Source organism: Cupriavidus sp. Agwp_2 (assembly GCF_040784895.1).
GTDB lineage: Bacteria > Pseudomonadota > Gammaproteobacteria > Burkholderiales > Burkholderiaceae > Cupriavidus.
The window spans coordinates 115,344-173,014 of the sequence record NZ_CP088085.1 but is presented as its reverse complement, the minus strand read 5'-3'; the positions used below and the strand labels follow the sequence as shown (position 1 = coordinate 173,014).

Sequence of the window (57,671 nt, the reverse complement as noted above, 5' to 3'; positions counted from 1 at the left end):
AGGATGATCACGTCAGCGACCGCGTTTCCCTGACGACGAACGATCCGTGTTCATAGTAGTGACGTGCGGTTGCATTGCTACTCCCATTTGGGAGGGACAGGTACCCTAGGCGATTCTCTGTTAGGACGATCTGCTCGCACGCCCCCGCTCACGCGCAGGCCATCCTCCAGGTCTAGTACTGGCTTCGACGCGTGCATGACAAATGCGAAAGACCTCTCCCAGTGGGGAGCTGATCACGGGCAACGAAGTGCGTCAATTCTTGAGGGCGCCTGATTCGCCTTCGTCCCCTGCCCCGACCGCGCCCACCGGTGCCTGTCGTGTGGCTACGCCGGTGGTGGTGCAACGCCAATCAACGGGCAAGGGTTAGGCAGTGCATCTTTCCTATGGGTTAAGGTCGCTGAAAGCTGAGGGAGTCAGAGCTGGAATCACCGCTTACTGGTTGGCCTCTGAGCAGAAGGGAAACCAACTCACCTTGGCGGTGCGTACCGGTCTTTGCCAAAACATGTTTGAGGTAACCACGCGCGGTGCCGATCGTAATCCCCAGCTGCGATGCCACATCGGTAAGCGCTAATCCACTCGCTAGCATGGCAGCCAGTTCGGATTCGCGCTGGGTCAGGTCGAACATTTCGGCGGCGTGAATAGGTTCAGCGCCTGGTGGCACGTCGGGGTCTACCACAAACAAGATTGCGCGCGTCGCATTACTGACCCCATTTAGCCGGCAGGCGTCTTGGACAGGAACTACTGTAACAAGTAGGGGCGGCCGCGGCTGTCTGCGCGAAAGATGGCACCTGAGAGCGGGATGATGGATCGCACCCTCGCTGGCGTCACGCGACTGATGGTTAAAGGCGATCGCTCTAGCGACTAACTCCGATAGAAGTTTGGACTCGGCAGGAGTCGAGGAAGAAATCCCTTGCTCCCGCAAGAGTAAGCCGTCGCCAACAGCGGCGATCATTTCTGCCCTCGCGTTCGCAAAGACCGGCCGCATCCAAACATCCACAAGTATGACGCCCACATTCAATTGGCCGAATACCTCAAGAGCCCATCTCCCCTGCAAGTCCGCAGCTTCTATTCGGTGCCGGACCGCCAAGGCAGTTAGGAGGTGGGGCACAAGCATGCGAAAGGCGCCAACGTCTTCTTCTGTGAAGTCCCGCTCACCTAGGTTACGTCCTGCAGAAAGGAGGATTCTCCGCTCCGGCGTTCTGGCTAGTACAACATCCCTTAAATAGCTTCAATAATTATCGGGCTGCAGATACGGGTTCAAGAGCGAGACGACCACCTCGGCCATCTCGTCGAGTGTACCGTTGCCTGGCAACGGTTCCCAACGCCCGCTATGGGTGCGAAAAGCTGCGCCATAACGATTGCGACCGAGCTCGGTCAACCGAGCCACCACGGTCGGCTCTTGGTCGTCCAGACGCTTAATCAACAGGTGACGCCCGTAGGCTTGCGTGATGATCTGCTCGTGGCCGAGCAGGCTGCGCAGTTGCCCCTGCAATTTGGCAGCATAATGTTTGGCGGGTAAGGCTGACATTTCTATCCTCGATTACGATGCGCCGGTTTGCAGCGGATAGCCCCGGAAAGACCATTTGAACGGGCACGCCGCCTGATTGTGCGCGCGGACAAACTGTTCGGTGCGCTCGCGCAGGTGCGCGATGCTGGTGTGGCTCGCATTGCGCAGTACCCGGCGCGTGTAGCGGGCAAACCAGAGTTCGATCTGATTGACCCAACTCGCGTGCAATGGCGTGAAGTGGAAGTGAAACCGCCCATCGTGTCGCGCGTTGAACGCCTGCCAGACGGCCTGGGCGCAATGTGTGTTCAGGTTGTCCCACACGACGTGCACCTGTTTGCCCGGATACGCGGCGGCCACGCGCTCCATGAAGGCCACCAGGTCGTCCTGGGTGCGCCGGTCGCGGCATTCTGCCAACACCTGTCCGGTGTGCACGTCCAGCGCTGCAATCAACGCCTGGGTGCCGTGACGAACATACTCAAACTCGCGACGACGCAGTCGTCCCGGTGCAGGTGCGCGTCCAGGGTGCTTGCGTTCGATGGCCTGAATGCCGGTCTTCTCGTCGATACTGAGCACCACCGCGTTCCGAGGCGCCTTGCGATACAGCTTGCAAATCCCGTTGACCTTCTCACGAAAGGCCGGATCTGGGCTATGCAGCCATTGCTGGACCCGGTGCGGACGCACGTCGCCGGCCTGCAGAATGCGCTGCACCTGGCTGCGGCTGATTTGCTCGACGACTCCACGCTCCACAGCGCGCGTCACGATCTCATCGAGCGTGGGCGTGACTCGACCTTCAGGTTCCTGCGTCTCACATGCCAGCGCAATCAACTGCAGTCGCGCCTCCTGGCTGATACGTGGCGGCCGGCCACTGCGCTCGCCCTCCCGAATTCCTTGGACACCTTGCTGCGCAATGCGCTTACGCCACAGGCAGACCGTTTGCGCCGATACACCCAGTTCCCGCGCAATGACCGTGTTAGCGTGACCCTCGTGGGCCCACAACGCGATTCGCGCACGCATCACATCTCGCTGCGCGGCCGTCTTCCGCTCGATCAGCGTTTGCAGTTCCTGTCTTTCCCTTTTCGCCAGCTTCACTGGCATTGCTTGGCGGCCTCGGCTCATCCCGCCATGATATCCGAGGCGATTACTTATTCCAGATATTTACGGGATGTTGTACTAGCGGCGCAATGATCCCGTAAAAGGCGTCCGCTGGCCGGAGCGCGTCTTGATAGAGATCGGTTCGACGGAAATCCGCATCCGAGATCACGGAGGTTTGCCGCATCACGGCGCCAACTGGGATGGACTCGATCCAATCTGGCATGCGGGTCGCAAACTCCTGTTGAATCCTTCTCGCATGTTCGTCGATAAACCCAGTTGCAACAGCAAAGTTGGGACCGTTACTCGGTTCGAAGAACAACATATGCCACGATAGCTCCCCACCGTTGCAAACACCGACCTAAGCGCTCCGGTCCATTCCTCTGGGGCTAGCGCCGCTTGATAAAGCGTTCGGATCGCCTGATGAATGGTCTCGGCACGGGTCATTGCGCCCCTCCGCTGAGCAGAACACTCCCAAATGGGAGTGTTCGAATTGCACTGCACCAATAATATGAAATGACGAGACAATCCACTAGGTTGATTGTGTCTCGACACCTGTAGCTATGGCAGGACGAGCCCATTTCGGTGAGCGCCAATCGCACTCATCGAGAACTAGAAGCATTTTCAATTGCGGACCCGCCCTCTGAATGCGCTCCCAGCATTTAGGAGAACGTTGGGGTTGGTCAGATTGCACGGTACGTATTACGGTGCATCCGGTGGATCCGATCTCTCCGCAATACTTCGATCTTGCCTCAGGATCCGATTAGGGCGGAGTTGGGCACGGTGGATGCGAACGGGCAGACACTAGTTGGCGCGAATGGCAACCCTTCGAAGACCGAGGTGAGTCGCAGCGAGCGCTAGCCTATTTCTCGACTCGCCGCAGACAGCAATGCTTGCCGGCATCAGGCGCCGTTGCTGCGCCTTCGTCTTAGCGTATGTACCTGAACTTTCCGGAACCGAGCGCCTACATGCCGACGGGACTGAGCTGCTCGCGGGGCCGACAGACATCCACCCTTCTCCCTCAACAACGTAACCTCCCGCAACCCGGACAGACAATAAATGTCCAGGCAAAGTTGAAATGTCCGGACATTGAGGCTTTGCCGCTACAAATAATAAAATTTCTCAGTACGGGCGTTATGTGCAAAAGTACGCGGCTAAGCCTCAGCCCCTTGGTCCTGCCCCCTTCGTTGAAGCTTACCGGAATCAGTTCTCCGGCGCAGGCTCCTGACGCTTGCGAATCCACTCGGCAAACGCTTCGTCTTCGATGCGGTAGTCGCCCATGGCCAGACGGGTCACGACGTTATCGGCAAGCAAACGGCGCAGTGCATGGGCCGTGGTGTTCCGGGTGGCAGGCTTGCCAAGCATGGTACTCAGCTTTTCGAGTGTGGCGCTGGAGTGCAAATCGGACTCGCCGCGTGCTAGCAGGTATAGAATCGCCCGGTCAGCCGGCTTAAGCTGGCGCCACTGAGCGAGCGAGTGTTCGTCTGAGAAGACTGAGGCCTTTGTGTAGGCAAGCGCTGCGACGTCTCCCTGCGGTTGATAGAGCATGTACCTTTCGATAAACCGTTTGAAGAACTCCGGGGTGCGATGCAGTTCGTCGAACGCGCGCATACCCTGCTCCAGCGTTAGCTTCTGACGCGCCATGCTGTTCAGGAGCTTGACCGTGAAGGCAACGAACTCATCGCCAAGCAAGGGGAACGGCTCGAGAGGTGCCCAATTGAAGAACGGCTCCGACGCCCTCGCGAACATGGCGCGAAGGGTCGTCTCGGAACTGCCGGCAAAGATGACTTTGATGCGATCCTTGCGGATATCGAGCGCGGCGCGCAGGGCGTGAGCGAAATCGCTGTGGTCCGCGCCGGCCAGGACTTGGGCTTCATCAATCACGAGGAGCAGCGGCTTCTTGGTGCGGTCGAACTGCTTGAGTACTTCATGCAGCGCCGCGGTCCTGTCTACGCCAGCCTTTCCTAGCTCGGCTTCCAATGAACCCTCTACCCCACCTGGAATTTTCGCGCTGGCCTTCAACTTCCTGACCGGGGCGCGAAGCTTGGACAACAATGCGGCCGCTCCTTTGGGTTCGAGGGCGTCGCCAAGCGCTGCCACAAGGGCGTTTTCAGGCGAGGTACGGCTATCCCAGAGGTTTGTGTACGCTGTGAGGTAACCATGCTCAACGGCCGCCGGCATCAGGTCTCGGCGCAAGAACTCGGTCTTTCCCATTCGTCGGCGAGCGAACAGTCCCCGGGCTGCGGATAGTTTTAAGTCAAACGCATGCAGATACCCGTTTGCCAACTCGGGGCGGCCAAAGTGCCAGGGATCGGGCAAGCTCTTCTCTTCAGTTCTCATGAGATTTGAGAATTCTCAAAATTCGTGAGAAGTCATGATACAAGTCGCTCAGCGACGCGTAAAGGGCTAGCGTGCGGGCTCTGTCTTTTGAACGTTGGGAGCACCCGATGGGCGGCACCAGCACCGGTGGTGGAACCAACAACCACCGACGTGACAGGCTATGCCTCAAATCCAGAAGGGCTAAGGGTAGTCCATCGCGCTACCGCTGCTTTCAGACGAGTGCGGTAAGGCAACGTTATCGTGCATTATTCCGTCTGGAATTCGGACTCACGTTTCGCCAGGCGCCGCCGCGGCCAGATTCGGCTGGGAGGGGATGACAAGCCATGCCTGCCGACCGAATCCAGGAATTCGGCCGGGTCGAAGCGTTCGAACAGCACTAACTCCGTGCCGCGGAACAGATTGGGCTGGACGAGCATGCCCGACGCATGCGTGACCGGGCCCAGCAACGCCAGCCGATCGCCGGGACGTACCTCGCTGTCGGACAGCAGCACCTTGCGAAACGCGGCCAGGCGATTGCCGTAGCTCTGCATCGCAGCCTTGACTTTGCCTGTGGAGCCGGAGGAAAAATGCAGCACGGCAAGATCGCCGGGGCCACGCGGATGTCCAGGCGGCTCGTCGGTGGATTCCGGCCGAACGCGTCACAACCCAATAATTTCGTGATTGAAATTATTGATTGGGCATCCGGAACGGAGCGCCTGCGCGTCGAGGAACTCCTTTACAAGATAGGCATTCACCGAAACTGGCCAGCCCCCGCTAGCGCCCCGTCCGTCCAGCCGACTCATCGGTGAAGTGGTAAAGGTGCGTGTTGTCCGGCGCCTCGCCGATCCTCTCGCCGCTCGGGCGGAACTCGACCTGGCGCCGGTAGTTTTCGCTGTCGGCCCTGGCGTCGCGGGCCGCGAGCTTCAGCGCCTCAGGATAGGGCATGGGGTCCTTCGATTTCTCGATTTCGAGCAGCATCGTCTGTTCGTTGACACGAACGCTGTACCTACCGAGGTTGAAAAGGAGGTACATCGCCAGAAGGTTGTCATAGTCCTGGTAAGCCCCGGCGTCGCGGCGGAAGTCTAGCGACAGGACCGAGGGAAAGCGGTCGGGCAAGTCCTTGAAGGCCACTTTCTCTTCCTCTTGCGGGTCGACATAGGCCGAGCCACGGTACTTTTTATACAGCACCACGTCCATGCCGTACTTGCGCCGGCCCCACTCCTTGATCAGCTTCATCGCCATATCGGTAGGGACGTTGGCGGTGGCTGCCGCCACCACGCGCCGTCCTGACAGCACTCTCGCGCTGGTCACCTCCAGGTCGCGGTAGCCAGCCCCAAACCTGAAGGCGGCGCCGATGGTCTTGGCGCAGTTCAGGCGCAGGTAGTCGTACTTTATTTGGCCTCGGTGATACTCGGTGTTACTACGCTGCCGGTGATAGTCTTCGTTGATGCGCCGGAAATAAGCTGCCAGGGCCGCCCTTTCCGCCACTGGCACGCCGTAAACACGCACACCGATGACTGAGCGCTTGTAGATTTCGCCGAAGTCCAGCCCAAACGATGCTGTCTCGGCGACCGTGGAGATTGTCCTGAACAGATATTCCTGCTTGGGTATGGCGATCATCAGATCGGCGGTGTAGTAGCCGCTCGCGTGCTTGATGTCTCGGTCCGCATAAAAGTTGGCCGAATACACCACCTCGTCGCCAGCCAGATCGTCACGGAGCGCCAGTGCGATATGGCCAGCCGATCCGCGTTTGGACGTGCCAAAGCTGATCAGCAACTCCAGATCATAGGGATCCTCGCGAAGCCGTGCTGCGATCTGTTCAATGTTGGCGGGCTCCGGCCCGCCCTTACTGCCGAATTCGGTGGCAAGGGCCAACCGGGGCGATAGAATCGCTACAGCGACGAACCAGAGCACCAGCCTCGTTCTCATTATTCCCCCAGCCCTCGGGACGGCCAATGGCTAACCATTTGGAACGCCTTTTCCGGAGACATCCCCTCCATCACCAGCATTACAAGCTCATCCCGGTAGTTGCGGATTTCGTTAGGAAGTTCTGCCTTATGGGCCCGAAAGTGAGCCGCCACCATCTCGAGCGCCTCTGGCTCTTTCGGCTTCCGCTTCACGGGCGTGGCATCGGTGTCGAGCAACGAGTACGAGCCAATCAGTGAACTCCTCTTGCTCTGAGCTTGGCGCTCCCCCAGCTTGCCGAGGGCGTTTGCCACCCAATACCCACCCCAAGTATTCACGACGTTCTTGCCGAGGGCAGCGCACTGAATCTCATAGCGGCGCCGCCATTCTGGGTTGCTCTCTATCGCACCGAAGACTTCATCGATGACGTGTTCCGTGTATGGTGTGGGCAAGGTGTTCAGTACTTCTCGCACCAGGAATTTGACGTCGGCAGTTTTCATTCGCTCCTCGCGTGAGGCCTATCGATGCAGCATAAATTTCAGAAAATCAAGAACTTAGGCTGACCCAGAACCCGGTTAGGTTTGCAAAACGTCGCAAATTACACCGAAATCAAGACTACGCCCTGTGGAACACCTTTGGCAGGCCCGGATGCGAAAAAAATGGGCAGGTGCGTCCAGCGTACATGCATTCGAGCCCCTCCGAACAAAGCGCAGTGGAGGGCGTTAATGTCTCCTTTTCGAAATTGCTGTCGTGTTGTATCACGGGGGCGTACTCGGCAACCTTTCTTGGTAAATCGCCAAGGCGTGCGGAGTCCAGATAATCCAGGCTCAGGTTCACCGTGACCGCGCTTTTCGAGCCCCCGGATTCCAGTACCTACGTAGGAACCGATGCAGCACCGTGCGGCTAGCGGCGCGTGGTGTCACTCACGCCAGCCTAGTCAAGACTCAGATTCGAATGACGGACGATCTGGCCCCAAAGTCGCTGCTCGCTGTCGACGAAGGCAGCGAACTTCGCCTGCGGCTGCCCTCCCGGGAGGCTTCCCATCTCCCTGATCTTCGCCACGACTTCCGGATCGCGCATGGCCTTGATCAGGCTGTCCTGCAGCTTGGCGACAATGGCCGGCGGGGTCTTGGCGGAGACGAAGAATCCGGCCCAGCCCGTCACCACGAAGTCATTGACGCCTGCTTGCGCCATGGTGGGCACCTCCGGCAGGCTGGCAACGCGTTCCGCGCTGGTAACTGCCAGGGCGCGCAGTTTCCCAGAGCGTATTTGCGGCAGCGCTTGCGTGAGGTTGTCAAACATGAAGGTGGTTTCACCGGAGACCAGCGAGGTGGTCGCGGGAACCGAGCCGCGGTAAGGCACGTGAATGGCCTTGGTGCCGGTGCGCATCCCAAACATTTCACCGCTCAGGTGCGTGGTTTGCCCGATGCCGGCGGAGGGGAAGCTAAGCTGCCCCGGCCGGCTCTTGAGTTCCGCGACTAGTACAACATCCCGTAAATAGCTTGAATAATTAATCGTCTCCGATATCATGGCGGGATGAGTCGAGGTCGCCATGCAACGCCAGTGAAGCTGGCGAAGAAAGAAAGACAGGAACTGCTATCGCTGATCGAGCGGAAGACGGCAGCGCAGCGAGATGTGATGCGGGCGCGAATCGCGTTGTGGGCCCACGAGGGCCACTCCAATACAGCCATTGCGCGGGAGCTGGGGATATCGGTGCAAACGGTCTGCCTGTGGCGCAAGCGCATTGCCCAGCAAGGTGCCCAAGGCATTCGCGAGGGTGAGCGCAGTGGTCGTCCGCCCCGCATCACACAGGAAGCACGATTACAGTTGATCGCGCTGGCGTGTGAAACGCAGGAACCTGAGGGACGGGTCACGCCCACGCTCGACGAGATTGTGGCGCGCGCCGTGGAGCGCGGCGTCGTCGAGCAGATCAGCCGCAGCCAGGTGCAGCGCATTCTGCAGGCCGGCGACGTGCGTCCGCACCGGGTCCAGCAATGGCTACATAGCCCAGACCCGGCGTTTCGCGAGAAGGTCAACGGGATTTGCACGCTGTACCGCAAGGCGCCTCGAAACGCGGTGGTGCTCAGTATCGACGAGAAGACCGGCATTCAGGCCATCGAGCGTAAGTACCCGGGACGTGCCCCCGCGCCGGGGCGACTGCGTCGGCGTGAGTTTGAATATATTCGTCACGGCACCCAGGCATTGATTGCCGCGCTCGAAGTGCATACCGGACAGGTGCTGGCAGAATGCCGCGACCGGCGCACCCAGGACGATCTGGTCGCCTTCATGGAGCGCGTGGCAAGCGCGTACCCGGGCAAACAGGTGCACGTCGTCTGGGATAACCTGAACACGCATCGCGCCGAAGCAGTCTGGCAGGTGTTCAACGCGCGGCACGATGGGCGGTTTCACTTCCACTTCACGCCATTGCACGCGAGTTGGGTCAATCAGATCGAGCTCTGGTTTGCCTGCTACACGCGCCGAGTGCTGCGCCAAGCGAGCCACACCAGCATCGCGCACCTGCGCGAGCGCACCGAACAGTTTGTCCGCGCGCACAATCAGGTGGCCCGCCCGTTCAAATGGAGCTTCCGGGGCTATCCGCTACAAACCGGCGCATCGTAATCGAGAATCGACATGCCAGCCTTACCCGCCAAACACTACGCTGCCGAATTGCAGGGGCAACTGCGCAGCCTGCTCGGCCACGAGCAGATCATCACGCAAGCCTACGGGCGTCACCTGCTGATCAAACGTCTGGACGACGAGGAGCCGACCGTGGTGGCTCGGCTGACCGAGCTCGGCCGCAATCGTTATGGCGCCGCCTTTCGCACCCATAGTGGGCGTTGGGAGCCGTTGCCAGGCGCAGGCTCGCTCGACGAGATGGCCCAGTTGGTCGTCACGCTCCTGGAGCCGTACCTACAGCCTGATAATTATTAAACCTATTTGCGGGATGTTGTACTAGCTCCGTGACCGTCCTGATCGGGGACTGCGCGTTGACCACCAGTACATTCGGGAACACGATCAGATCGGTGAGCGGAATAAAGTCCGCGGGGCGATAGGGCAGTTGCTTGTAGGCGCTGTAGTTGATAGCGTGGGAACCGGTATTCCCCGCCACCAGGGTGTAGCCGTCTGCTGGCGCCCGAAGCAGTGCCTGCACGCCGATAATGCCACCGCTTCCGGGGCGATTGTCGATGATGACAGGCTGGCCCAGCAGGCCAGTAAGCTTCTGTGCCATGAGGCGGGCCGGAATGTCGATGGTGCCCCCCGGCGCTCCCGGAACGATGATGGTGATCGCCCGCTCCGGCCAGGCTGCCGCAGCCGGCGTCGTGACGGCGGCCGAGAATGCAGCCACCAGCGACAATCCCGCCTTGATCAATAGCTTGAAACGCATGGTTTTTCTCCTCCACGTAGTGGTGTCGCGCCAGTGGGCCGGCCGGATCATTCCGGCTCTTGCAGTCCCACTGCGCAAATTTGTGTGCGCCCGGCGCGGTCGTTAGCGCGCGGCCATCCGGATGGCACCGTCAAGGCGAATGGTTTCGCCGTTGATCATCGGATTTTCAAGGATGTGCAGCGCCGTCGAAGCAAACTCGTCCGGCTTGCCCAGGCGTGCCGGATGCGGAACGGAAGCGCTCAGCGCGGCTCGCACAGTCTCCGGCAGGCGATCCAGGATGGGGGTATCGAACACGCCCGGCGCGATGGTGCTGACGCGGATCAGGCGCTGGGCCAGGTCGCGCGCAGCCACAAGCGTCATGCCGACCACGCCGGCCTTGGCGGAGGCGTAGGGAATCTGGCCAATCTGACCCTCGTAGGCAGCCACCGAGGCGGTGAGCACGCAGGCACCGCGCTCACCGTCGACGGGCTCGTTCTTTGCCATGCGTGCCGCCGCCAGCCGCAGCGAGTTGAAGGTGCCGATCAGGTTGATCCGTACGATCGATTCGTATTTCTCGATCGATCCCGGTGTTCCGTCCTTCTCGACCAGCCGCACGGTACCGCCCAGTCCCGCGCAGTGGACCAGCGCGCGCAGCGGGCCAAGCGATTCGGCCGTGTCGTAGACACGGCCCATCTGCTCCGTATCGCAGACGTCCGCCTGCACGAATCTCGCCTTGTCGCCAAGTACCTGCATGGCGGCGGCACCCCGCTCTGCCGACAGGTCGGCGATGACCACGGCGACGCCTCGTTCGAGCAAGCGGCGGGCGGTGGCAAGTCCCAGGCCAGAGGCGCCCCCGGTAACCACGGCAGACATGTTTTCAAGCTTCATCTTGGTTCTCCTATCCTTCTTGGTGTAATTCACCCTGGATCGACTGTCGCGATCCGGGTCAACGCCGCGCAATGGTTGCGGCGTGCGGTCATGCGCCCAGGCGCGTAGCGGACGCGGCAGCGGCCGCCAGCGGTAGGCGATTGCGCGTCGATTCAGTACGATTTCGGCAGGCCCAGCACGCGCTCGGCGATAAAGCACATGATCAGTTGCGGGCTGACCGGCGCGATACGCGGGATATACGACTCGCGCAGCAATCGTTCGACCCGGTACTCGCGCGAGTAGCCCATGCCGCCCAGCGTCAGGATGGCGGTCTGGCAAGCGTTGTGCCCTGCTTCCGCAGCAAGGTATTTGGCGGTGTTGGCCTCGGCGCCGCAAGGCTCGCCGGCGTCGTACAGCGCGGCAGCCTTGAGCATCATGAGGTTGGCCGCCTCGAGCTGCATCCATGCCTGCGCCAGCGGATGCTGCACCCCCTGGTTCATGCCGATCGGACGGCCGAACACGACGCGCTCCTTGGCATATTGCGTGGCGATGGCCAGCGCCGCGCGGCCGAGGCCGACGGCCTCGGAAGCGATCAGGATGCGCTCCGGATTAAGCCCGTGCAGGATGTACTCGAAGCCGCGCCCCTCCTCCCCGATGCGGTCTTCCTCGGGAATGAACAGGTCGTCGATGAACAGCATGTTGGTGTCGACGGCAGCGCGGCCCATCTTGTCGATCTCGCGGATCTCGATCTTGCTGCGATCTATCCTGGTGTAGAACAGCGACAGCCCGTCGGTGGGCTTCTTCACCGATTCCAGCGTCTGCGTGCGCGCCAGCAGCAGCATGCGGTCCGCCACCTGTGCGGTCGATATCCAGATCTTTCGGCCGCTCACCGAATAGCCGCCCGGCACCTTCCGGGCAAAGGTCTTGAGCTTGGATGTGTCGAGCCCCGCATCGGGCTCGGTCACGCCGAAACAAGCTTTTTCCTGGCCGGCGATCAGGGGCGGCAGGTAACGGCGCTTCTGTTCATCGGTAGCGAACACCACCACCGGATTCAGGCCGAACACGTTCATGTGCACTGCCGAGGCGCCGGTCATGCCCGCGCCCGACTGCGAGATGGTCTGCGTCACCAGCGCGGCCTCCAGAATGCCCAGGCCGGCGCCGCCATACGCTTCCGGCATCGCTACGCCAAGCCACCCGCCTTCGCACAGTGCCTTGTAGAACTCATGCGGATAAGTGCCGGACTTGTCGAGCCGGTCCCAGTACTCCATGTCGAACTGCGAGCAGACCGCCTGGACTGCCTCGACGATGGACTTCTGCTCTTCGGAAAATTGGAAATTCATTTCTGATCCTTGCTCAGATTGTGGAATCGGACCGGGTGCCACAGCTTTCCATCGGACCGCGGTGCCGGCCTTGCCTGAAGCTGGCCATCCTCTTCAACGCAAATGCCGCGTGCGACGTTGTGCGGATGCCTGGCTGCGTCATCCGGACTGAGCAACGGGGCGAAGCAGACATCAATACTTTCCAGCAATGCACACTCGCAGAGCCGGCCGCCGCTGCTCCCGTCTGACCAGCGACCGGGTTCTCCCCGCTCACAGGCTGCGGCCGATGATCTCCTTCATGATCTCCGACGTGCCGCCATAGATCCGCTGCACGCGGCTGTCCACGAATGCCCGTGCGATGCCATACTCGCGCATGAAACCGTAGCCGCCGTGCAGCTGCAGCAGTTCGTCGACTGCCTGCCCTTGCGCTTCCGTGGCATAGAGCTTGGCCATGGCAGCCATTTCGCTGGTGAGCTCTTTCTTGAAATGCAGTGCGATGCAGTGATCGATGAAGACACGGCAGGCGACGGTCTTCGCCTTGATTTCCGCCAGCTTGAAGCGCGTGTTCTGCAGGTCGAACACCGGCTGGCCGAAGGCCTTGCGGCTCTTGGTGTATGCAATGGTTTCTTCCAACATGGTTTCCATCACCACCGGGCTACGCACCGAGACCATCAACCGTTCCTGCGCGAGTTGGTGCATCAGGTAGCCGAAACCCTTGCCTTCCTCGCCCAGCAGGTTGGCGGCAGGCACGCGCACTTCATCAAAGAACAGCTCGGACGTGTCCTGCGCCTTCAGGCCGATCTTCTCCAGCAGCGGGCCCTTGGTGAAGCCGGGCGTGCCGGCTTCCACCACGATCAGGCTGATGCCGCGCGTGCCGGCGGCGGGATCGGTCTTGCACGCCACGATCACCAGGTCTGAATTGGCGCCGTTGGTGATAAAGGTCTTCTGCCCGTTGATGACGTAGCTGTCACCGTCGCGCCGCGCGGTGGTGCGCAGCGATTTCAGGTCGCTGCCGATGCCCGGTTCGGTCATGGCGATCGCGCCAATCTTTTCGCCGCGGGCCATCGGCGGCAGCCAGCGCTCCTTCTGCGCCTCGGTGCCGTAAGCGAGGATGTACGGCGCCACAATGTCGGAGTGCAGCGGAAAGCCCGGGCCGGTGGCCAGCACGCGCATCAGCTCTTCGATCACGACAATGGAATGTCCGAAGTCGCCACCACCGCCACCGTACTGCTCCGGGATGGCGCACAGCAGCAGGCCTTCGCGGCCCGCCTTGAGCCAGGTTTCGCGCGGCACGCAGCCGACCTTTTCCCATTCGTGGTGGTAGGGCGCGATCTCGCGCTGGACGAATTTGCGTACCTGGTCGCGGAACTGTTCGTGATCTTCACGGAGGGCTGTTCGCATGGGGATGTCTCCTTTGGATGGTGCTTGTCTGGGTTGCCAGGCGTGCGGCTCAGCTGGCGGCCGCGGCCGGGCTTTCTGCAGCCGCTGCAGCAGCGGCTGCGTACTGGTTGATGAGCAGCCGCTTGTAGAGCTTTCCGTTTTCAAGCCGCGGCAGCGCCTTGACGAAATCCACGCTGCGTGGGCATTTCACGTGCGAGATGTGCTGGCGGCAGAAGTTCAGAATCGCCTCCGCCAGTTCCGGCGTGGGCTGCTGTGCTGACTGCAGTTCGACCACCGCCTTGACTGCTTCGCCGAACTCCGGATGCGGCACGCCGATGACCGCGACATCCGCCACGCCGGGATAGGTGGCAAGAAGGTTTTCAATTTCCTGCGGGTAGATGTTTACGCCGCCGGACAGGATCAGGTCAGTGCGGCGCCCGGAGAGATAAAGAAAGCCGTCCTCGTCCACGTGGCCGATATCGCCGAAGGTCGCGCAGCCATGCGCATCGTAGGCGTCGGCGGTCTTTTGCGGATCGTTGTGGTAGGCAAAGCGCGGCGCGCCCGAGAACCATATGCGGCCCTGCTGCCCTGCTGGCAGCTCCCGGCCCGCCTCGTCCTTGATGTGGATCGTGCCCAGCAGCGCGCGCCCTACCGTGCCCGGCCTGCGCAGCCACTGCTCGCTGTCGACGCCGGTCAGGCCAATGCCCTCTGAGCCGCCGTAGTACTCGAACCAGACCTTGCCCCACCAGTCGATCATGCGCTGCTTGACGTCGGGCGGGCACGGCGCGGCGGCATGGATCGCCACGCGCATGCTCGACAGGTCGGCCTGCGCACGCACGGCGTCGGGCAGTGCCAGCAGGCGGATCATCATGGTCGGCACCCATTGGCTGTGCGTGACGCGGTGCTGCGCGATCAGCCGCAGGGCCTGTTCGGCGTCGAAGCGGCTTGACACGATGTTCTCGCCACCCCAGTCGATATTGCGCATCACGCTGCGCATGGGCGCCGCATGATAAAGCGGTGCCATGGTCAGGTAGACGGTGTCACGGCCAAACTTGAAGAATTCGCGCCAGACCACGGCGTCATAGGCGTCGCGCAAGCGGTCGGCGAACGGCACCAGCGGGCGCCGGATGCCCTTGGGCTTGCCGGTTGTGCCGGAGGAGTATAGGAAGTCGCGTCCCACCGCGCGCTCGGGCAGGGGCGTGCCGGTATCATAATCCGCAAGAGCTTGAGCAAAGGACAGGAAGCCGGGCGCTTCGCCGTCGAGCAGGTACTTGTCGCCGGTCCAGTCCTCGCCGATGGCGGCGGCCAGTTCCACGGTCTTGCGCGTCGCGACCAGCAGCCTGGCACCGCAATCGCGCAAGATATATTCCACTTCCGAAGGATTCAGGTGCACGCTTACAGGCGTGTAGTAGAGTCCCGCACGCCGTGCGCCCCAGGCCAGGGCGAACATGGCCGGGTGGTTTTCCATCAGCAGCGCGATCCCCTCGCCCTCCTTCAAGCCAGCACCGATCAGCCATTGCGCGACCAGGTTGGCGTGCGCATCGAGTTCACCGTAGGTCAGGTTCAATGTCGCCTGCCCATCGGTCAGCCGTACGGCGGCTTTGTCGGGTTGAACCTGCGCCCAATGGGCAAGCCGGTCCACGGTCTGTAGTGTCTCCATTGTCTCCTCTCTCCTCTGGTCCGGCCCTGCTCGTTTGCGCGGACCCGGATCTCCGTTACGTCAACCCGTCACAGCCAGATCAGCCATAGCTGGCTGGGGGAATGCCCAGCGCGGCCTCAATGCTGCGCACCATCGTGGCCAGGCGCGGACCCACGTCCTCCTCCAACTGGCCCGGCCGCAATTCGAAGCTCGGCACGGTGCAGGCGAACACGTAAATCTCGTCCGGCACGTTGGACCGCACCGGCACGGCGACGGCGTCGAGTTGGTGATGCAGGTCACCGTGGCTGATGCAAAAGCCGCGTTCGGCCAGGTTCTTGCGCGCTTCCGACATGCGATCGGCCAGCCAGGTGCCGTGCTCGGGATCGCTTGCGCGCATCGCCTCGACATAGCGCTCCCGTTGTTCGGGGGGCAGTGCCGCAAGGTAGGCCCGTCCCTTTGCCGTGCGCGACAGCGAGATATGGCTGCCCATCGCCGGCCGCACGGTCTCGCATTCCTTGGCCTGGGCCAGTTCGATAAAGACCAGGTCCAGGCCCGCGCCCAGTCCCAGCGAAACCTGGCCCCGCACGCGATCGGCCAGGGCCTGCATTGGGCCGAAAGCCAGCTGGCGGATACGCACCCGCGCCAGCAGCGGCGAAGCCAGGCGCGCCAGCCCGGGTGCCGGCTGAAAACGGCCGGTCAGTTCGTCGTAGCGCAGCAGGCCGGCCTCGCACAGCGTCGAGGCCAGGCGGAACAGCGTCGGCCTCGGCAGGCCGGTAGCGGCCATCAGGTCCCGGGCGTTCAACTCCGGCGTCGCGGTGGTGAAGGCCTGGAGGATCTGGATGCCGCGCGCCAGCGCACTGCCTGCGGCAGTTGCGCCACTTTCGGCTTGCAACTCGGATGGAAGCTCTTGAATTTGAGATTCACGTTTCATTTTATATCTCCGTTTCACAAATTATGGACACATGATTTGACTTGCGCAACTATTTTCGAGACACTCATCTCACTTTTTGAGGAGACGCGATGACTGAAGCATTCATCTATGACGCCGTACGCACCCCGCGCGGCAAGGGCAAGCCCGGCGCCGGCGCGCTGTATGAGGTTAAGCCGATTGATCTTGTCGTCACATTGCTGGAAGCGCTGCGCCAGCGCCACGACCTGGATCCAGCGCGCGTGGATGATCTCATCATGGGCATCAGCTCCGCGGTCGGTGACCAAGGCTCCTGCCTGCCCCGCATCGCTGCCCTGTGCGCGCCAGGCGGCTGGACGCAGGTGCCCGGCATGGCACTGCAGCGTTTCTGCGGCGCCGGCCTGGAAGCGATCAATATTGCCGCGGAGAAAGTCCGCTCTGGCTGGCACGACCTGATTGCCGCCGGCGGCGTTGAGTCGATGTCGCGCCTGGGCCTCGGCGCCTCCGGTGGTGCATGGATCTATGACCCGGCCACCAGCCTGAAGATCGCTTATGTGCCGCAGGGGTTCAGCGCCGACATGGTTGCCGCGCTGCATGGCTTTGGCCGCGAACAGCTGGACAGCTATGCGCTGCGCTCGCAGGAACTGGCCGCGGCTGCCCGCCGCGAAGGGAAGTTCTCGCGCTCGCTGGTACCGGTGCGCGATGCCAGCGGGCTGGCGATGCTGGACCACGACGAATACATTCGCGAGGAAACCACGTCGGCGTCGCTGGCGTCGCTCAAGCCGGCCTTTGGCGGCGCGGCTGGCGCAGCCAACGCCGTGGTAGCCCGCCAGCGCTATCCCGAACTCGACCATATCGATGCCGTGCACACCGCCGGCAACTCCTCGGGGATCGTCGATGGTGCCGGCCTGGTGCTGGTCGGCAGCGAGCGCATCGGGCAGGAGCTTGGCCTGCGCCCGCGCGCGCGCATCCTGGGTACGGGCCTGGCGTCGGTCGAAGCCACGCTGATGCTGACCGGCCCGGTGCCGGCCACGCAGAAGGCGCTGGCCAAGGCCGGCCTGCGTGCCGACCAGATCGACCTGTTCGAGGTCAACGAAGCCTTTGCCGCCGTACCGCTGCATTTTGCCAAGACGCTCGGCGTGCCGCTGGAGAAGATCAACGTCAACGGCGGCTCCATCGCCATGGGCCATCCGATCGGCGCCACCGGCGCGATCATCGTCGGCACCCTGCTCGATGAACTGGAACGCCGGCAGCAACGCTACGGCGTGGCCACGCTGTGCGTGGCCGGCGGCATGGGCGTGGCCACGGTCATCGAACGCCTCTGAGCCCCCCTTAGATATCCAGAACCACGCGCGCGGCGCGATCAGCCCGCCCTGCCGGAGACCCCAGATGCAAGCCCCGATCCAGTACCACAAGTCCGCCGACGGCATCGTCACCCTCACTTTCGACGCGCCGGAACAAAGCGTCAACACCATGTCCGACGCCATGCGGCAGTGTTTTGCCGACATGGTGACCCGCCTGCAAGCAGAGAAAGACGATATCGCCGGCGTCATCCTGACGTCCGCCAAGGAGACCTTCTTCGCCGGCGGCGACCTGAACCGCCTCTACAAGATGCAGCCCGCCGATGCGCAGCGGCTGTTCGAAGCCACTGAGCTCGGCAAAAACACGCTGCGCCGGCTCGAAACGCTGGGCAAGCCGGTGGTGGCCGCGCTTAATGGCACCGCGCTGGGCGGTGGTTTCGAGATCGCGCTGGCCTGCCACCATCGCATCGCGCTGGACAAGCCCAAGGTCCAGTTCGGCCTGCCCGAAGCGACGCTGGGCCTGATGCCCGGCGCCGGCGGCGTGGTACGCATGACCCGCCTGGTCGGCCTGGCTGCCAGCCAGCCGTATCTGCAGGACAGCAAGCTGATGTCCCCTGCCGAGGCAGTCAAGAGCGGGCTGGTTCACGCGCTGGCCGACTCGAAGCAGGCGCTGCTTGACGCCGCGTGCGCCTGGATCATCGGCCACCCCGCGAGCACCCAGCCCTGGGACGTCAAGGGCTACGTGCCGCCGGGCGGCTGGAACGATGCGGACGGCCCCAAACGCTGGATTTCCACCGCCGCTGCCGCGGTACGAGCCAGGACCAAGGGGTGTTACCCGGCGCCGGAAGCGATCCTGTGCGCCTCGGTCGAAGGCATGCAGGTTGACTTCGACACCGCCAGCCGCATCGAATCGCGCTACTTCGTGCAGCTCGTTACCGGCAAGGTATCCAAGAACATCCTGCGCACCTTCTGGTTCCGTGCCAACGAGATCAAGTCGGGCGCGCAACGTCCGCAAGGCGTGGCCAAGGGCAAGGTCGGCACGCTGGCCGTGCTCGGCGCGGGCATGATGGGCAAGGGCATCGCCTATGCGGCCGCCGCGCGCGGTGTCGATGTGTGGGTCAAGGACGCCACCCTGGCGCAGGCAGCCGGCGCGCGCGATGCCGCCGACAAGCTGCTCGCCAAGCGCGAAGAGAAGGGCGAGATCGATGCCGGCCGCCGCCGCGAGATCGTGGAGCGCATCCATCCGGTGGAACGCTACGAAGACCTCGCCCACGTCGACCTGGTGATCGAAGCCGTGCCCGAGAACCCCGCACTGAAGGCCGAGATCACAAAATCCGCCGAGCCGCTGCTGGCCGACGGCGCGTTCTGGGCCTCGAACACGTCCACGCTGCCGATCACCGGTCTGGCCAAGGCATCGGGGCGCCCGGACCGCTTCATCGGCATGCATTTCTTCTCGCCGGTGCATCGCATGCAGCTGGTGGAAGTGATCAAGGGCGAGCAGACCTCGAAGGAGACGCTGGCCCGGGCACTGGACTTCGTCATTCAGCTCGGCAAGACCCCGATCGTCGTCAACGACAGCCGGGGCTTCTTTACCAGCCGTGTGTTCAGCACCTTCACGCGCGAGGGCGTGGCGATGCTGGGTGAAGGCCAGGACCCGGCCGCAATCGAGGCGGCGGCCGCATTTGCCGGTTTTCCCGTGGGACCGCTCGCGGTACTGGACGAAGTCAGCCTGAGTCTGTCCTATAACAACCGGCTTGAGACGCTCGCAGCGCATGCAGCCGAGGGCCGCCCCCTGCCGGCGCACCCAGCCGATGCGGTCATGAAGCGCATGCTCGACGAGTTCGGCCGCAAGGGCCGCGCCGCCGGCGGCGGCTTCTACGAGTACCCGGCAGAGGGCGGCAAGGCGTTCTGGAGCGGACTGGCGCGCCATTTCCTGCGCCCCGACGAGCAGTTCCCGCAGCAGGACAAGCAGGACCGGCTGCTGTTCTCCATGGCGCTGGAATCGGTGCGCATCCTGGAGGAAGGCGTGCTCGACAGCGCGGGCGACGGCGACATCGGCTCGGTGCTTGGCATCGGCTTTCCGCGCTGGACTGGCGGCGTGTTCCAGTTCCTCAACCAGTACGGGTTGGACAGGGCGGTGGCGCGCGCCACGTACCTGGCCGAACGCTATGGCGAGCGCTTCGCGCCCCCGCCACTGCTGCAGGACAAGGCAGCCCGCGGCGAACAGTTCTGACCTTACTAGAGCATTGAAAGGAGACAACCATGCAACCCTCTAAGACGCTCGCCACTGTCCTTGTTGCAGCATCTTTCGCCGGCGCCGCCACCTCCGCCCTTGCCGCGGACTTCCCAAGCCGGCCGATCCGGCTGGTAGTGCCCTACGCTGCCGGCGGCACCATCGACCTGATGGCGCGCATGCTGGGACCGAAGCTGCACGCCGCGCTGGGCCAGCCGGTGGTCGTGGAAAACCGCCCCGGCGGCGGCACCACGATCGGCGCCACTGCCGTGGCGCGGGCCGAAGCCGACGGCTACACGCTGTTCCTCGGCTCTAATGCGGCCTTCACCATTAGCCCGCAGGTGATGCCGAACGTGCAGTATGACCCGCTGCGCAGCTTCGCGGCAATCGGCACGCTGGCGTCGTTTCCGAACCTGATCCTGGTCGCCCCGCAGTCGCCGTACAAGACGGTGGCGGACGTGGTGCAGGCCGCGCGCAAGTCGCCGGGCAAGATCAGCTACGCATCGTTCGGCGTCGGCAGCACAGCGCAGTTGTCTGGCGAGGCGATCAAGGTCGCCTCCGGCGCCGACATCATCGAGGTGCCCTACAAGAGCGGCGCGCAGTGCGTGCAGGCGCTGCTTTCTGGCGAAGTCACGTTTGCCTTCGACACGGCCATCGGTTCGGTGCAGCGCGTGAAGTCGGGCCAGCTGCGCGCGCTGGCGGTCACGTCGTCGAGCCGCCTGCCCGACCTGCCGCAGGTGCCCGGCATCACCGAAGCGGGCTATCCGTCGGCCGACGTGATTGCCTGGGTGGGCCTGTTCGCGCCGGCAGCCACGCCGCCCGCCGCACGCACCGTGCTGAGCGACGCGGTGCGCAAGCTGATGAGCGATCCGGAGGTAAAGCGCCAGTTTGCCAATCTGGGGGTGCAGGCCAGCTACCTGGATGGCGATGCCACCATGCAGAAGATGCGCAGCGAATACGTGCGCTTCGGCAAGCTGGTGGAGCAGGCCAGGATCCGCGCCAATTGAGCGAACCGGCCAATGCACTGACCCTTAGTCTTGCCTAAAGCGATAGATCGCTGAGTTCTGCCTGTCACGGAACTCAGCCCTGACGCTTTCGCCCTGCCTCCGAAATGACGATGAGCTACACGACCCTCTCCCTCGCCCGCGAAGGCCACCTCACACGCGTCACCCTGAATCGTCCCGACGTCCGTAACGCCTTCAACGATATCCTGATCGCCGAGCTGACCAGCGCTTTCAACACCTTGTCTGAAGCCGAGGACGTTCGCGTCGTTGTCCTGGCAGCCAATGGCACCGCGTTCTGCGCAGGCGCCGACCTGAACTGGATGAAGCGGATGGCAGGTTACTCGCGCGAAGAGAACTTCGACGACGCCAAGCAGGTTTCCACTACCAGTATCTCCATAAGCTGCGGCGATCCGATTGTTGACTTTCGGCAGCTGTGGAAGGTCGACTGGAAACACTACTTGAAGAGGCCGTTTATGAATCCTTAGGCGTCACGCTTTTCACCCTGACAGCATTGATCCAACAGAACAACAACGTCATCCCTTGGCATCATCCGCTTCAGTAGCATCCGCATCCAGAGATCCCACTGGTGCGTCATGCCAGAATTCGGCGCGCTGGCACTGGGGGACTACAGGCGTAGCGCCCGGAATCGAGCTGGGGCATCACACTGAGGGACTGAGGTTGGTCCACGGGCGGCTTGGCGGACATCACAAGCCGCGGCTAGGCATGCTGCGCGACTATCGCGGCGCAGTCGCTTCGCGCTCGAACTCGCGGATCACCGGATTCCCAAGGATGGCATCCCTTCCCGCTTCGATCAGACGGTCGACGTCCCTCTCGGGCAGGCGAAGCCTGGTCGGCAGCTCGTTCAGACTTGCAGCACGGTCATTGTCGAGGGCCTCAAACGAGATCCGCGTGACGAAGAACTCGACATCATTGCACTGCCAGCCCGGGCGGCGTGCAGCGATCTCCTGCTGCAGGGAATGCGGCATTCCACACCGATAGGCCACGAGGTCGTCGCGCCATTGCTGCATCATGGGAACGAATGCGTCATAGCTCATCCGAACGTTGGTCGCCATTGCCGCGTCGATGGCCGCGCTTGCGACTTCGATTCCGGATGGGCCAACCTGCCGTTGGTTCCAATCGCCGCGCGGGCCCTGCCCGGCGTCTACCACAATGAAAAGTAGCCGCCGCACACTGATCGCGTCGTTCTCGCTCATGGGACCGTAAGGCGTTCCCAACAGCACACGCGATTGCAGAATGGTGGCCAGGCCGTAGTTGTCGGTCACCCCGCCGTCGACAAGCTTGATGTACTTTCCTTTCGAAGTGTCCCGGTGACCGCGAACGGCGTTTGCCAACGCGCCAAGCAGCAGCGATCGCCCAGGCGCGTGGGCGTGGTCAAGGCTCGGCAGCGGCGCACTGCAAGCCTCGGGATGCTTCTGCAGGACGATCGGCGCGAAGAAGAGCGGGACCGCCATGGAAGCGGCGACAGCCTCGGAGACGGGAAAGCTTGAAAGATCACTGCATAACGCATCGAATGCCAATTGGCTGAACGGGAACGCGACCCGGTAGTAGACGTTCGTAGCGTTGATCCAGACGATTGGCTTGCCGCGGCGGAACATGTCGGCAAACGTCGCGCCCTTGAACACGTCCTCGTCGAGCCATGTCCGGAGATCTTCCCGATCGTTGAGCCCGCCGGCGAAGAGGCGCGCCAGGTTGATCGGATTCAGCAGACTGAAGCGAAGTCCCGCCTCGCCGTCCTTCAAGAGCACTGATCGAAAGGTCGTCAGGCTGCTCTTGCCATGCAGACCGTAGTACGCTGCGGTGATCGAGCCTCCTGACACGCTGCTGATAAATGCGACGTTGTCGAGCAGGGACGCGTCCGCAGGAGCTCTCATAACGTCGAGCCCCTGCAGCGCGCCGAACGCGAAGGCTGCGGCTCGCGTGCCACCGCCAGAAAACGACATGGCGACGGCTGTCGGGCCGACGACGTCCATGGGCTCGCGCAAGGGCGCGGTTGCACTGCCAGCCGCGGCCTGAGGCAGATTGCGCGGAGCATTGTGTGGAAGCGACCCGCAGGCGCTGAGTCCCGCAAGTAGAAGCAGCATCAGAGTGGGATAGCCCCCGCCGCAGCCGTGCCGAAGTCTCCCGTGCCCCCCGATGCGCCAAGGCAGACCGCGCTTGCGGCAACGAGCGGGGTCATGTCGAAATTTCCACATTTGACTAGATCAGTTCATTAGAGCTTCGAACGAGTGTACCGGCGAATGTGCTGCAACTAGTCCATAGCAAGGCCCCTGTCGGCAATCACCCTCGCCCAACGTTCGCGCTCGCTGTGAATAAAAGCCTTGAAAGACACCGCCCCCGCATAGAAGATCTTGAAACCAAGGCCGGAAACCGGCACTTTGAAGGACGCATCCGACAACACCATTTCCACTGCACGGTTCAGTTTCTGGATCCTTGCCTTCGGCGTTCCTTTAGGCGCGAGAATACCGTACCAGCCTTCCACTGACATGTTGCGCACACCAGCCTCGGCAAAGGTAGGAGTGTTTGGTGCGATAGTTAGCCTGGCTTCGCTCGCGACTGCCAAAGGTCGCAATTTTCCCGCCGCAACGTATCGAAGGCTATCCGGCCCAGCAAAGACAGCGTCCACGTCTCCACTCATCACAGCTGTCACTGCTTGGACGCCGCCGTGGTAAGGAACATGAGTAAGTTGAGTCCCCGTCGCCTGCGCTAGCAGTTCTGCTGCGAGGTGGCTGGTGTTCCCATATCCCGATGAAGCCATGGTAACCCCACCAGGAAACGCCTTGGCGTGATTGATCAACTCGGACACAGACGAGAACATCGACGTTCGTCGCGTGTAAAGAATTAAGGGCTGCTTGGCGAGTAGAGAAACGGGTTCGAAGCTTCTCACCGGATCATAGTCACTTGCCTTGCTCAGGAGCGGCCCGATCGCGTAGGCAGCAAGCACCAACACAAGCGTATACCCATCGTTCTTTGCGTTCGCCACATGTCGCAAGGCAATCTGGCCTCCTGCGCCCGGCTTGTACTGAATGACTACATGGGTACCCAGCACCTTTTGCAGTTCGGCGCTTAGCGGCCGGGCCAGCAGATCGGCTGGCCCGCCTGGAGGATATGGTACGACAATGGTGATGGGTCGATCGGGGTATGCCGCCCATATGGGCTGCGCGGAGAGAAACAAACAGGCCAACCCCGCAAGACCGAGTGAAGTCTTTCGGCGTTTGATGGGCAATGCCCCTGATCGAGAGTCCGAGGCATGGAACAAGCTCCGGATCCAATTGAAAGGAGCGAAAAGTTTAGGTCGCATACTGGCTCAGGAAAACAGCGAGGGAAAGCGGAAACGCAGATTCACTCTGCAAGATGGGGGAGCCGGGGGCTCCTCCTCAAATAGCCCTATTTTCCTGTCGACGCCGACTGGCGTTGCAGGAATCCGCCCGTTACACCACTTGCCATAGCCATACCGTCCCTCAATTGCTTCTATTGCTTGGAGTCAACGCATCGTCAAATCGTTCTTGCCTTGGGCAAGCTGAAGCGGAAGACCGTGCCCTGGGGTTGACGAGGTTCAGCCCATAGCTGGCCACCGTGACTTTCGACGATCGAAAGGCAGATTGCGAGCCCCATGCCCAAGCCTTCGGGTTTCGTCGTAAAGAACGCATCAAACAAGCGGCTCCTTGCATTTTCATCAAGCCCAACGCCACGGTCGGACACGGCCACCGTCACTCCGTCTGGGCTTGACACAGTCTGAACCGACAGTATTCGCTGCGGCATATCCTCAGCGCGCATTGCCTCTAAGCCATTCATGACCAAGTTCAGAATGACCTGTTGCAATTGCACCCGGTCCCCGGTGACATGGGGCAAGTCCGGGCTCAACGTGGTTTCAATGGTGCAGCAATGCCGGCTCGCTTCCCCGTCGATCAGACCAAGCGTTTGCATGATCACAGAATTGATGTCAAGGGTATTCCTCGGCCCAGAAGTCTTTCTCAACATTGACCGCATGCCTACGATGACGTCGCTGGCCCGCTGACCTTGGGCCACAATGGCTGTCAGTGCCTCGCCGACCTCGTTCAGATCGGGCACCTTTCTGTTCAGCCATCGAACTGCCGCATTGGCGTTAGCGACGACAGCAGCCAATGGCTGGCTTACTTCGTGGGCAATCGATGATGCAAGGGCACTCATTGTCATCACGCGTGAGACGTGAGCCAACTCGACTTGTGCGCGATGCAGTGCGTCGTCAGCCTGCTTCCTTTCCTCATAGAGGCGACTGTTCTCCAGTGCGGTGGCTGCCTGGAACGCTAAAAGCTTGATGATTTCCGTACGTGCCGGCACGAACACGCGGGGGGCGAGTTCGTTCTCAAGGTAAAGCACGCCCACCAACTTCGCTTGGTTCAACAACGGAAGGCATAAAATCGATCGAATCTTTCGTCGTTGGAAATATGGATCGCTTGCAGCCACAGTCGGGAGGAACGCGTCATCGAGCACGACGTGCTCCTGTCCTTGGATCACCTGGCAAATCAAGGACAGCGGGACATCGTCCGAACAGGGCGTTCGGCGCTCGTGATTTATCGCGATATCGCTGCCGGCCACCCGCGCCTCTGCTACGACGCGAAACTCGTCTTGCAAGGGCAGGAGTAGTACGCCGCGCGAAGCACCCGCTTGCTCAATGGCTGTACGAACCAGCATCTCGATCAGTCTGTCGAGACTGATTTCCCCGGACACTGTTTGGGATACCGCAATAACGGTAGAAAGATCCAGATGCTTGATCGGCGTGTCGATAGTCCCCGACAAGCGGACGGAGCGGGATTCATTTGCAATGCTCGGGTAAAGGGCGTCGATCTGCCAAACCTTCGCGTCAGCACCCCAATAAGAGTAACAATGCCGCGCCTCGAGCAGATATCCGCGCGATGCCTTTTCGAGGCCGCTATGCAGGTAAAAGCGCGCAGCAATCTCATTGGCCATCGCGCGAACATGTACGAAGTCGTTGTCGCGAGCCGAGGCGATTGCCGACTCATAGCCATGCATTGCCTGGAGGCTTTGCCCTTCGAGACGAGCGATCTCCGCACCGACTAGTGCGGCACGACAGGCAAAGGTGCTCGGACACAGTTCGGCCCACGAAAGCAATTGACGGTGATGTTCCGCAACTTTCCGAAGCGAGTCCCCAGCGCGATTCTCTTCCTTTGATCCAACGCAGGCGGCTATCGCCAGGGCAGCATAAAAGTGATACTCGACCTGTTCAAAGTAGGCGGGCGACGTCCACATTAAGGCTTGCGCCTTGTGAGCACACTCGGCGGCCACGGCATAGTCGCCCGCCAAGTATCGGGCCTGCATTTTTCGAATCCAATACCAGCTCGTTGCCAGAAGCCTACCGATGTCACCCTGCAGATAGCTTTCGAAAGCCGCTTCGTCAAAGTCTTCGGAATCAAGAACGCCGAAAACGGGTGTTTCACCTCGTAGCATGCGCACCAGTTGCATGCGCGGGGCGATGCGGTCCCTGACGAGGTCATATCTATCACCCCAGGTCGCAATGCTGCCTTGCTCCATGGCTGCTTGCACGCTTGCCAGACTTTCACCCTGAGCCAGCCCGTGCGTGATGCGATTGCTATGGATGTAAGCGGCATAGGTAAAATTATGCGTGGCTTCCGTGACTTTCAACGCCTGATCCAGAACATCGCGCGCGACGTGAAGGGGCTGACTCCAGTGCAGGACATTGCCACCAACAATTTGGAAAACTCGGGCACTGTACCGTTCGTTCCCGCTGCGCTCGGCCAAAGCAAGAGCGACACGCCCGAAAGCACAGGCAGCGGACGTTACCCCTGGCTTGGAGATTAGGAGCATGCTAAGCCAGCCATACACCATTGCCGATTCGTCGCTGTTGCCGTAGCGCAGGCTAAGATTGACCATGCGGAATATCACGAGCCGGCGAAGGTTGTCGTTCGAATGCCAGGCTGGCTGCATTAGGGCCACCAGCACGCGCATCGTACCGAGGACCTCTGGCTCGACCATGCAACGATGCTCACAGAGCTGCTCAATGGGCAGGGTACCGATCTGCCGCCACATCGCTTCCTCTTCCAGTCTCACAACCTCGAGGGACGGTTGGCTAGACCAATGTACCCCTGCGCGACCAAGGTATTGAAGGCCAACCGATACTGCCTCTTCTCGGCGCCCCACCGTAAGCAGCAGTTCGAGCTGCAGTTGCGTGATGAGCGCCAATTGCCGTAGGTCCGCAGCTGTTCGAGCCAAATGCGCAAGGCGTCTTTCTGCGGACTCCAATTGTCCAGTATGAAATTCACATTCCGCCAAATGCTGGGCAATGAGAAACGCTAAATCATGCCGACGCAACCATGTCTCATCATCGAGATTCTCGGCCGCGGCGCCGAGATACTGATGTGCAGTAGGATAGGCCGATGCCATCTTCGCCCGAAGCGCAGCGGCTAAATTCAGTTCAGCCAAGCGCTCACGTTCAGATGGCGTTCTGACGAGCTTCGCGCCAAGATTGAATTGCTCGACGATAGTGAAGATGTTGTCGTCAAACTCCTCAGAGGGCACTTGGGCAGCGAGCTGGCGACCGATCCGAAGATGTAACTGAAGACGATCAGCTTCTGGAATGAGCGCGTACGCCGCCTCATGGATGCGATCATGCCGGAATTGCACTACATTCTCTCTTCGGGTGACCAGACCGGCCCGAATCGCATCCCATAGGCATGGCACTACGGCCCGTTCCTGATCAGACCAAACGCGATTCAAGTTTTCCAGGGTGGAATCGTTCCCAAAACATGCCAGAAGCTGCAGGGCCTTTTGCGTGTCAGAGCGCAGGCGGCCGATTCTACCTAACATGAGCTCGACGACGTTGTCCGTAAAGCCCTTCGAACGGATCTGCTCCAGGTCCCACGCCCACAGGCCGGCACCATGGTCCAATCCTAGCATTCCGTCTTCCACCAGTTCGGTAAGAAACTGAATCACGAAGAAGGGATTGCCTGCAGTTCGTTCTTTTACCAGGCGAGCAAGCGGTGCGCTCGCTTGCGTCGAGCAATGCAGCGTATCGGCCAACATCTGCCCAAGGCTCGCCACATCAAGATCGGCTAACTCAATCTCGCAAACACGGTGTCCATCATCGCGAAGCACTCCCGCGCTGACCATAAGCGGATGCCCTGCCACGACCTCATTCTCACGGTACGCGCAAACGACCAGCACCCCTGGAAGGCGGTGGTCCGCGATTAGGCGCTGGACGAACGTGATCGTTTCCTCGTCCAACCACTGAACGTCATCCAGAAAGATTGTCAGTGGCGCTGAGTACTGAGCCAGCACGGCTATCAACGCTTCAAGCGCCTCTCGGAGCCGGCGCGCCGCCTCCCCGGGTTGCAGATCGGAGATGGAGGGATAGCGGCCCAGCATCTGTTCTAACTGTGGAACAAGGGGCGCGAGCAAGGCGCCATCTGACGCCACAGCCTTTGCCAGCATTGTGCGCCAGATTGTCTGTTGCTCAACGGGCATCGAAACGAACCGTTGCAGTACGCCACCCAATGCGTGTGCCAAAGTCGCATAGGGAATGGTCTTTTCCCGCAACTCTGCCTTGCCTGATGCCAACAGGCTGCAGTCCTCGACCATAACCCGCCGCAGTTCGTTCACAACTGACGTTTTTCCAGCGCCAGAATAGCCGGACACCAGGACAAGCTCATTGCGGCCTGTCGCCCTTACCCGCCCCCACGCCTCGGAAAGCGCAGCAATTTCCTTTTCCCGTCCATACAGGCGATCCGGAAACGAAAGCCCTTCTGAAAGGTCGTGCTGGCCAAGTTGGAACACTACGATAGACTCTGCTATGCGCCATTCACTTTGACAGCGTTGCAGATCTGCTTTGAGCCCCGCGGCGGTCTGATAACGCTCGTCCGGAGACTTGGCAAGCAACTTCATGACGAGATCCGACACCACCCGGGGTATGCCTGATATCCGCTCCGCCGGCGTCAAGGGCTGGCGTGCCAGATGGTAATGGACCCAGTCTTTCGGCGCGCTCGCGTTAAACGGCAGTTCGCCACACAGCATTTGGTAGAACGTGACGCCGATCGAGTAGAGGTCACTGCGCGTGTCGATCGCGCGGTTCATCCAACCCGTCTGCTCGGGCGACATGTACGCCAACGTTCCGACGATGTCGTTGACCGTTACGACCTCATGCACATCCCGTCGAACCAGCGAAGCATTGCCGAAGCCTGTGAGCCACACCTGCGTATGCCACGGCGCCACAAGGATATGCCCAGGCTTCAAATCTTTGTGAACAAGACCGCTTTGATGCAACTGGCCGACTGCGGTGGCAATTGCAATGGCGAGATCCAGAAAATCGCCAACATCCAGTGCCGTCCCCATAACACGGCTCAACGGCTCGCCGCCGGGGTCGGCCAGGAAGAGGGCCGCGCTACCGCTTGCGCGCTGAATTTCGACCGGCGACACCGCCCACGCGGCGTCGAGCAACTCGCGCAACTCGAATTCGTGCGCCAACTTGGAGAGCGTCCCTGGACAAGGCTTCTCCGCTAAAGGCCGGACCATCAGGACCGATCGTTCGGTACCCCTCGGCACATATCTTCCGAACGAACGGTCACCTTCTTCCCAGAACAAGTCAAAACCGCTTTCCGCGCCAGCGTAAAACATAAACGTAGAACTCCTAAGGCTTGCTGGTGGCGGAGCCGAAGGCCCCTTAGGTCACTTAAATGGCGGCGCTTGGAAGTTGCCGGCGGGCATTGTACCGGTGCCGCGTCGCTTGCCACGTACGACGAGACCATAAGGCGTTCGTATGAATGCCGTTGCGAGGTATTCTCATCGTAAGTGGTGGCAGCCCCGTCGGTCATCGCATTCATATTGAAGGGAGACCCGCGTGACTGTCCACACCATCGCAATCGTTGATGACGATGAATCGGTACTTCAGGCTATTGGCCGCCTCGTTCGCTCACTGGGCTACGAAGTCGAGCTATTCGCAAGTGGCCGCCAGCTCCTCGAAAGCGAAGGGCTTAGCCACATAAATTGCGTCATCACGGATGTCGAGATGCCGTGTATGGATGGCCTGGAACTTTCCCAATGCCTTCGGCGCATCGGGCATGCGGCCCCAATCATTTTTATCAGTGGCGTCGTGGACGCGGGTTATGAGGAGCGCGCACGTACGACTGTCAACGCGTGTTTTCTCAGCAAGCCCTTCGCAGAGCAAGATCTAATTGACTGCATCGAACTCGCACTCTATCCCCCTCCTCTTCGATAACTTCGAAACAAGCGTCAGTTCAGGCATTGCCGACGCCTTACCTTCTCGACTGAATGACGGCTTGGCTGCAAGGGCCAGTAGGCTGAGCCTGGTGGCCGCCCGCTTCCGGGCGTGATGGACTTTGGCGCTGGGCTGCACAGCTCCGGAGGCAGCGAACCGAAGCGACACTCATACCATCGTATTAGTTGACATGGCTTCAAGGCGGCCTCTCCACCGGAAGCGCACATGCGACCGCGAGCCAGTCAGGTGCGCATTCCGGCAGAGGAGATGGACCAATTTCGGTGCAATCGGGGTCGATGCGACTAATACCATCGTCCAATGGCGAACCGTGGGTGCTTCCTTTAGGCTTCCGACCGCGTTGCGCTGCCCTCGCCACTGGCAAGACAACTGCGGCATCGGCGCCGGTGCACGTCCCGGCCTGTTGCGCCCATCTCTAACTCCTTGTCCCGAGGATCGACACCATGTCCAACCCGAAGCTCGAAGTCCTGACCCCGCAAAACAGCCAGTTGATCATCATCGACCACCAGCCGCAGATGGCCTTCGGGGTGCAGTCGATGGACCGGCAGGCCATGAAGAACAACGTCGTCGGCCTGGCCAAGGCCGCGAAGATCTTCAATATCCCGACGACCATCACCACGGTCGAAAGCGAATCGTTCTCCGGTTTCACCTATCCCGAGCTGCTCGATGTCTTCCCGGAACAGAAGACACTGGAGCGCACCTCGATGAACTCGTGGGACGACCAGAAGGTCCGCGACGCGCTCAAGGCCAACGGCCGCAACAAGGTGATCGTCGCCGGCCTGTGGACCGAGGTCTGCAACACCACCTTCGCGCTGTGCGCGATGCTGGAAGGCAACTACGAGATCTACATGGTTGCCGATGCCTCTGGCGGCACCAGCAAGGAAGCGCACGACTATGCCATGCAGCGCATGGTCCAGGCCGGCGCGGTGCCGGTGACCTGGCAGCAGGTGCTGCTGGAATGGCAGCGCGACTGGGCCCACCGCGACACGTATGACGCCGTGATGAAACTGGTCAAGGAACATTCCGGCGCCTATGGCATGGGTGTCGACTACGCGTACACCATGGTGCACAAGGCGGCGCAGCGTACCGCCACGCCGCACGAGTCCGTGGCGCCGGTACCGGCTCGCTGATCGTTGCATCGGCCGGCCGCGGCTTGCCAGCGGCCCAGCTCGCCAATGGCACGTCGCTCACAGTCTGCCCCGACGCTGACCTAAGGGAGCGGTCAGCCCGACCCGGTCGATGCACTACCTGCTGATTTCATAGCTCACAAACAGTATGTCTGTCACCCGCCGGCAATTCATCGCCTCGGCTGCCGCCCTCGGCGCGGCAGCTTCTTCGGAGATCTTCGCCATGACACCTGGCAATTCCCCCGACCTCATCCTCGTCAACGGCAGGTTCACCACGCTCGACAAGTCCAACCCGCAGGCAGACGCCGTGGCCGTCCGCGACGGGCGCTTCGTGGCCGTCGGCACGCGCCAGGACGTGATGAAGCTGGCCGGCGCGCAGACGCAGGTCGTGGACCTGAACGGCCGGCGGGCCATCCCCGGGCTGATCGACAGCCACATGCACATCATCCGCGGCGGCCTGAACTACAACATGGAGCTGCGCTGGGACGGCGTGCGCTCGCTGGCTGACGCCATGCGCATGCTGAAGGACCAGGTCGCGCGCACACCGGCACCGCAGTGGGTGCGCGTGGTCGGCGGCTTTACCGAGCACCAGTTCGCCGAGAAGCGGCTGCCGACCATCGACGAACTGAACGCGGTGGCGCCCGATACCCCTGTGTTCATCCTGCACCTGTACGACCGCGCCATCCTCAACGGCGCGGCGCTGCGCGCGGTAGGCTATACCAAAGACACGCCCAACCCGCCGGGCGGCGAAATCGTGCGCGATGCGCGCGGCAACCCGACCGGGCTGCTGCTGGCCAAGCCGAACGCCACCATCCTGTATGCGACGCTGGCCAAGGGCCCCAAGCTGCCGCCCGAGTACCAGAAGAACTCGACGCGCCATTTCATGCGCGAGGTCAACCGGCTCGGCGTCACCGGCGTGATCGATGCGGGCGGTGGATACCAGAACTATCCCGAGGACTACAGCATCATCGAGGAGCTGCACAAGGACGGGCAGCTGACGGTGCGGCTGGCGTACAACCTGTTCACGCAGAAGCCCAGGGAAGAACTGAACGACTTCAAGACCTGGACCGCCAAGGTCAAGCCGGGCCAGGGCGACGACCTCTACCGCCACAACGGCGCGGGCGAGATGCTGGTCTACACCGCGGCCGACTTCGAGGACTTCCGCGTCGAGCGCCCCGACATGGCGCCGTCGATGGAAGCTGACCTGGAGCCCGTGATCCGCCTGCTGGCGGAGAAGCGCTGGCCGTGGCGGCTGCATGCCACCTATGACCAGACCATCTCCCGTGCGCTCGATGTCTATGAGAAGGTGGCCAAGGACATTCCCTTCGACGGCCTGAACTGGTTCTTCGACCATGCCGAGACCATCTCCGACCGCAATATCGACCGCATCGCCGCGCTCGGCGGCGGCATCGCCGTGCAGCACCGCATGGCCTACCAGGGCGAGTACTTTGTCGAGCGCTACGGCGCACGCGCTGCCGAGGCGACGCCGCCCGTGAAGAAGATGCTGGAAAAAGGCGTCAAGGTCGGCGCCGGCACCGATGCCACGCGCGTGGCCTCGTACAACCCGTGGGTGTCGCTGTACTGGCTCACCACCGGCAAGACCGTGGGCGGCATGGCGATGTACCCGCAGGCCAACCTGCTTGACCGCGAAACCGCGCTGCGGCTGTGGACCGAGGCGAACACCTGGTTTTCCTCGGAAGTCGGCAAGAAGGGCCAGATCAAGGCCGGCCAGCTCGCCGACCTGGCGGTGCTGTCCTCTGACTACTTCAGCGTGCCCGGCGACGAGATCCAGGACATCACCTCGGTGCTGACCATCCTCGGCGGCAAGGTGGTCTATGGCGATTCAGACTTCAGCAAGCTGTCGCCGGCGCTGCCTCCCGCCATGCCGGACTGGTCGCCGGTGCGGCACGTCGGCGGCTACCAGCCGCGGCCGGAAGCGCGCAAGCTGGCGCTGAACACGGCGTGCGGGTGCGCGAGTTCGTGCGGTGTCCACGGCCATGCGCATGCAAAAGCCTGGACCTCGGGCGTGCCGACCTCGGACGAGAGCACGTTCTGGGGCGCGCTGGGCTGTTCCTGCTGGGCGTTCTGACCTGCTGCCGACCGCAGCCAACCGAGACCGGCCATGCCTGAACCGATGACTTCCCTTCCCCTGGCGCCAGCCAGTGCCGCCGGGTTGCCGCGCTGGATGCGCTGGCTGCGCTGGGTTGGCCTGCTGCTGCTGTGCGCCGCTTACCTGCAGGGCGGCCTGTTCAAGCTGGCCGACTTTCCCGGCGCGGTGGCCGAGATGCGGCACTTCGGGCTGAACCCGCCGGTGCCACTGGCAGTCGCCACCATCGTGCTCGAGCTGGGCGCGTGCGCCATGATCCTGCTGGGCTGGCGGCGCTGGCTGGGCGCGCTGGCGCTGGCGGCGTTCACGGCCGGCGCGACCTTCATCGCCAACCGCTTCTGGGAAGCGCCGCCAGAAGCCCGCTTCATGATGACCAACGCATTCTTCGAACACCTGGGCCTGGCCGGCGGCTTCCTGCTGGTGGCCTGGCACGACCTGCGCGAGCGCGCAACCCGGCACGGCTGACCAAGATGGCAGAGCAAGCAACGCACTCCTCTCCCCGCCCCGCCGACGGCGGCACCTTCGCGCCGCTGGCGCAGGCGACGTTTGCCGTGCTGTGGGCGGCGACCATCCTCGGCAACGTCGGCAGCTTTATGCGCGACGTGGCCAGCGCCTGGCTGGTCACCGACCTGTCGTCGTCGCCGGCCGCGGTCGCGACGATCCAGGCCGCGGCAACGCTGCCGGTGTTCCTGCTGGCGATCCCGGCCGGCGTGCTGTCCGACATCCTCGACCGGCGCCGCTTCCTGATCGCGATCCAGGTCGGGCTGGCGCTGGTCAGCGGCACGCTGATGATGCTGGCCTGGCGCAATGCGCTGACGATCGAGATCCTGATCGGCATGGCGTTCCTGGGTGGCATCGGGGCGGCGCTGATGGGGCCGACCTGGCAGTCGATCGCGCCCGAGCTGGTGCCGCAGCAGGAACTCAAGCGCGCGGTCGCGCTCAACGCGCTGGGTGTCAACATCGCCCGCGCCATCGGCCCGGCCGCCGGCGGCCTGCTGCTGGCGGCGTTCGGCGCGGCCGTTACCTATGGCATGGACCTGCTCAGCTATGTCTTCGTGGTCGCCGCGCTGCTGTGGTGGAAACGCCCGGCACGCGCCGCCGACCCGCTGCGCGAGCATTTCCTCGGTGCGTTCCGCGCCGGGCTGCGCTTTACCCGCGCCCACAGCAAGCTGCATGTCGTGCTGGCGCGGGCCGCGGTGCACTTTGCCTTTGGCAGCAGCATCTGGGCGCTGTTGCCGCTGGTGGCCAGGCAACTGCTGAAAGGCGGCGCCAGCCTCTATGGCGTGCTGCTGGGCGCGGTGGGGCTGGGCGCGATCCTCGGTGCGCTGGTCATGCCGCGGCTGCAGCGGCGCCTGGACGCGGACGGGCTGATGTTGCTCTCTGCCTGCGCGACCGCGGTGGTGATGGCCGGGCTATGCGTGGCGCCGCCTGTCTGGATCGCGCTGTTGCTGCTGCTGTTCCTGGGTGCGGCATGGATCATCGCGCTGACGACTTTGGGCGGCGTGGCGCAGGCGATCCTTCCCAACTGGGTGCGCGGGCGCGCGCTGGCGGTCTACCAGATGGTGTTCAACGGCGCGATGGCGGCGGGCAGCCTGGTGTGGGGCTTTGTCGCGCAGGCACTGGGGACGCCCGGCGGGCTGCTCGTGGCCGCGGCAGGCATGCTGGTGGCAGCGCTGCTGCTGCACCGGCTGCGCCTGCCCCGCGGCGAAGATGACCTGGGACCGGCACGGCACTGGCCCGAACCCGAAGGCGCCGCGGATATCGCGCATGACCGCGGCCCGGTCATGATCCTGATCGAATACTGCGTGCGTGCGCCCGACCGCGACGCCTTCCTGCGCGCGGTGCACCAGCTTTCCGAAGAACGGCTGCGCGACGGGGCCTTCAACTGGGGCGTGATGGAAGACCCGGCCGACCCGGAGTTGCTGACGGAGTGGTTCCTGGTCGAATCGTGGGCCGAGCATTTGCGCCAGCACGAGCGCGTGCCCCACGCCGATGCCGACCTGCAGCGCGAGGTGACGCGCTTCCATGTCGGCGACAAGCCGCCGCGCGTGCGGCACCTGCTGGGCGTCGGATTGCCGCCGGCTCCTGCGGCGCGCCACTGATTCCCATGCTCTTGTTCCCGGAGACTTTCCGATGAAGCTTTATCTTGTTTCCCTCGGCGCCGGCATCCTCGTCGGCATCATCTATGCGCTAATGCAGGTCCGCTCGCCAGCGCCACCCGTGGTGGCGCTGGTCGGCCTGCTCGGCATGCTGATCGGCGAACAGGTGGTGCCGCCGATCAAGCGCCTGATCGCCGGCGAGCCGGTCACCATCGCATGGTTCCATTCGGAATGCGTGCCGAAGATTACCGGCGCCCCCGGCCCGACGCTGAACGCGGCCAGCAAGACGCCTGCGGATAATGCGACGAACTGACCTGCCCCGGCTCGCCGCCGCTGCAACTGGGCTCGCGGCGCTAACGCTTTCGGCTCATGCCGCTGGCAGTGTCACCGTGTATGGTCGGCTGAACACGGCGCTGGAAGCCAGCCACGCCAGCACTGCCACCGACGGTACGGCGTCAAGCAGCGTGCTACGCCAGACCAATAATCGCTCCGTGTTTGGGCTTCGCGGAGAGGAGTCGCTCGGCGGCACATTGAAGGCGCTATGGCAAGTGGAAAGCAACCTGTCTCTGGATGACGGGCAGGGGCAGATTGCCGGCCGCAACTCACGCATCGGTCTACAGGGCAGTTACGGGCTGGTGTTCTTAGGCCACTGGCACACGCCCTATACCGAAGCCACGATGGGCTACGACCCCTACTACCCGACAACGGCCGGATATATGGCGCTGATCGGCAATGGCTCGGCTTCCAGCACGAACAATGTTGAAAACGTCAGTGCGTTCGACCGACGCCAGAAGAACATACTGCAGTACCGTTCTCCGTCATGGCGCGGGCTGGGCCTGTGGCTCGGTTGGGGTCTACCAGAGGAGAAGGCCACCGTACCACGCAACCCGGCGCTCTATTCCGTTGCCGCCGTCTATGACGGTGGCGCGCTCAATGGGACGTTGGCGTGGGAGCGGCACCAGCACTATCAGGCCGCAGGTCGCAACGACGACGCGATCAAGCTAGGGCTGGCGTGGCAGATGGCACCTGGCACGCGCTTGGCTGCGGTCTACGAACACCTGCACTATCGCACCGACAGTGGAGACTTGCAGCGCAACGCTTGGTATGCATCGCTGGTGCAACGATTCGGGCCGGGCAGCATCCGTATTGGCGTGGCCTACGCGGCCAATGGCACTGGCGGCTCCACAGAAACGGTCGGCTTTTTCCGCAGCGGCGCCGACACCGGTGCGGTGCAGTACACCGTCGGCTATGACTATCCGCTGTCGAATCGCACAGCGCTGTATGCTTACTACAGCCGCATCGACAATGCGCGCAATGCGATCTATGACTTCGCCATCAACGATCTCGGCGTGCGCGCCGGGGCCGATCCCCAGACTTTCGCGCTGGGATTGCGCCACAATTTCTGAAGGGTCGGTGGCACTTGCCTGCAGAGATCGCACAATAGTGCTTTGAACCCTGCTATCGCGTGATGAAAATAAGGACCCATGTGAATGCCATCCCAGTAATTGCACTCGTCGACGACGATGCGGCTGTGCGGCATGCCTTGGGTCGGCTCGTGCGCGCGTTCGATCTGGCCGTTGAGTTGTATCCGAGCGCGATAGACCTCCTTCAATCGGGTTCAATAGACGCCATCGACTGCATCATCACGGACGTGCAGATGCCGGGGATGGACGGCTTCGCGCTAAATGATGCGCTGCGGGCGCGCGGGCTTCGCCTACCAATCATCTTCATGACGGGCTTTGAACAGAAAGGCTATGCGATGCGCGCCCAAGCCGCCGGCGCAGCGTGCTTTCTGAGCAAGCCATTCCAGGAATCGGACGTCCTGCGTTGCATCGAGCGTGCGCTGGGGATGCATCGATAAGTCTTCCATACCCCTTACGTCTGCGCCCTCACACCTACAGCCAGCGCGTACTGGTAGCGCCTCGCCCAGACTGACCACACAACTCCATTCCTTAGCTGAACTGTTCGCACAACTCGGCTTGCCGTCCGACGAGAGTGACGTCAAGGCATTTGTTGCGAAACGCTCGCCGCTGCCGCTCGACATCGAATTATGGGAAGCCTCGTTCTGGACGCCCGCTCAGGCCTCCCTGTTGCGCGTCGAATGAGTCTTGATTAATGAACGATTCGGCGTGCGCGGCGCGTTCGTGCAGGTGGGCGGTATCCGTTCGGTCGATCAGGAGACTAAGCAACTCTGGTCTGTTGTAGTGTCCAGCCGAGTCCATCAACACCTTGCGCCGGTCGATCAACGAGAAATCAAGATCGGCGATGACCTCACCCTCACCCGAGCGGATAGGTTCGCCCAACAACATGCCGTCCGGTGTCACGATAGTGGTCAAGCAACCGCCAGAAATCGGCTCGATGTTGCATCCCGTGTCCCTCATGATTTGCGCCTGCTGGTCAGGATCCAACCACGCTGTCGCATTCACCACGAAGCAGCCAGACTCAAGCGCATGTTGTCGGATATTGATTTCCATCCTTTTGGCAAAGCCTTCGCCGAAGGCTGACCCCGGATACATGGCCGAATGGATCTGTTCTCCGTCGGCGATCATCGCGTAGCGCGCGAGCGGATTGTTGTGCTCAAAGCATGCGAGCTGGCCGATTCGTCCGACCTTGCTGTCGACCGCGCGAAGGCCAGACCCGTCGCCCTGACCCCAGATCATGCGTTCGAAATGCGTGGGCGTGATCTTTCGGCGGCGCTGGATCAGGGTCCCATCTGCGTCGAAAAGCAACTGCGCGTTGTAGATGGTGCCTCTGTCACGCTCATTTACACCAATGGACACCACCATCCCAGCCTTGCGGGCCGCATCTCCGATTGCATGGGTGGCAGGGGACGGTACCGTCACGGACTGCTCGAGCAACCTGAGATGTTCATTTCCGGCAAGGAGTTGGAGGCCCGTCTGGACCGCTGAGAAATATGGGTAGTATGGCACCACCGTTTCCGGAAACGTAGCGAACTGCACCCCCTTCTCACCAAGCTCGTGGATCTTCTGCACGACTTTATCCACGGTTGCCTCACGGCTGTAAAGCACAGGGCTGATCTGGACTGCGGCAGCTTTGATGACTGTCATTTGAAAAATTTCCTTTGCATGGGACGCGACACCGTAGTGCCGCAACGAAGTTGGACAGGCGGCAGCAGTTCAGTGTCGAACGTTCGTGACAACTGGCTCCGACGGTCGAGGTAGCAGCCTTCAAGTCAGGCGGGTTCGGCTCAGAACCGCCGGGTCCACGCAGGCGTCCAAGCACTTGCTCGACGCGGCGGGACAGGGCAAGCAGCTCACGGTCGCGACTAGCGACCGCATCGAGCTCGAGCCCGCGCTTTCATCGGATGCGATGGAAGCGATGGAAGCGATAATATAAATTTCTGCGTTGGCTGGCAGGACTAACTTCCCTCCTTTTCTGCCAACGTTGAAAGGCGGGCTTCCGCAACTCCTTGTGTTCCCCGAAGCGCATCAGCGGGAGTTCGTGCTTGCACGAGGAACAGACCAGAGATGGCGATCATCAGGAACGAGAGCAGGTTGGAGAGCCGCAAACCGCGACGATGTTCCCCGTGGCAATCCGGGTAGGTATCAAGCAGTACAAGGGCAACGATTGGCATCGGGCGCCGGTCAGCGGGTTGGCGATACCTCGAGACGGAAACACCCAAACTGGACGAATGGCCGTTGTATCCTTGGAAGCCGGCCTTACGGCACAGCGCCCTCAAATGACCGAGACGGGCCGACAACAGCCCTCCTACAATGCGAAAAACCGCATCCCGGCCACCGGCGAATGACACGACGACTCTGAGTTTGCCCATCGCGGCGTCCAGAGGGCATACGCCTGACAGCTTCCGGACTGTATCCTGAACGAAACAGATTGCACCGATTTCACCACTGCCTCGAATCTATTTGTCTGCCGTAACATAATAAAAACAACACATCCGGCAATGTTGGCATCTTTGTTGCGGTTTATTTGGGGTGACGACCGGGCGCGCCAAGCCTGCCGAACAGCAGGGCATTTTGCATGGGTCGCGGGGATAGAAAGATTGCGGTTTGCGCCATGCCCTGCCCATTTCGCCGGGTCGCATGCCAAGACAAGTTTCGAATCCGGGGCACTTCGGCCAGGAGACTGCGATGTCCAAGAGATTCCTCCTTGTGCTTGCAATTTCATTCTTTCTCGGCGGCTGCGGCGGCGGCGATGACGACAACGACGGCACAGGGGCAGCCAGCACGCCGGTGCAGCCTCTGACGGTGCCACTCACCACAGCCATGGCAAGTCTGGCGGCGAATGGACTGACCGCAAATTTCTCGATTTCCGGCACGGTAGAGAATGTGCCCGTATCAGGCTCCGGGACCCTGATCGCCACCCCTTTCGTTGCGACCTCACTGGATAACACTTCGGTATTGAGGACCACTGAAACCGTTAGCGGCACGGTTGTCGCAAATGGTAATTCGGCGCCATTCTCGAACACCAGGGCCATCTTCCGCAATACGGTTACCTATGCCGTAATGGTGATCGACGAGGGGGACGCCTTCGTGGTGTTCGCCGACTATACGATTCCACCGACCGTAAAGGCCGGCGACTCGGGACCGCTGGCAACCGCCACGATCTTCTCGGACAGCACACGGGCCACGAAGATCGGTACGCTTATCGAGTTATATAGCGTGGCCACCGATACCGGAAGCAGCCTCCTGCTGACCTTGATCGACAAGATGTTCGACAACAGCAATGCCCGCATCGCCGAGGATGAGACAACGTTCCGCATCGACACCAGCGGCAACATCAGCTTTGTTTCGTCCAAGTCCACGGCATTCAATACCAACGGGCAATCGCTGGGGACTCTGGTGTTCCAATAGGGCAATCAGGAGCACCCCTATAGGCCGATCATGCAAGGCGAGGCGCGAATATCGGAACCAATGGTCGGGCCAGACCATCGGTTTGGTTTCTTCGCGACCGCCGGCACGACTCGAACGAAAGAAGCGCCGGCGATCGCCTTCTCGTCAGTTGACCGGGATCGGCCAGTTTCTGCCGTTCAATTGGGTCACAGGGCGGATGCTCGAACGGCCGCTTCACGCCGGTGGCAGTCGGTGGCCCACCTGCAGGTCACCTTGGATCTCGGACATTGAACTGGCTCAGCCCTGAGAAGGCTCGGGCGCGCGCGACGAAATCTTCATACGGGCGACTCTCGGGCAAGGAGGAGCGCTGCCTCGACGCCGCCTTCCAGGATTTGCTCCGCGCGTGCAACGTCTGGCACGGCGCGCGCGAACTGGAGGGTTCCCACCATGAGAGCGAAGATGGCAGTTGCCCGACGACCCGCTGCTGTGGAATCCGCATCTGGGAGCAATGCGGCCAATGTCGCAACGAAGCTTTGCAACCCATCCTCATAGGTTTGCCGTATTGACACCGAGTGCCTAGCGATTTCCGGAAGCAAAGCCGCCGAAGGACATCCGCATGCCAAGTCCTCGCGATGCGCTTGACTGAGGTAGCTTCGAATCACTCCCTCAAGGTCAGCGCCCGTCTGGAGTTTCTGTTCGAGGTCCAGTTGCCGCTCTGCGAGCGCGCCCCCGACCGCCTCGCGAACAAGCTCCTCCTTGGACCCGAAGTGGGGATAGAATGCGCCATTGGTCAGACCGGCCGCTCCCATGATCCCGCTGATGCCCGCAGCCGAGACTCCCTCTCGGCGGAAGCATTTCGAGGCGACCTCGAGGATGTGCTGCCGAGTCGCGGCTTTGTGACCTTTTTCGAAACGCATCTTCTCTCCACTCGTGTCCTGCGGCCGTCAGTTTGCAGCCGCCTCCAACAAGGCCTGGAGGTCGCGATCAAGCTGATTAGCCACGGTATTAACCTCCTCGCTGCCAAACTGGCCGAAAACGGAGGCTGGTCGATCATATTCAAACCCGACACCACCATCGCCATCCTCGCGCAGCAGCACACGGATGGGTGCATAGAGCCCCGCCGACAGTTGATGGCGGGTCATCTTCGACGCGGTGAGCGGATTGCCGATATCGTACTGGATGGATCGGCGCGTCAGCCCAGCAATAGCAAGCAGCGCCCCGTGGTCACGTCAGTTGCTGTTTGGGGTTGGCCCGTTTCCCACGGAAAGGGGCTAGAACGTCAGAGCGTCGGCGGCTGGGTGCCTAAGACTGCCTCGATCCCGCGGGCAAGCTTCAGAAGCGCCCGGTCGCTCGCCAGCGGGGCGTCCAGTTCAAGACCGATCGGAAGGCCCGCGCGAGACATGCCCGCAGGGAGACTGATACCCGGCAGACCCACGCTGCTCGCTGACAAAGTATGGTTCGCCAAAGCGAGGTAGCTGACTTCCTGGCCCGCGATGTGAAACTCATCCTGCTTCTCGATCGAAGGCGCCATGCAGGGCGTCGTCGGCTGCAGAATGGCAAGCGCCCCTCGCGTGACGAATGCCTGGTTCAGGCGGCGCTGGATTTCCGGACGGCTTACGTTGAGCGCAGTCTGATAGGCCTCCACTGAGGTAGCGCCTGCACCGCCCGGCAGTACGATGTTCTCCCACGCTTGGCGAAGCTGGGGCTTGAGGCCTCCGTAAATCGCCTCGAACGTGGTCGGAATATTGTGTAGACGGAGGAATTCCGAGACCGCGCCCTGGGTCTCATGGGCGAAAATGCCCCACGTAGTTGTCTGGACGAGGGCATTGAAATCCTTCCCGAGGTCGATCTCAAAGACCTCGGCGCCGGCGTCCTGCAACCGCCGAACTACCTCACGAAAACGATTCTCGACTTCCGAGTCCACCCAACCCAGAAACTGCCGCGGCGCGAAAGCCAGTCGGACTCCCTTAAGGTTGAAATCCCACTCGACGGGCTCCGCAGCCTGCTCCCCGGTGACGACCTGGTCCAGCAGTATGCAATCCTCAACACTACGCGCGAATACACCCGTCGTGTCGAGAGTGTGGGAGATCGGTGCGACGCCGTTACGCGGCCAGCGTCCTGTGGTCGGCTTGAACCCGACGACACCACAGAGCGACGCGGGCACACGGATCGATCCGACTGTATCGCCACCCAAGGCGGCGGGCACTATCCCGGCGGCCACTGATGCGGCAGAACCGCTTGATGACCCTCCCGTGACGCGATCGTGGGCGCGCGGGTTCTTCACCTGGCCATAGCGCTCGTTGTGCCCGGTCAGCCCATAGGACATCTCCACCAGATTGTTCTTGCCGAAGACGAGAGCACCTGCATCCTTGATCGCCCGGACCGCATCGGCGTCTTCCGTCGGAATGAAGTGCGCCAGACGATCGAGGCCGATACTCGTGGGCAGCCCCCTCGTCAGGTAGCTGTCCTTCACCCCGATCGGCACACCCAGTAGGGGACCCTCTGCCCCGGCCGACCGCGCCTTGTCTGCGTTCTTCGCAGCCTCAAGCACGGCGTCTCCGTCGATGGTGATGAAAGCGTTAAGGTCAGCGTGCGACCGAGCCTGCCGCAGCAAAGCCGTAGCGTACGCCTCTGATGTCATCTCCCCGCCGCGGATCGCGTTGGCGGCCGCGGCGAGCCCGAGTGAAGCGAACCTCTGCACTTCTGGCGCAGACGTTTGGCTAGAGCTGGCGATCGTGTCGTTCATAAATTCCTCACAAGAAAGGTGTCTACCCGGCATTTCACGACCGCGAGAAGAGTCGCAGCTCATGAAATTACGATCATAATATAGCATTACGCTCGTAATACAAGAGGTTTCGAAGGCGACGGGCGTGGCTGGACCGTAGACACCGTTGGTCGACGAACGGTTGCTGTGTCCTCGGAAACCGTCGCCGGCTTAGCGAGCATATCTAGAGGCAGATCGCCAGCTTCTGGTCGGTCTCGGCCCTCGGTCCGACCTGGGCAGGGGGCATGCCGGCGCCAGAGGCGACTACCGACCCGAAGCCTTGCGGCTAACCGGCAAGCACTGTATATTTATACAGTTGTCGCCGCATCCCGAAAAAGCTGGCTCCTGAAGCGAGCCCGTGCGGCGCCTGCGCTTTCTCTCCCCACCTCGAAAGGCAATCATGTTCGTGGACCGCACCGAAATCATCAACGCCGCCAAGGCATTGCGCGCCAGCCAGGAAGAGTCCAGGTACAGCAAGCTCGTCGCGCTCGCGAACAAGCAACTCAAGGCAATGCAAACGGCAATCCAGAGGGGCAAGGAAGAATTCGAGACCAGACTGGTACTCGACATCAACGAAGACAATCCGCAAGCAGCGCTGGAACCGCGCGCGCAACGGCTAGCCGACGACCTCAGAGCGCAGGGCTACACCGCGACGGTGACCACGTTTGCCGAGGTCAGCACCGACCGCAAGAACTGGACGCCGAATATCACGGTCGTCATCGGTCTGGGCAACATGGTTTCTGGAGACGACAACGCGATAGCGGAAAGCACGGCGACCGACGAGACGGAAGTCGCGCTGACTGGCGAAGCTACCAGTGAAATGGCCTGACAGCAGGCTGGCAATCAGAGATAAGGACCGGCATCACGGGGCTTCGGGCACAGTCGCGTGCTTGATGGTTTCTCCAACAACGGAAATCTGCACGCGATTTACCAGTGGCTGACCCGATGAAGGAAACCGTGGCGTGTAAGGACGCAATAGCCTGCGTCTTGTTCGAACGAGGATTGTCACCACGCACGGCGGGTGCGCTTAACATCCGCCTTGGGCCTACGAGCCTTCAACGGCAGAGAAGCGTCGTTCAGAGACGGCCGCCGTTTCGCGACAGCATCAGACCGAGACCAGTATCAATCGCTCGTTTAACTGTATCCAACGACCGTTACTGCCGTTGCGGTCATTCTCAGACGCTAGCGCCATCCATTGACATCCTCTCCGGGCTAAACCCGGGAGATTGCTACTTCTAGCGCCTGATGTCCCAGGCGGGCAATGTTGCACGCGGGCGTTCGTGTCGCGGTCGTGTACCGACCCGCACGAGCAACACGTCCACTCCTTATTCCAAGTTTGGCCCTACCTTTTTCGGACTGCTGGACGAGATAACGCCACAGCACGAGCACGTTTGGGTTGAAAACGCTTCGTCGACCTCTGCGAACACCACTGCTTGCCTGATGGCCTTGTACTGGAGTTGTGCCCTGAACGTCGTCCACGCGGCATCGAGCGAACTTTGCCATACTCGTTTCCCAGCAACCCGCGGCCAGCGTGCCCTGCGGCTTCACGCAAACAGGCCTGCCCGTTGGGCTCCAGATCATCGGTGCCGCGCACGCCGATGCGCTGGTCCTGCGCGCCGCGCGGGCATTTGAAGCGACACAGGAAGGGTCGCTGCCCTGCGCCGACCACATCTTCAATGGAGATTCCGATGACTGAATCCGAAGTGAAAACGCTGTTGGCGACTTTTGGCTCCGCCTTCCGTGCAGGCGATGCGGACGCGGCGGCCGCCTGCCTTGCCGAGGACTTTACCTGGCACCTTCCTGCCGCCAACGGCGATCCGCGCGGCCAAGTCCTGCAAGGTCGTGAGGCCACGCTGCGCTACTTGCGCGAGCGGTTTGCCGAACAACAAGGCGGCAATGGCGTGGCCTTTTCGGACGGCCGCATGGAGGTGTTCGGCGACATGGTGATGCTGCGCTATCGCGTCCGCGGTACGACTGAAGGTGGCCAGCCAGTGGATGCAATGGGACTCGACGTGTTCCACGTTGCCAATGGGCGGATTCTGTCGAAGGATGCGTACTGGAAGCAGGTGACCTGGCGCTGTGGTCCGCGCCGCCAGGACAGCGGTCCTGTCTACGCCAGCCTTTCCTAGCTCGGCCTCCATGCCGGGCAATCTCGGAGAGTGCGATGTCCTCGCCGCTTCCGCTGCCGACCAGGCGCTCGCACGTGAATTGATCCGCCGACTGCCGAAAAGCAGACGTAAGCAATATTGAATTGCTTGCCGGATCGTGCGAACTAGCATTTGGATACATCCGTGCCTGGCCTGACAGCGGCCCGGAAGCGTGCAGGCAGATATCCCCATGGCATCCTCCAATCCGACAGCCGCAAACCTTGACGCCCGACAGGACGCCTTCGTCCATGCGTGCGCGGCGCTCACCGGCTTCACGCCTTTCGATATCCTGGGCACCGGACTCGTGCGGCAGCATCTCGACTTCGTCACTGCTGTCGCGGGCGTTGACGCCATCGACGAGCTGACGGACCGCATCGCCGCCCTGCCGCCCGACGAACCGGCACGCGACCGCGCCATGCGATCGACCATCCTCGCCGACGAGTGGCTGGGTCCCATTGCCCGCAGCCTGATCAAGCTCTGGTACGTCGGCACGTGGTTCGCCCTGCCACCGGAATGGCAGGCGCGGTACGGCGTCTCGCCGCTCGACGTCACCACCATTCCCTCGTCAGAATCCTATGTCGAGGCGCTGGTCTGGCTCGCCATCGGCGCACATCCGCCAGGCGCGAAACAGCAGGGCTTCGGCGCATGGGCCGAGCCGCCGGGGGGAGGCACGATCGCGCTCGTGCGTCACCGACGATAGCCATCGGCAGCGAACAGAACAACAGCTCTAACCAACACCGCTAACCTCGCCGTTTCTGCCGGAGGGATCCATGCGTCTTGTGTCCGCATCAGAGGCCGCGCAACGCACCTACGACCTGGTAGTGATCGGCGGCGGCCTTACCGGCGCGCTGGTCGCGCGCCGAGTGGCCCGGGCCGGCAGGCGTGTGCTGATCCTGGAGGCCGGCCCCGGTGCGGCCGCCTCCTACACCGGATACCAGCAATACCTGAACAACTACTACCGCGCGCTCGCCAAGATTCCCGAAGCGCCGTTTCCGTCGAACCCGAACGCCCCCGAGCCCACGGTGCTCGACCCCACGCAGATCCAGCCCGGCCATCCTGATACCAATGGCTACTTCGTGCAGCTAGGTCCACTGCCGTTCCGCAGCACCTACGCCACCTACCTGGGCGGTACCACCCTCCATTGGCTGGGCACCTCGTTGCGCATGCTGCCCGAGGACTTTGCGCTGCGGAGCCGCTTCGGCGTGGCGTCGGACTGGCCGATCTCGTACGCCGACCTCGCGCCGTGGTATGCCGAGGCGGAGCGCCAGATCGGCGTCTCCGCCAACGTGGACGAGCAAGCCTACGGCGGGGTCACCTTCCCGCCGGGCTACGTCTACCCCATGCACGGCCTGCCACCAAGCGTGGTCGACCAGCGCCTGGCCGGCGACCTCGCCGGCATGCGCTTTGATATCGATGGCGAGCAGCACCCGCTCGACGTGATCGGCACGCCCGCCTCGCGCAACGGCATCCCCAACGAGGCCTACGATGGCGGCAAGGGCTACCGTCCGGTCGGCGCAGTGCACAATCCCGCCATCGGACACCGCTGCCAGGGGAACTCGAGCTGCGTACCGATCTGCCCGGTGCAGGCGAAGTTCAACGCATTGAAAATCCTCGACAGCATCGACTCCGCACAAGTCGACATGGTGGTGCAGGCGGTGGTGAGCCGGCTCGCCATCAACCCCGATAACGGCCGCATCACCGGTGTCACGTTCAAGTATTACCCCGACCTTAGCGCGCCGGGCTACCAGACGTTCGGTGTCCAGGGCAGCCTCTACGTGCTGGCGGCCCACGCGGTGGAGAATGCCAAGCTGCTGCTGGCGTCGGGTGCGGCCAATTGCAGCGGGCAGGTCGGACGCAACCTGATGGACCACACCGAGCTGCTGACGTGGGGGCTGATGCGCGAGCCGGTCTGGCCATTCCGCGGGCCGGTGGCAACCTCCGGCATCGAGGGCATGCGCTACGGTACGTTCCGCCGGCATTCGGCGGCCTTCCGCATCGAGATCGGCAACGATGGCTGGAGCTGGCCGGAGGAAACACCTGAGTCCGATGTGCAGGCAATGGTCGACGGCCGCAACCTCTACGGTACGGTGCTGCGCGAACGGATGACGGCACTCGTTACCCGCCAGATGCGCTTCGGCATCCTGGTTGAGCAACTCCCCGAATGGTCGAACCGCGTTACCATCGACCCGACCTGGCAGGACCAGCTCGGGAGCTTCCGGCCTGTCATCTCGTACAACCTGTCCGACTACACGCGCGCCGGCTTCGCGCTGGCGCGGCACGTGTCCGACCTGATCTTCCGGCGCTGCGGCATCGAAGACCACTCTGTGTACGACCCGGCCGATCCCGGCTTCTTCAACTACTGCGGCCGGGGCTATGTGTTCCAGGGCGCTGGGCATTACATGGGCACACACCGCATGGGCAGCTCACCGCGCGACTCGGTGGTGGACCCCAACCAACGCACCTGGGACCACGCCAACCTCTACCTCGTGGGCTGCGGCAACATGGTCACCGGCGCCACGTCCAATCCCACGCTGACAGCCTCTGCGCTGACGCTGTGGGCAGCCGAGCACATCGTGGCCGATCTGGGCCGCTAGCCGCGGGCCAACCAGGGGCGTTGCCATGCGCACAATCGCCGCCGACGAATTATCCGCACACCGCTACGACGTAGTGATCGTCGGCGCAGGCATCGGCGCGGCGATGCTCGCGCGCGTGCTGTCGGCACGGCACCGCCGCATCCTGCTGGTCGAGGCCGGTACGGGCGACGTGGAGCGCTTCAGCGAGTTCGAGGACTACCTGCGCACGTTCTACCGCGCGCTCGCCAAGATTCCCAATTCGCCCTTCCCGACTAGCGCCAACGCCCCCCAGCCGCTGGAAACCGATGTGCGCCCCATCGCCGGCACCACGCCGTCCACGGTCGGCTGGTTCGTGCAGACCGGGCCCGACCCATTTGAGAGTGGTCGTGGCCGCGCAACGAGCCGACCGATACCGTCGCCGCGTTCGTCGACAGCGCCAACCTGTCGGCGCACGGCTGCGGCAGCGCGCAGAGGCCGACATGCCCCGCCAGGTACGAGTCGACATGATGACCGAGCAGCTTCCGTCGGCGGCCAACCAGGTGAACGTCGACCCGGCCTTCACGGATGCGCTCGGCAACTATCGTCCCGTGATCCGCTATGGGGTCGACAACTACACGCAGGCTGGCCTCGTATTCGGCCGCAGCTTCGCCCAACGCGTGTTCCGGCGGCACGGAATCGAGGACTTCACCGTGTTCCCGCCCGGCGATCCCGGCTTCTTCACGCACGGCAGCGCGGGATTCGACTGGAGCGGTGTTGGCCACGTGGCCGGCACGCACCGAATGGGGACGTCCGCGGCGCACGCGGTGGTGGACCACCGGCAGAAGTCGTGGGAGCACGACAACCTGTACATCGTCGGCTGCGGCAGCATGCCCACGCTGGGCACGTCCAATCCGACGCTGACCATGAGCGCGCTGAACCTGCGCACCGCCGGCTTCATCGATCGAGGCCTGGACGGGATCTGAGACGCCCCGACCGCAACGATCACTTGCCCCGAGGAGATGTCCATGCAAGCCACCGCCGCCGGCGCACAGGAAATGCAAGCCATCCGGCAGGCCTATCAGGACATGGAGGTGGGTCCGCTGGAGCAGGAGCTGGAAGCCCTGCGCCGTTTCCTGCAGGCCGCCCTCAAGCTGGAACACGCCACCCTGCCGCCATACATGACCGCGCTCTACTCGCTCTACTCGCTCGGCGCGGGAGTGCCGTGGGAAGTGATAGAAGTGTACCGCTCCGTGCTGGTGGAAGAGATGCTGCATATGGTGCTGGCCGCCAACGTGCTGAACGCCATCGGCGGCAAGCCGGTTACCTACGGGCAGGAATTCATGCCCGACTATCCAGCCTGCCTGCCGTACGACGTCGACAACATCGAGGTCAGCCTGCTGGGCTTCTCGCGCGCGGCGGTGGAGCAGGCGCTGGCAATCGAGCGGCCGAAGCGGGTCGATCCCGCCCGGCTGCGGCAGCTTGCGCACCTTACCGCCACCGGACGACTGGTCAATGCCGCCGGCGTCGGTACAAGTGCCGTGCCCGAGGTGCCACCGGGCATGACCATCGGTGAGTTCTACCACTTCATCGAAGGAAAGCTACGGGCAGTGGTGGCCAGATATGGCCCGGCACGGGTCTTCACCGGCAACGTGGCACATCAGATTGGCCCAGATATCTACTACTACGAGGGCGCGGGCAATGTCGTGCCGGTCCACGACCTCGACAGCGCCATCGAGGCCATGGAGGTGATCCGCGACCAGGGCGAAGGCGCGAGCCACGGTATCTGGGCTGGCGACCGCAAGATGTTCCACGACTTCCCGGAGGTGGCCCACTACTTCCGCTTCAACCAGCTCGCACTCGGCCGTCTCTACGTCGAGGGCGACACGGTTGCCTCGGGGCCGACCGGCCCGACGCTGGAAGTGCCGTGGGAGCACGCGTCGCACATCGTGGCCAACGCCAAGGTGAGCCAGTACCCCGCCGGCAGCGACGTGCGCGCGCACGCGGACGCGTTCAACAGGGCGTACTGCAGCCTGCTGCGCAGCATCGACCGCGCGTTCAATGGCCAGCCAAACCTGCTGCTGGGTGCGGTGCCGCACATGCTCGCCATCAAGGACCTCGCCGCCCGCCTGATGCGCAATCCCTTCCCCGGGCGCGAAGCGGATGGGCTGCACGCGGCGCCCACGTTTGAATTCGTCGCCGTCGATTGATGGCCGATTCCCGGAGCACGACATGCCAGATACCCAGATACAAGCCACGCTGGAAAAGCTCGGAACCGCCTACCGCACGCAGAATCTCGCGCTTGCGCTCTCCACCATGGACGAGCGCGTGGTGTGGGACATCAGCGGTCCCAACGACGTGCCGTATTGCGGCGTCTACTACGGCCACGAAGGATTCTCCCGCTTCTGGTGGCTGCTCGGCACAACCGTGGCCTTCCATGAGGCCGGCGGGCACACCACGCTGTATGGCGATGGCGTGGCCGTCGCGCTCGGCGGCGAGTGCGGCAGCTTGCGGGCCACGAACCGCACCTACCACTATGACTGGGCGGTGGAATACCGGTTCGGCGCCGACGCACGCATCGTCACCATGCGGCAGTACTGGGACCCGGGGCGTATCCATGCCGCCCTGGGTTCGACGCTCAACTGGCCCGGCACGAAATGACCGCTATTTGCTCCCTCCCTCGTGAATGGGGCGAAGAAAAAACCCGAGGGCCTTTCATTCTGAATCTGTCTCTTAAGGAGAAGCGTCATGACGTCACCCACCAATGCGGCCCCGGACAGCCAACCGCTGCCGGACGTCCCGTCTCCCTTCACGATGCCGTTCTACTACGCCTCGCTCGGCAACTGCGACGTCTACTACCTCGTGGACATGGCCCGCGTGGCCCCCTTCCTGCAGGACACCGGACTGATGCCCGCCAGCTTCGGAGGCAAGGCGCTCGTCGCCTACAACTACCAGATCTACCCGGGCATGTTCTCGGCCGGGCGCGACGTTCCGCCCGACAAGTGGCCACTCTCTGGGGGCGACTTCACGCAGGAGTTGGAGCTGAACATCATCGTCTACCCCACGCACCTTGCTGCCCTGGTCGCGCAGGTCGACCTGCGGCAGTTCCTGCTAGGCGACGAGCAATCGAAGACGATTGGCAACCACCGCGTGTTCGTGCCTTGCGACAGCGACATTGCCATTGCTGCCGGCGAAACGCTGTTCGGCGAACCGAAGTTCAAGACGAGCTTCCGCGCCAACATCCCCTCATTCAACCCGGTGCGCGCGTCGTCGGCCGACTACCAGCCCGCCTGGGTACATGCCTGGGGTTTCCGCGTCGACGACCCGCAAAGTAACGCCCAGAGCATCTTCACCTGTTTCGTCGACCTCGACGGGCTGCTCCCCCGGCCGGCCAATCCATCGCCGATCACAGAATACGGGCACTACCAGAACCGCATGATCGGCTGTCGCTGGAACATCCTGCAGCCTATGTCGGTGTTCTTCCTCGATGGCGCCGATACCGCGCGGGTGCGGCTCGAACTGGGCGACAGCAGCCATCCGATGCGGGCCGCAATGCAGACGCTAATCGGCAATGCGCCAGCCTGCGCGGTGCGCACCTTCCTGTCCGCGCCCGCAGCGATCCAGAGCCGGGCCTACTACCCCTGAGCCGCGACAGGAGCCATCATGAGCAAGACGCTGCTGGACCAGCTCTATTTCAGGACACTGGCCGAGGTGTCGGGCGAACGCTTCGACTACATCGTGATCGGCGCGGGGGCCTATGGCACCAGCTTCGCCCACAAGGCGCTGGCGCTCGATCCGCGATGCCGCGTGCTGCTGTTGGAGAAGGGCAGCTTCCTGATCCCGGAACACATCCAGAACCTGCCGCCCACCTACATCGACCTGAACCAGCAGGCCGGCACCACGCCGTGGGCGTACACCGGCACCGAGAAGTTCATGCCTCAGATCCCTTACGCAGGCGGCCGGGCGCTGTTCTGGAACGCATGGGTGCCCCAGCCGCCGCGCCTTGAAATGCCCGACTGGCCGGAAGCGTCGGTCGAAAGCCTCACTGACCAGTGGCTCGCGGCGGGCCGCTACCTGGGACGGCGCTACTCGCTGGAAGCCCCCGGCAATGCCAACGCTTCGCTCGGCGCGGTCATGCGCGAGCGCCTGTTCGACGGTCTCGATACCATCCGCAACGCCATCCCCGCCGGCAACCCCGCCTCGCTCGACTCGGCGATGGCCACGGCCCAGGGCGGTGCCGGCGGGGAATGGTCCAAGTTCGCGCCGATCGCGGTGCTGGTAGCCGACGTGCAGGCCGACGCGGCCCGCCTGGCCGTGGTCAGCGAAGCGGAGGTGCTTCGCCTCGCCCGCAGCGGCGACAGGATCGTCGGGATCGAAACGACGCAGGGCCAGCTCGCCGTCAACGATGCGCAGGTGATACTGGCGTGCAATACGCTGGAAGCGGCGTTCATCGTGCAACGGTCTGCGTTCGGGCTGCCGCTGGTGGGCAAGAACCTGGGCGGGCACATCCGCTCGTGGCTGGCGCTGCGCATGCCCGCGACCGAAGTGCCGGGATGCTCCGACGGCCTGCAGGTGTGCGCGTTCTACCTGCCCGGCCAGGCAGCCGACGGCCGCCTGCTGCACACCCACATCACCGTGGCCCACAATCCGACGCCGGCACTCTCATACGACGTGCTCTACAAGCTCCTGCCCGATGCATCGATGGCGCAGACGCTCACCACGTACCAGGACCCGGCATATGTCGTCGTCATGCTGCACACGATGGGCGAGTTCCTGGGCGAGCGCAGCGCCAGTTCGTGGAACTATGCCGGCGTCGATGACAGCGGCCAGGCCGTGGTGCACGTGGTGATGCGCCCCGGGGACCATGCGTTCTGGGGCGAAATGGACCGCACCACCTTCGACGTGGGCCGGGTGCTGGCCGGCGAGGCCGCCGTGCAGTACCAGCAAACCGACGGCTCGTGGTTAGCCGAGCCGCCGCCGTCGATCCGCAACAGCGGCCTGGTTCACGAGGCCGGCACGTTCTGGATGGGCGAAGATCCCGCCGGCTCGGTCACCGACGTCAATGGCACCGTGCATGGCCTGGTCAACCTGCATGGCGTGGGCAGCATGCTGTTCCCGCGACCGGGCTCGTTCAACCCCACCCTGACCGGGATCGCCCAGTCGTTCGGGCTGGCGCAGCGACTGGCGGGGGCACGCTGAGGCATGCGGCCGCTGACTTTCAGCAGCAAGGGAATCTCAATCGGTTGGGATTGAGTACTCAAAGGGATCTAGCCGGTCCAGCCTCGCGCCTTCGCGGCATTTAGTGCTGCGTCGAGGAGACGCCGACCGGCTTGCCGGGGCCATCGTCAATGAATTCCATCTTCGGATCGCGCATCGCGCATCCCAGGGTCGCATAAATTCGATGGTGCGGCCGTACGCGATATACGTTTTGAAACCGTTCGCGGGGAGATAGGAGGCGGACCCGCAGGTAGGGCAGTGGGCACGAGTCCGATCCTCACTTTTCCCGCCAACGGCCAATTCCTTTCATACGCGAATCAAAAAGATTCACTTCGAATTGGCGTGCGCCTAGTAGATTCTGAATCGGCTGCAGATCCGACAACTGGAATGCCAATCTAATAGCCAAGAGCCAGTATCGCACGTGATGTTTCGGCGCCAACGGCCAAACGCACAAGGGAGAATGCGATGAAAAGTGATATTCGCAGCATACTGGTGCTGCTCCGCTCGGCGTGGTGCTACGCCTCCACATGCATTCTCGTTGCGCTGACTCTGACGCTGATCCCGACTCTCGCCTTTGCCCAGACGCCTGCCACGAAGCCAAACATTGTTGTCATCTTCGGCGACGATATTGGCCTCTGGAATGTGGGGGCATACGCACATGGCATCATGGGTCGGACTCCCAATATCGACAGCCTCGCCCGTGACGGCGCGCTCTTTACTGATCACTATGGCCAGCCCAGTTGCACCGCCGGGCGCGCAGCGTTCATCACCGGCCAAATGCCGGTGCGCACTGGCATGACGACGATCGGCATTCCGGGCTCCATGCGCGGCATCCAGAAGGAAGACCCCACGCTGGCCGAAGTGCTGAAGACTCAAGGTTATGCGACCGGCCAGTTCGGCAAGAACCATCTTGGCGACCGCAACGAGTTCCTGCCTACCGTGCACGGGTTCGACGAGTGGTTTGGAAACCTGTATCACCTGAACGCCGAAGAAGAACCGGAGGAGCTTGATTATCCGGGGCAACGCAACCCGGAATATCTAAAGAAGTTCGGGCCGCGTGGCGTACTTCACGCCTGGGCGACCAGCCAGGACGATTCGACCACCGATCCAAAGTTCGGCCGCGTCGGCAAACAGCGGATTGAGAATACCGGACCGCTCACGCGCAAGCGCATGGAAACCTTCGACGCCGAGGTCCTCCAACACACGCTCAACTGGATGGACCGGGTCGGCAAGGACAACAAGCCGTTCTTTCTCTGGTTCAATTCCACGGCGATACACATTTGGTCGCACCCACAGCATCAGTATGTGCAGAAGGCCGTTGCCGAGGGACGTGCAGAGCAGGACGTGGTGCGCGCCAGAATGATCGAGCATGACGAGCAAGTCGGGAAGATCCTCAACAAACTGCGTGAAATGGGCGTGGCTGAGAACACGATTGTCATCTACACCACCGATAACGGCAATGAACTGATGATGTGGCCGGACGGTGGCTACGCCCCGTTCCGAGGAGAGAAAGGCACCACTTGGGAAGGCGGCGTGCGGGTGCCCTGCTTGATTCGCTGGCCCGGCAAGATTCCATCAGGCTCAGATCTCAATGGGGTCCAGAATCACGAGGACTTGTTCGTATCGCTGGCCGCGGCAGCAGGTCTGCCCACGCTGAAGGACGACCTGCTAAAGGGTTATCGGATGGGTGGCACACGGTACAAGGCGCATCTGGATGGCTATAACAATCTCGACTACTGGATGGGCAAGACCGACAAATCCGCGCGACGCGAGATCATCTACTACGACGAGACGGATCTAATGGCCATTCGGGTTGACGGCTGGAAGATGCATATCGGTGTCAAGAAGGATGGAAGCTGGTTCAACACGAAGTACTACCCAAGCGTGCCGTACATTTTCAATCTGCTGATGGACCCGCTGGAGAAGATGGATCCGGAATCGCACGAATGGGGCTATGCGGGCCGACGCTTTGTCGGACAGAAGCTCTGGGCACCGACGGCAGCCGTGCCGTTCCTGGATGCTCACTTGAAGTCGATGGAAGAATATCCACCGCGCCAAGGTGCGGACACGCTCAGCATGAAGAAAGCGATCGACGAAGCAATGAAAAAAATGTCGACGCCGAATAAGGGCAGCAATTGAATGGCAGTTGGCCGCTGGTTCACGCTGGCAATCCGACGTTCATCGCCTGGCACGGTACGGGAGATCCAATGATCGTTCATTGCCAGGGAGCGGTATTAATGGGCGGCTTTTGTTCCCCTTGAGCTGCACAAACGCGGGCATGGAGACCTGGGGAAAGATGTGTGTATCTTTGAGCGCCGCTGTCAGCCGGTCGTAGAGCTTTATCTCATCCTGACGCAAGAATGGAGATCTGCGAACAAAACGAAAATCCCTGGGAGGAACGCCCGCCCGCCGCTGCTGACGGGGCCAAAGCCTGCTGCATCGGAAGCGGACCTTGGTGGCCGAGTCCGAACGGCCATTCCGGGTCGGAAGCGATGGCCGCATAGCAGCCGGATGCCTCGCCAATTGCCGCATGCGGTTTCCCGCTCCGCGTCTTCGTGAAAAATGGTAGCGCGTGAACTACCTCATCAGCGCGTCAAAACGTGCACTGGAGAGGCGGCGTCTCACATGGAATGCCGTCACCATCGCCATCCATTTTCACCGCTGGGCAGTTCTTTAGGTAGAAGCGGGCTTCCGCGCAGGAAGACATCTGGCTACAGTGCTGTTTGCCCTCGCAGCGGAAGACTGATTCCGGCGTTGGGGCAATAATCGAAACCGCGATCGGCTGTGGCTCGGCGTCGACCCCCACATTTTCCAGCGGCGCGTGAGTTTTGTAGTAGATGAAAACGGCCGTGGCGGCCGCGACTAGCAGCAAGCTCTTGTACATGTTGACCCCAACCCTGCTTTTTTTGTTATCCAACAGCAAGGATGCCACAACAACATCGTAGTCGGTCTGCCGCCCTGTCGGGATGAGGTTCCAGGAGGGACTAATGTGCAATTGACGCCCCAGCCGGGATTGAGTCCACCCTGCCGGGTCTGGCATGTCTCGGCCAAATCGGACATTCCAGCTTTGCCGCGGCAGGCAATGTCCAGGCAAAGTTCGCCCTACGGGCGTTATGTTTAATGGTAGCACTCCAGCTCGCCGGTGCCGATAAGTCAGCCCCGTGGGTCGGGAGCCGTCCATTTGTACTTCGGCATGGCCTACGATCTCACAGATAAACTGGTAATCGGCATCTCATCCCCAGGCGCTATTTTAGAGTTGGAAAACGGCTATCAAACCGAAGGCGTGACGGCATAATTCCGCGTACCAGCGGCGGCACGGGATGAGCGCGTTCTCGATTATTCCGAAACGGTCTCATCGGGGCACTGGCGTTTCGCGAGCGCAAGCGTCGTGGCGCCGGCCGGTGGCACGCGATAGTTCTTCTGAGTCAGTAAATCCAGCCCGCATGACAGGCCTTCGACCCAGTCGATGAAGCGCGCCACCATCTCCTTGCCGCAAAACGATGGTCCGTGTTGGGGAACGATCCAGTCGATATCGAGCGTCCGCGCCATGGCGGCCCACAGTCGGCAAGCGCGGTTGCCGCTCATATAGCGCTGGTGGAAAGGCAGCATGTGGCGCGCATGCGCGTCGAAGTCCGAGACCGTAGTGCTGGCCACGTCGGCGCCGGTCATAGCCGCGCCCAGGTCGCCCGAGAACAGGATCTTGCTGACCGGGTCGTAGAACTGGAAGTTTCCCTCCGAATGAAGGAAATGCGCTGGCACGGCCACCAGCGTGCCGTGGCCGAGGGGGATGTGCGCGCCCTGGTCGGAAATGGTCTCGATGCGGCCGGAGGTCATGCCGGCCTGGCAGAAATGCGGAAGAAAGCGTGCCCACACGCCGGAAATCACCACGCGACAGTCGGAGCCGCTTAGCCAGCGGCCGACCGAAGCGACAATATCCGGATCGGCGTGCGAGGCAAGGACGTAATCGAGCTGCTTGGGCGGAAAGTAGCGGCTGATGGCCAGGTACAGTCCGCCATAGGTCATCGGCGGTAGCGGACCGCAGACCCGCCTGTAGCAAGGCTTTGACGGCGCAATAAATCACGCGCCGTCGGACAATCTGTAAGTTATTGATAGATAAGCCATTTTCTGTACATACCGCCAGAAAAATACGGATAGTACGATGACCACGAAGCGCTTGATCGACCGATACAAGTCTTGAAGTGGGGGCGCGCGTTGCGGAATACCTGGGACGCTCGCACTATCGCATCTTTCACACGACTGCCACGGTGGGAACGCTTGCCGCAGCGGTTGCCGTGGGCAGGCTTCTTCGGCTCGATTCGCAAAGTATGCATTCATGGCCGCGCAGGCACCGAGTAGCTCTACGGCGCCATACGGACAGCACCGGAGGTCGAGGCCTTCCGCACCCGTGTGTCGATGAAATTGGACAACGAGGTCGATGCCGCCTATCCGCAGCGATGGATCGGCAAGGTACGCGTGGTCACGGTCGAAGGCCGCGAGCTCGAGTCCGTCGTGCGGATGCCCAAGGGCGACCCCGTCAACCCGCTTACTGACGAGGAGATCGAGCAAAAGCTGCTGCGCCTGGCCCGCTTTGCCGGAGGAGCAAGCCCGGACGAAATCGCCGCCCTCATCCGGCAGGTCCGGGACATGGAAAGCTGGACCCGGACACCGCGGTTGCTGTCGTAAGCGCGACGTGACCGACCGGTTTGCCGGGCCGCAGACGGGATGCTTCCGGCTGGCGATGATCAGCGCCA

50 protein-coding genes and 5 pseudogenes (1 of these 55 only partly in view) are annotated in these 57,671 nt (G+C 62.3%); 30 read left to right on the top strand and 25 right to left on the bottom strand.

The features are described from left to right. Positions 1 to 388: 388 nt before the first annotated feature. The 8 genes and pseudogenes from LPA45_RS31080 to LPA45_RS31045 all read right to left on the bottom strand — a co-directional run bounded on the left by LPA45_RS31080 (position 389) and on the right by LPA45_RS31045 (position 8,374). Positions 389 to 625, bottom strand: coding sequence for a helix-turn-helix transcriptional regulator (locus LPA45_RS31080; RefSeq protein WP_367395326.1), 237 nt, complete (start codon positions 623 to 625; stop codon positions 389 to 391). A 603-nt stretch (positions 626 to 1,228) separates the two neighbouring features. Continuing rightward, a complete protein-coding gene (locus LPA45_RS31075; RefSeq protein ID WP_116324089.1) occupies positions 1,229 to 1,528 on the bottom strand; it encodes a hypothetical protein in 300 nt (99 codons plus the stop codon). 12 nt (positions 1,529 to 1,540) lie between these two features. Further along, a complete protein-coding gene (locus LPA45_RS31070) occupies positions 1,541 to 2,623 on the bottom strand; it encodes an IS630 family transposase (RefSeq protein ID WP_116324090.1) in 1,083 nt (360 codons plus the stop codon). 1,176 nt (positions 2,624 to 3,799) lie between these two features. Continuing rightward, positions 3,800 to 4,915, bottom strand: coding sequence for a hypothetical protein (locus LPA45_RS31065; RefSeq protein WP_317920168.1), 1,116 nt, complete (start codon positions 4,913 to 4,915; stop codon positions 3,800 to 3,802). A gap of 347 nt (positions 4,916 to 5,262) precedes the next feature. After that, positions 5,263 to 5,544 (bottom strand): annotated as a pseudogene (locus LPA45_RS31060) (AMP-binding protein); the annotation flags it as partial. Positions 5,545 to 5,689: 145 nt separating this feature from the next. After that, a complete protein-coding gene (locus LPA45_RS31055; protein WP_317920167.1) occupies positions 5,690 to 6,829 on the bottom strand; it encodes a hypothetical protein in 1,140 nt (379 codons plus the stop codon). A 14-nt stretch (positions 6,830 to 6,843) separates the two neighbouring features. Continuing rightward, complete coding sequence (locus tag LPA45_RS31050; protein ID WP_317920166.1) at positions 6,844 to 7,320, bottom strand: hypothetical protein; 477 nt, start codon at positions 7,318 to 7,320, stop codon at positions 6,844 to 6,846. A gap of 433 nt (positions 7,321 to 7,753) precedes the next feature. Continuing rightward, positions 7,754 to 8,374 carry a tripartite tricarboxylate transporter substrate-binding protein gene (locus LPA45_RS31045; RefSeq protein WP_367395325.1) on the bottom strand — a complete coding sequence of 207 codons (621 nt, stop codon included), beginning with the start codon at positions 8,372 to 8,374 and terminating at the stop codon, positions 7,754 to 7,756. Between LPA45_RS31045 and LPA45_RS31040 the strand changes: the two genes are divergently transcribed. Together LPA45_RS31040 and LPA45_RS31035 are read left to right on the top strand one after the other, a co-directional pair. Next, positions 8,357 to 9,439, top strand: coding sequence for an IS630 family transposase (locus LPA45_RS31040; RefSeq protein ID WP_317924599.1), 1,083 nt, complete (start codon positions 8,357 to 8,359; stop codon positions 9,437 to 9,439). The genes LPA45_RS31045 and LPA45_RS31040 overlap by 18 nt on opposite strands. A 12-nt stretch (positions 9,440 to 9,451) precedes the next feature. Next, complete coding sequence (locus LPA45_RS31035; RefSeq protein WP_114132056.1) at positions 9,452 to 9,751, top strand: hypothetical protein; 300 nt, start codon at positions 9,452 to 9,454, stop codon at positions 9,749 to 9,751. A gap of 19 nt (positions 9,752 to 9,770) precedes the next feature. On the opposite strand, the pseudogene LPA45_RS31030 reads toward LPA45_RS31035, so the two are convergent. The 6 genes and pseudogenes from LPA45_RS31030 to LPA45_RS31005 form a co-directional block, all read right to left on the bottom strand. Continuing rightward, a pseudogene (locus LPA45_RS31030) lies at positions 9,771 to 10,205 on the bottom strand (Bug family tripartite tricarboxylate transporter substrate binding protein); the annotation flags it as partial. Between the two features lie 102 nt (positions 10,206 to 10,307). Then, entirely contained in the window at positions 10,308 to 11,072 is a 765-nt protein-coding gene (locus LPA45_RS31025) for an SDR family NAD(P)-dependent oxidoreductase (protein ID WP_022540126.1), read from the bottom strand. Between the two features lie 152 nt (positions 11,073 to 11,224). Further along, positions 11,225 to 12,391: an acyl-CoA dehydrogenase family protein gene (locus LPA45_RS31020; RefSeq protein WP_116323808.1), complete on the bottom strand. Its 1,167-nt coding sequence runs from the start codon at positions 12,389 to 12,391 to the stop codon at positions 11,225 to 11,227. Positions 12,392 to 12,640: 249 nt separating this feature from the next. Then, complete coding sequence (locus LPA45_RS31015; protein ID WP_116323809.1) at positions 12,641 to 13,771, bottom strand: acyl-CoA dehydrogenase family protein; 1,131 nt, start codon at positions 13,769 to 13,771, stop codon at positions 12,641 to 12,643. Between the two features lie 49 nt (positions 13,772 to 13,820). After that, positions 13,821 to 15,410, bottom strand: coding sequence for an AMP-binding protein (locus LPA45_RS31010; RefSeq protein WP_367395324.1), 1,590 nt, complete (start codon positions 15,408 to 15,410; stop codon positions 13,821 to 13,823). A gap of 79 nt (positions 15,411 to 15,489) precedes the next feature. Continuing rightward, a complete protein-coding gene (locus tag LPA45_RS31005) occupies positions 15,490 to 16,320 on the bottom strand; it encodes an IclR family transcriptional regulator (protein ID WP_367395323.1) in 831 nt (276 codons plus the stop codon). An 89-nt stretch (positions 16,321 to 16,409) separates the two neighbouring features. Between LPA45_RS31005 and LPA45_RS31000 the strand changes: the two genes are divergently transcribed. The 4 genes from LPA45_RS31000 (at position 16,410) to LPA45_RS30985 (ending at position 21,319) form a co-directional block, all read left to right on the top strand. After that, positions 16,410 to 17,621 (top strand): acetyl-CoA C-acetyltransferase, encoded by a 1,212-nt coding sequence (locus LPA45_RS31000; protein ID WP_367395322.1) that lies wholly within the window; start codon positions 16,410 to 16,412, stop codon positions 17,619 to 17,621. A 64-nt stretch (positions 17,622 to 17,685) separates the two neighbouring features. Further along, positions 17,686 to 19,830: a 3-hydroxyacyl-CoA dehydrogenase NAD-binding domain-containing protein gene (locus LPA45_RS30995; RefSeq protein ID WP_367395321.1), complete on the top strand. Its 2,145-nt coding sequence runs from the start codon at positions 17,686 to 17,688 to the stop codon at positions 19,828 to 19,830. 29 nt (positions 19,831 to 19,859) lie between these two features. Then, a complete protein-coding gene (locus LPA45_RS30990) occupies positions 19,860 to 20,837 on the top strand; it encodes a tripartite tricarboxylate transporter substrate binding protein (RefSeq protein ID WP_116323814.1) in 978 nt (325 codons plus the stop codon). Positions 20,838 to 20,947: 110 nt separating this feature from the next. Continuing rightward, positions 20,948 to 21,319 (top strand): enoyl-CoA hydratase-related protein, encoded by a 372-nt coding sequence (locus LPA45_RS30985; RefSeq protein ID WP_376790706.1) that lies wholly within the window; start codon positions 20,948 to 20,950, stop codon positions 21,317 to 21,319. Between the two features lie 249 nt (positions 21,320 to 21,568). On the opposite strand, the gene LPA45_RS30980 is transcribed toward LPA45_RS30985, so the two are convergent. The 3 genes from LPA45_RS30980 to LPA45_RS30970 form a co-directional block, all read right to left on the bottom strand. Beyond that, complete coding sequence (locus LPA45_RS30980) at positions 21,569 to 22,825, bottom strand: patatin-like phospholipase family protein (protein WP_317925336.1); 1,257 nt, start codon at positions 22,823 to 22,825, stop codon at positions 21,569 to 21,571. 278 nt (positions 22,826 to 23,103) lie between these two features. Further along, positions 23,104 to 24,078 carry a tripartite tricarboxylate transporter substrate binding protein gene (locus LPA45_RS30975; protein WP_233528474.1) on the bottom strand — a complete coding sequence of 325 codons (975 nt, stop codon included), beginning with the start codon at positions 24,076 to 24,078 and terminating at the stop codon, positions 23,104 to 23,106. A 269-nt stretch (positions 24,079 to 24,347) separates the two neighbouring features. Further along, entirely contained in the window at positions 24,348 to 29,480 is a 5,133-nt protein-coding gene (locus LPA45_RS30970; protein ID WP_367395320.1) for an AAA family ATPase, read from the bottom strand. A 223-nt stretch (positions 29,481 to 29,703) separates the two neighbouring features. On the opposite strand from LPA45_RS30970, the gene LPA45_RS30965 reads away from it, so the two are divergent. The 9 genes from LPA45_RS30965 (at position 29,704) to LPA45_RS30925 (ending at position 37,537) form a co-directional block, all read left to right on the top strand. After that, the gene (locus LPA45_RS30965; RefSeq protein ID WP_116323818.1) at positions 29,704 to 30,081 is read left to right on the top strand and encodes a response regulator transcription factor; all 378 of its coding nucleotides are present in this window, start codon (positions 29,704 to 29,706) and stop codon (positions 30,079 to 30,081) included. 461 nt (positions 30,082 to 30,542) lie between these two features. After that, positions 30,543 to 31,229 (top strand): hydrolase, encoded by a 687-nt coding sequence (locus LPA45_RS30960; RefSeq protein WP_317925334.1) that lies wholly within the window; start codon positions 30,543 to 30,545, stop codon positions 31,227 to 31,229. 145 nt (positions 31,230 to 31,374) lie between these two features. Next, entirely contained in the window at positions 31,375 to 33,315 is a 1,941-nt protein-coding gene (locus LPA45_RS30955) for an amidohydrolase (protein WP_367395319.1), read from the top strand. Between the two features lie 33 nt (positions 33,316 to 33,348). Beyond that, a complete protein-coding gene (locus tag LPA45_RS30950) occupies positions 33,349 to 33,798 on the top strand; it encodes a DoxX family protein (RefSeq protein WP_376790705.1) in 450 nt (149 codons plus the stop codon). A gap of 5 nt (positions 33,799 to 33,803) precedes the next feature. Further along, complete coding sequence (locus tag LPA45_RS30945; RefSeq protein ID WP_317925171.1) at positions 33,804 to 35,435, top strand: MFS transporter; 1,632 nt, start codon at positions 33,804 to 33,806, stop codon at positions 35,433 to 35,435. Positions 35,436 to 35,466: 31 nt separating this feature from the next. Next, positions 35,467 to 35,745, top strand: a complete 279-nt coding sequence (locus LPA45_RS30940; RefSeq protein WP_317925170.1) for a XapX domain-containing protein — start codon at positions 35,467 to 35,469, stop codon at positions 35,743 to 35,745. Beyond that, the gene (locus LPA45_RS30935; RefSeq protein ID WP_317925169.1) at positions 35,732 to 36,838 is read left to right on the top strand and encodes a porin; all 1,107 of its coding nucleotides are present in this window, start codon (positions 35,732 to 35,734) and stop codon (positions 36,836 to 36,838) included. The genes LPA45_RS30940 and LPA45_RS30935 overlap by 14 nt, the downstream gene beginning before the upstream one ends. A gap of 80 nt (positions 36,839 to 36,918) precedes the next feature. Next, positions 36,919 to 37,293, top strand: a complete 375-nt coding sequence (locus tag LPA45_RS30930) for a response regulator transcription factor (RefSeq protein ID WP_317925168.1) — start codon at positions 36,919 to 36,921, stop codon at positions 37,291 to 37,293. Positions 37,294 to 37,363: 70 nt separating this feature from the next. Further along, complete coding sequence (locus LPA45_RS30925) at positions 37,364 to 37,537, top strand: DUF2789 family protein (protein ID WP_367395344.1); 174 nt, start codon at positions 37,364 to 37,366, stop codon at positions 37,535 to 37,537. Here the strand turns inward: LPA45_RS30925 and LPA45_RS30920 are convergent. Beyond that, positions 37,481 to 38,500: a carbon-nitrogen hydrolase family protein gene (locus tag LPA45_RS30920; protein WP_317925167.1), complete on the bottom strand. Its 1,020-nt coding sequence runs from the start codon at positions 38,498 to 38,500 to the stop codon at positions 37,481 to 37,483. The genes LPA45_RS30925 and LPA45_RS30920 overlap by 57 nt on opposite strands. 398 nt (positions 38,501 to 38,898) lie before the next feature. Between LPA45_RS30920 and LPA45_RS30915 the strand changes: the two genes are divergently transcribed. Both LPA45_RS30915 and LPA45_RS30910 read left to right on the top strand, forming a co-directional pair. Further along, positions 38,899 to 39,201, top strand: a complete 303-nt coding sequence (locus tag LPA45_RS30915) for a hypothetical protein (protein ID WP_317925166.1) — start codon at positions 38,899 to 38,901, stop codon at positions 39,199 to 39,201. A 340-nt stretch (positions 39,202 to 39,541) separates the two neighbouring features. Continuing rightward, complete coding sequence (locus tag LPA45_RS30910; protein ID WP_317925164.1) at positions 39,542 to 40,264, top strand: hypothetical protein; 723 nt, start codon at positions 39,542 to 39,544, stop codon at positions 40,262 to 40,264. Positions 40,265 to 40,578: 314 nt separating this feature from the next. On the opposite strand, the gene LPA45_RS30905 is transcribed toward LPA45_RS30910, so the two are convergent. The 3 genes and pseudogenes from LPA45_RS30905 to LPA45_RS30895 all read right to left on the bottom strand — a co-directional run bounded on the left by LPA45_RS30905 (position 40,579) and on the right by LPA45_RS30895 (position 42,989). Continuing rightward, positions 40,579 to 41,160, bottom strand: a complete 582-nt coding sequence (locus LPA45_RS30905) for a TetR/AcrR family transcriptional regulator (RefSeq protein WP_114131934.1) — start codon at positions 41,158 to 41,160, stop codon at positions 40,579 to 40,581. 27 nt (positions 41,161 to 41,187) lie between these two features. After that, positions 41,188 to 41,472 (bottom strand): annotated as a pseudogene (locus LPA45_RS30900) (DUF302 domain-containing protein); the annotation flags it as partial. 50 nt (positions 41,473 to 41,522) lie between these two features. After that, positions 41,523 to 42,989, bottom strand: coding sequence for an amidase family protein (locus LPA45_RS30895; protein WP_317925162.1), 1,467 nt, complete (start codon positions 42,987 to 42,989; stop codon positions 41,523 to 41,525). A gap of 418 nt (positions 42,990 to 43,407) precedes the next feature. On the opposite strand from LPA45_RS30895, the gene LPA45_RS30890 reads away from it, so the two are divergent. Continuing rightward, a complete protein-coding gene (locus tag LPA45_RS30890; protein WP_317925160.1) occupies positions 43,408 to 43,836 on the top strand; it encodes a hypothetical protein in 429 nt (142 codons plus the stop codon). A gap of 496 nt (positions 43,837 to 44,332) precedes the next feature. Here LPA45_RS30890 and LPA45_RS30885 read toward each other — a convergent pair whose 3' ends face one another. Further along, entirely contained in the window at positions 44,333 to 44,434 is a 102-nt protein-coding gene (locus tag LPA45_RS30885; protein WP_367395318.1) for a hypothetical protein, read from the bottom strand. Between the two features lie 80 nt (positions 44,435 to 44,514). Between LPA45_RS30885 and LPA45_RS30880 the strand changes: the two are divergent. The 10 genes and pseudogenes from LPA45_RS30880 to LPA45_RS30830 all read left to right on the top strand — a co-directional run. Then, positions 44,515 to 44,703: pseudogene (locus LPA45_RS30880) on the top strand (amidase family protein); the annotation flags it as partial. Further along, positions 44,696 to 45,136: a nuclear transport factor 2 family protein gene (locus LPA45_RS30875; protein WP_317925159.1), complete on the top strand. Its 441-nt coding sequence runs from the start codon at positions 44,696 to 44,698 to the stop codon at positions 45,134 to 45,136. The pseudogene LPA45_RS30880 and the gene LPA45_RS30875, both read left to right, overlap by 8 nt. A 208-nt stretch (positions 45,137 to 45,344) precedes the next feature. Then, a complete protein-coding gene (locus LPA45_RS30870; RefSeq protein ID WP_116318590.1) occupies positions 45,345 to 45,854 on the top strand; it encodes a hypothetical protein in 510 nt (169 codons plus the stop codon). 70 nt (positions 45,855 to 45,924) lie between these two features. Then, entirely contained in the window at positions 45,925 to 47,748 is a 1,824-nt protein-coding gene (locus LPA45_RS30865) for an FAD-dependent oxidoreductase (protein WP_317925157.1), read from the top strand. Between the two features lie 458 nt (positions 47,749 to 48,206). Continuing rightward, entirely contained in the window at positions 48,207 to 48,689 is a 483-nt protein-coding gene (locus LPA45_RS30860) for a GMC family oxidoreductase (protein ID WP_317925156.1), read from the top strand. A gap of 42 nt (positions 48,690 to 48,731) precedes the next feature. Next, the gene (locus tag LPA45_RS30855) at positions 48,732 to 49,913 is read left to right on the top strand and encodes a ferritin-like protein (RefSeq protein WP_317925155.1); all 1,182 of its coding nucleotides are present in this window, start codon (positions 48,732 to 48,734) and stop codon (positions 49,911 to 49,913) included. Positions 49,914 to 49,935: 22 nt separating this feature from the next. Then, a complete protein-coding gene (locus LPA45_RS30850; RefSeq protein WP_317925154.1) occupies positions 49,936 to 50,364 on the top strand; it encodes a nuclear transport factor 2 family protein in 429 nt (142 codons plus the stop codon). An 87-nt stretch (positions 50,365 to 50,451) separates the two neighbouring features. Continuing rightward, complete coding sequence (locus tag LPA45_RS30845; RefSeq protein WP_317925153.1) at positions 50,452 to 51,348, top strand: hypothetical protein; 897 nt, start codon at positions 50,452 to 50,454, stop codon at positions 51,346 to 51,348. A gap of 18 nt (positions 51,349 to 51,366) precedes the next feature. Then, on the top strand, positions 51,367 to 52,902 hold the full coding sequence (locus LPA45_RS30840) for a GMC oxidoreductase (RefSeq protein WP_317925152.1): 1,536 nt from the start codon (positions 51,367 to 51,369) through the stop codon (positions 52,900 to 52,902). Between the two features lie 483 nt (positions 52,903 to 53,385). After that, on the top strand, positions 53,386 to 55,059 hold the full coding sequence (locus tag LPA45_RS30830; protein WP_317925150.1) for an arylsulfatase: 1,674 nt from the start codon (positions 53,386 to 53,388) through the stop codon (positions 55,057 to 55,059). 454 nt (positions 55,060 to 55,513) lie between these two features. Here LPA45_RS30830 and LPA45_RS34245 read toward each other — a convergent pair whose 3' ends face one another. Both LPA45_RS34245 and LPA45_RS30820 read right to left on the bottom strand, forming a co-directional pair. After that, positions 55,514 to 55,804 (bottom strand): excalibur calcium-binding domain-containing protein, encoded by a 291-nt coding sequence (locus tag LPA45_RS34245; protein WP_376790712.1) that lies wholly within the window; start codon positions 55,802 to 55,804, stop codon positions 55,514 to 55,516. Between the two features lie 452 nt (positions 55,805 to 56,256). Continuing rightward, on the bottom strand, positions 56,257 to 56,943 hold the full coding sequence (locus LPA45_RS30820; protein ID WP_367395317.1) for an MBL fold metallo-hydrolase: 687 nt from the start codon (positions 56,941 to 56,943) through the stop codon (positions 56,257 to 56,259). Between the two features lie 176 nt (positions 56,944 to 57,119). Between LPA45_RS30820 and LPA45_RS34240 the strand changes: the two are divergent. Both LPA45_RS34240 and LPA45_RS30810 read left to right on the top strand, forming a co-directional pair. After that, positions 57,120 to 57,236 (top strand): annotated as a pseudogene (locus tag LPA45_RS34240) (MmgE/PrpD family protein); the annotation flags it as partial. A 52-nt stretch (positions 57,237 to 57,288) separates the two neighbouring features. Next, on the top strand, positions 57,289 to 57,603 hold the full coding sequence (locus LPA45_RS30810; protein WP_376790711.1) for a hypothetical protein: 315 nt from the start codon (positions 57,289 to 57,291) through the stop codon (positions 57,601 to 57,603). A gap of 59 nt (positions 57,604 to 57,662) precedes the next feature. Here the strand turns inward: LPA45_RS30810 and LPA45_RS30805 are convergent, their stop codons facing one another. Next, a protein-coding gene (locus LPA45_RS30805; protein ID WP_199414544.1) for a dienelactone hydrolase family protein crosses the window boundary here: on the bottom strand, positions 57,663 to 57,671 show its 3' end. The gene runs 696 nt beyond the window's last position; only the last 9 of its 705 coding nucleotides appear in the window; its start codon lies off the right edge, out of view; its stop codon occupies positions 57,663 to 57,665.

Coding starts and splice junctions, on each gene's coding strand:
- LPA45_RS30970 (WP_367395320.1), bottom strand. CDS start 29,480: ATGTTTTACGCTGGCGCGGAAAGCGGTTTTGACTTGTTCTGGGAAGAA.
- LPA45_RS34245 (WP_376790712.1), bottom strand. CDS start 55,804: ATGTACAAGAGCTTGCTGCTAGTCGCGGCCGCCACGGCCGTTTTCATC.
- LPA45_RS31045 (WP_367395325.1), bottom strand. CDS start 8,374: ATGGCGACCTCGACTCATCCCGCCATGATATCGGAGACGATTAATTAT.
- LPA45_RS30960 (WP_317925334.1), top strand. CDS start 30,543: ATGTCCAACCCGAAGCTCGAAGTCCTGACCCCGCAAAACAGCCAGTTG.
- LPA45_RS31040 (WP_317924599.1), top strand. CDS start 8,357: ATGAGTCGAGGTCGCCATGCAACGCCAGTGAAGCTGGCGAAGAAAGAA.
- LPA45_RS31000 (WP_367395322.1), top strand. CDS start 16,410: ATGACTGAAGCATTCATCTATGACGCCGTACGCACCCCGCGCGGCAAG.
- LPA45_RS31070 (WP_116324090.1), bottom strand. CDS start 2,623: ATGAGCCGAGGCCGCCAAGCAATGCCAGTGAAGCTGGCGAAAAGGGAA.
- LPA45_RS30910 (WP_317925164.1), top strand. CDS start 39,542: ATGTCCAAGAGATTCCTCCTTGTGCTTGCAATTTCATTCTTTCTCGGC.
- LPA45_RS31075 (WP_116324089.1), bottom strand. CDS start 1,528: ATGTCAGCCTTACCCGCCAAACATTATGCTGCCAAATTGCAGGGGCAA.
- LPA45_RS30820 (WP_367395317.1), bottom strand. CDS start 56,943: ATGACCTATGGCGGACTGTACCTGGCCATCAGCCGCTACTTTCCGCCC.
- LPA45_RS30840 (WP_317925152.1), top strand. CDS start 51,367: ATGAGCAAGACGCTGCTGGACCAGCTCTATTTCAGGACACTGGCCGAG.
- LPA45_RS31005 (WP_367395323.1), bottom strand. CDS start 16,320: ATGAAACGTGAATCTCAAATTCAAGAGCTTCCATCCGAGTTGCAAGCC.
- LPA45_RS31025 (WP_022540126.1), bottom strand. CDS start 11,072: ATGAAGCTTGAAAACATGTCTGCCGTGGTTACCGGGGGCGCCTCTGGC.
- LPA45_RS31020 (WP_116323808.1), bottom strand. CDS start 12,391: ATGAATTTCCAATTTTCCGAAGAGCAGAAGTCCATCGTCGAGGCAGTC.
- LPA45_RS30895 (WP_317925162.1), bottom strand. CDS start 42,989: ATGAACGACACGATCGCCAGCTCTAGCCAAACGTCTGCGCCAGAAGTG.
- LPA45_RS30995 (WP_367395321.1), top strand. CDS start 17,686: ATGCAAGCCCCGATCCAGTACCACAAGTCCGCCGACGGCATCGTCACC.
- LPA45_RS31010 (WP_367395324.1), bottom strand. CDS start 15,410: ATGGAGACACTACAGACCGTGGACCGGCTTGCCCATTGGGCGCAGGTT.
- LPA45_RS30860 (WP_317925156.1), top strand. CDS start 48,207: ATGCCCCGCCAGGTACGAGTCGACATGATGACCGAGCAGCTTCCGTCG.
- LPA45_RS30865 (WP_317925157.1), top strand. CDS start 45,925: ATGCGTCTTGTGTCCGCATCAGAGGCCGCGCAACGCACCTACGACCTG.
- LPA45_RS30875 (WP_317925159.1), top strand. CDS start 44,696: ATGACTGAATCCGAAGTGAAAACGCTGTTGGCGACTTTTGGCTCCGCC.
- LPA45_RS31050 (WP_317920166.1), bottom strand. CDS start 7,320: ATGAAAACTGCCGACGTCAAATTCCTGGTGCGAGAAGTACTGAACACC.
- LPA45_RS30905 (WP_114131934.1), bottom strand. CDS start 41,160: ATGCGTTTCGAAAAAGGTCACAAAGCCGCGACTCGGCAGCACATCCTC.
- LPA45_RS30870 (WP_116318590.1), top strand. CDS start 45,345: ATGGCATCCTCCAATCCGACAGCCGCAAACCTTGACGCCCGACAGGAC.
- LPA45_RS30850 (WP_317925154.1), top strand. CDS start 49,936: ATGCCAGATACCCAGATACAAGCCACGCTGGAAAAGCTCGGAACCGCC.
- LPA45_RS30950 (WP_376790705.1), top strand. CDS start 33,349: ATGCCTGAACCGATGACTTCCCTTCCCCTGGCGCCAGCCAGTGCCGCC.
- LPA45_RS30980 (WP_317925336.1), bottom strand. CDS start 22,825: ATGGACGTCGTCGGCCCGACAGCCGTCGCCATGTCGTTTTCTGGCGGT.
- LPA45_RS30985 (WP_376790706.1), top strand. CDS start 20,948: ATGAGCTACACGACCCTCTCCCTCGCCCGCGAAGGCCACCTCACACGC.
- LPA45_RS31015 (WP_116323809.1), bottom strand. CDS start 13,771: ATGCGAACAGCCCTCCGTGAAGATCACGAACAGTTCCGCGACCAGGTA.
- LPA45_RS30955 (WP_367395319.1), top strand. CDS start 31,375: ATGTCTGTCACCCGCCGGCAATTCATCGCCTCGGCTGCCGCCCTCGGC.
- LPA45_RS30890 (WP_317925160.1), top strand. CDS start 43,408: ATGTTCGTGGACCGCACCGAAATCATCAACGCCGCCAAGGCATTGCGC.
- LPA45_RS30920 (WP_317925167.1), bottom strand. CDS start 38,500: ATGACAGTCATCAAAGCTGCCGCAGTCCAGATCAGCCCTGTGCTTTAC.
- LPA45_RS30855 (WP_317925155.1), top strand. CDS start 48,732: ATGCAAGCCACCGCCGCCGGCGCACAGGAAATGCAAGCCATCCGGCAG.
- LPA45_RS30945 (WP_317925171.1), top strand. CDS start 33,804: ATGGCAGAGCAAGCAACGCACTCCTCTCCCCGCCCCGCCGACGGCGGC.
- LPA45_RS31080 (WP_367395326.1), bottom strand. CDS start 625: ATGTTCGACCTGACCCAGCGCGAATCCGAACTGGCTGCCATGCTAGCG.
- LPA45_RS30935 (WP_317925169.1), top strand. CDS start 35,732: ATGCGACGAACTGACCTGCCCCGGCTCGCCGCCGCTGCAACTGGGCTC.
- LPA45_RS30990 (WP_116323814.1), top strand. CDS start 19,860: ATGCAACCCTCTAAGACGCTCGCCACTGTCCTTGTTGCAGCATCTTTC.
- LPA45_RS30940 (WP_317925170.1), top strand. CDS start 35,467: ATGAAGCTTTATCTTGTTTCCCTCGGCGCCGGCATCCTCGTCGGCATC.
- LPA45_RS30830 (WP_317925150.1), top strand. CDS start 53,386: ATGAAAAGTGATATTCGCAGCATACTGGTGCTGCTCCGCTCGGCGTGG.
- LPA45_RS31035 (WP_114132056.1), top strand. CDS start 9,452: ATGCCAGCCTTACCCGCCAAACACTACGCTGCCGAATTGCAGGGGCAA.
- LPA45_RS30845 (WP_317925153.1), top strand. CDS start 50,452: ATGACGTCACCCACCAATGCGGCCCCGGACAGCCAACCGCTGCCGGAC.